This window comes from Paenibacillus sp. GCM10027629, from assembly GCF_042676425.1.
GTDB classification, from domain to species: Bacteria; Bacillota; Bacilli; order Paenibacillales; family Paenibacillaceae; genus Paenibacillus_K; species Paenibacillus_K terrigena.
In genome coordinates this window covers 1,532,633-1,590,303 of the sequence record NZ_JBHTGZ010000009.1, presented here as the reverse complement: position 1 = coordinate 1,590,303, position 57,671 = coordinate 1,532,633, and the positions used below count along the sequence as shown (strand labels likewise).

Here is a 57,671-nt window from a genome sequence, read left to right as displayed (position 1 = left end):
CTAGAACGTTGATGGATTTCGAATTCGTTTTCCGAATTGGAGGATAGTCTAAGATCTCGTACGAAGCTCTTCAATTGTCTGTTTCATCCACTCAATATCGCAGCGAAACAGTGCAATTCGGTGTCTAATCGTTAGATTAACGCCATGTAGATGCTCTACATGGGGGGGAACAGCTTCATAGGATGCGAGTAATTCCTCCGTTTTCGCTAACCGCTCGTTCAAGTTGCCGATGACTTCGTCCTTCGGTAATTGATCCATGAAGCAGATGCCAATATCGCCATGGGGCAAGTAATCATTCACTTGGACCAGGGACATGCGCAGCAATTTATAGAACTTCTCCTCACCCGCTGGCGTAATGGAGTAGACTTGTTTGGCAGGTCGATTCCCGTCTTGCTCCGTTGTCGCTTCAATTAGACCCGATTCATTTAGCTTCTTCAATAACGAATAGGCAGTTGCCTTCTTCATATCCGATACGCGCCCCAGATTGCGCTCAATAAAATCATTAATTTGGTATCCATGCTGACTTTGGGATTTCAACAGCCCTAGTATGAGTAGTGTACGCTCGTCCATTTGTGCCCCTCCTAGAAGTAATTATTCTATAGGTGATTAGTCACACTTGACTATATACGTGTAAGTGGTAAACTTACGATATAACGTGTTTAGTCATATGTGACTATATACTGACATTATACATGGGAAGCGGTTGACGCTCAACAAGTACGTTGAATGGAGTGAGAGGGATGAAACGGAATTTAACATGGAGCTTGATTATTTTTGCTATTGGCGTATTTATGGGCGCATTGGATAACGGCATAATTACAGCGGCGCTCACAACGTTGAATCGATCTTTTGGAGTATCTCCAACATGGGGAGCTTGGACGATTACAGTATATACCTTGGGTCTTGCGATTAGTGTACCGATTATCGGCAAACTTTCTGATCGATACGGGCGCAAGAAACTGTTCATTTTCGAGGTCACATTATTTGGTCTAGGATCATTGCTCGTCGCATTAAGTCCGAATTTCACCTGGTTCCTTGTGTGTCGATTCATCCAAGCCATAGGTGGCGGCGGAATATTTATTATTGCAAGTTCCTTTGTCTTAAATACATTTCCACGTGAGAAACAGGGGCGGATGCTCGGGATTCTCGGTGGGATGAACGGAATTGCATCGGTCCTTGGCCCGAATATCGGATCTTTCATATTAAATATGACAGGTAGTTGGCATTGGTTATTCCTGATTAATGTTCCGATTGCGATAACACTCGCGATTCTGGGAATGAAATTCATTCATGAAGAGCAGAAATTGACCGAAGCACGGCTTGATTATGCTGGCGTTGCGATTCTAAGCTTGGCTGTACTCTCTATGATGTACGGATTGACGAAGCTTGATGGTGTTAACCTCGTCGACAGTCTGACTTCTGGACCGTTTCTTGGATTTATTGCGATAGGACTCGTCCTGCTCGTGATCCTCGTGATCACGGAACGCCGAGTTGAGAAATCATCAAAGGATCCGATCTTGCCGATTTTTCTATTTAAGAATGGGGTGTTTTGTTGGACCTTGTTCTATGCGATGCTCTCGGGGACGATTATTGCTTCCATTATCTTCGTTCCAGGCTTCATTGAACAATATTTGGGTGTAAGTTCGGCGGTCTCGGGTTATTGGTTCACGCCGCTCGCTCTAGCAGCTGGGGCTGGCGCCGCGTTAGGAGGCAGACTGGTGGACCGTAAAGGTTCTGTCTTCACGATGCTGACAGCAAGTGCGATTGCTGCGTTAGGCTTCTTGTTATTCGCGGTATGGGTGGAGCAAATCTGGCAGATGGTTATCGCCAGCTGTCTTGTAGGGATTGGGTTTGGTTCGATGCTGGGTGCGCCAGTGAATATTCTCGCTACAGAGAATGCAGGCGATAACAAGGGGGTTGCACTAGCGACAACGTCTTTATCTCGTCAGATTGGATTGACGCTCGCACCAACATTGTTCGCGGGATTCCTTGCACGTTCGTTCATGCATATGGGGGATGCGATTAAGTCTCATTTGGGTGAAGCGCATATTCAAGGTGGTGCAGGTGCATTGCCGAACATGCCGACACAAACGGATTTCAGCACGATGCAAGCGGGAATTGCTCAAATTCCGGATCCAACGACGAAGAAAGCTTTGATGGATGCGCTGCACGAGGTCGTAGGGATAGGCTATCATGGCTTGTTTTACGCCGCTATGACGATCTGTATCGTATTGTTCGCAACAACGCTCGTCATTGGTGTTGTTCGCAAGAACAAGCAAGGGAGACATCCACTGCACCAGAACTTATGAGATATTAGAAGAGGTTATTCAAAAAATCATCATTTGATCACGAAGTTATTCAAGAAGCATAATCGACATCGAATCTTGCGTTCACCTTCGAAGTCCGGTACTCATTTAGGTTTCGCCTAAACTCCGTTCCTCCTTCTTCAGGTTCTCGCAACCTTCTCGGTGCTGAAATGCCGACTTTTTGAACACGCACTATAAGCATTGATTGAAAGCACCCTTCGGGGTGCTTTTTATGTTTGATAAATTATCCTAGGCATATGGTAGGATATTTGAGTGAATAAAGAAAATATATCATGTAACCACAAGAAATATCATTACAATGATCTCTTTGAATCTTTAAACTGTTATTAAGCAAAGTAGATCGCCTCACTTTTGCTCTATTGAAGGTGATCTTTTTTTATCATATTATTGTTAGCAAGTAATCGATAATAATTGGCATAAGTATGGAGGGTTTCCATGTTCAGACAAAAAGATAGAGAGATTACGATGCATTTTATTAGAACTTTTGTATTGATTATCATTATTCCATTCATCATATTTATTAATATATTCTATAAATACTATTCAACCTCATTAATTCACAAGTCCATTGATCAAATGGTTCAGCAGTTGGATGCAGCGTCTAACAATATGAACTCTGAGCTGAAACGAGCCTCCCTTACCATCTCTACAATTGCGAATGTAAATGACCACACGATTCTGGATGCAGTCTCAGCGTGGAGCAGAAGCTCAAGTTCAGTAGAGAAAATTCAACTTACGCGTGAGATCGATGCCTACTTAAATATTATCTCGAATTATAGCAATGATATTGTAAGCGTTATCTTTACGTTGAAGGATGGAGGTTACTATTATTTTAAGAATTCTCCTACGATTTCCGATTCTTCCATTCGCAATCTGCCATGGTATCAAGAGACGCTGAGGAACAGCAATGGAACAGCAGTCATTGTTGATAGCCTGAACGGCATTACTTCAGATAAACAGGACATGTTTACCTTATTGCTTCATCCGGATCAATCGCTCGAAACAGAGGTTGAGATGGTTTATTTGATTACCCACGCCTCTCTGCCAGACTACATTCATAAGAATCCAGATATTGAACAATTCATGATTGATCGGAACGGTAATCGAATTGTGAATCAGAACAATCATGATAAGGTAGATCCAGAAATCTTAATGGAACTATCCAAGATGCTGAAGAAGCCAACTCATGATCGTGATGAGGATTACACCTTTATTAATATCAATGGAGCGAATAAGCTTATAAAGCTGTATTCATTTGAGAAGTCAGGTTGGAGTATCGTCAATATTTTAGATGAGAACATAGTTACGAGGGATGCAAATCAATTTTTAAAAATTTCCATCATTTTCATATTTGGTAGTTTTGCTTTATTTCTATTGTTTTTATTAAGTTTTTTTAAAGATATACTTAGGCCATTGCAGAATCTCATTCGAGCGATGAGAAAGGTGGAGACAGGCGATTTTTTTACGGAAGTAAAGGCAGACGGAAGAGGTGAGATTAAGCGGCTAGGCTATTCCTTCAATCGCATGGTTTCTCAGATCAGAGATCTTATGCAAGAACGGGATTTGAAGGAACGAGCGCGCAGCCAGGCTGAAATCGAAGCTTTGCAGTCACAGATTAATCCACACTTCTTATCGAATACATTGAATTCCGTTCGGCTTATGGCGATGATCGCAAAAACAGACAATATTCGTAAAATTATTGAGAGCCTATCTGCCCTTCTGACGCATGTATTTCGTGAACCAAACTCGCTAGCCCCGATTGGTCAAGAGATCAAAGTACTAGAGTCCTACGTGCATATTATGCAGGTTCGTTATGGAGGCAAGCTGAATATCCAATTTGATATTGATGATACGCTTTTGAATTACAGTATGCCCAAAATGCTGCTTCAGCCGATTCTTGAAAATGCCATTTTTCATGGACTTGATCAACAACAGATGAACGAGTTGATTGAAGTGAAAGCGGTTCGGCATGAGCTTGGCGTATGCTTTACGATCACGGATTATGGTAAAGGAATGACAGACGAACAAATTAGGGGATTGCTGCAGCAGGGTGAGAAATACCAGCGTGGCAATTTTAGCGGGCTAGGTGTACATAATGTGTTACAACGAATTGAGCTTAATTATGGTCATCCGTACGGTGTGGAGATTGATAGCCAGTTAGGTAGAGGGACCATCATTACGATTCTGCTCCCACTGATATTAACATAACACTTCATAGAGAGGATGAGCCATATGATGAACGTGATGATCGTTGAAGATGAGACGATTATGAGATTAGCTTTAACGACGTTGATTGATTGGGAATCGAACGGATTTCGGATTGTGTATGAAGCGAGTAATGGTTATCAAGCACTGGAGTATATAAAGGAAATTGGCGAGATAGATATTGTGATTACGGATTTGAAGATGCCTGTGATGGATGGCTTAGAACTCATTGATGAGCTAAATCAGTTGAATGGAACTTCTCCGCATGTCGTCATTTTAAGTGCATATGATGATTTTGAATTTGTAAGGAAGGCATTCAAGCGGGGGGTTAATGACTACATTCTAAAATCGGAGATGGATCCGAATGTTGTACTGGATCTCTTGAATCGAATCAAGCATGATAGTGAAGTTGAACAGAACATGTCAAGACAGTCGAAAGAAATCCGTCATGGGGAACGGATCCGGTTGAAACAGCAAACCATTCGGGAATGGCTAGAAATTGGCGTAAATGCACAGTTCGATCCTTGTATTCTGGAGGATCTGAATATGAGGCTGGAAGGGTCACATATTACCGTTTCAATGATTCGAGTAGAGGGCTTCACTGAAGTACAGGAGCGGTATGGTTCGGCTATTGGGGATTTTGTAAGTTCAGTATTAAAGTCTATAGATCAGGTACTAACGGAGGCGGGGACTGGAGAAGTCATTAGCTGGAACACGTATGAATACGTGGTGCTCTTATCGTTTGAAACAAACAGTTTAATGTATGTCAGGCAGAGTATTTCGCAGATCATGGATCAAATCATATTTGTACTGAAGGAATACATCAATATTCAAGTCACGATCGGAGTGAGTGAGCTGTGTGAAGAATTAAAGCAAATCCCGGCGTTTTATCTGCAAGCTCGCAAAAATGCGGATTTGCGCTTTGTGATTAATAAGCATCGAGTCATTTACCCAGAGGATGCTAACCATTTCTTGAAGCAGTCGGGAGAGAGCCTGATCGGGAAAGAGCAAGCCTTGCTGGATGCATTGAAGGAGCGTGAAGAGCAAGCGGTTCTGCAAGAACTAGACCATATGTTTGCATTGATCAAGCGTTCTGCTTCGATGGGAAATGAGGTGCTGCGCGCCCGGTATATGGAACTGTTAATGATGTTGGTAAAGTTCATGTATGATAACGAGTTCGTAGATAGCCTGGAAATGAACAAAATCGAAGATGTGTATCGCATGGCTTGGCAGGTTGACTCAGCTGATCGCTTGCAAGACTCGATTTCAAATTTTGTACTTCAGCTTCTGCAAGAGAGCGATAAGAAGGCGGGACAGATGAATCGGGTTGTGGCCATTGCGCAAGCTTATATCATGGAACACTATCGGGAAGAAATCACGCTAGGGAAAGTTAGTGAAATGGTACATTTAAGTGAAAGTCATTTCAGTACATTGTTCTCGAAGGCAGTAGGAGAGACGTTTAAGGAATTTGTTACCAAAGTACGCATGGAAAAGGCCATGGAAAGCATGAAGAAGGAGCCTTATCTCAAGATATATGAGATTGCTGAGCGTACAGGATATGCGAGTACTGAGCACTTTAGCCGGGTTTTTAAAAAGGCAACTGGCATAAGTCCCAATCAGTTCATAAGATCGGCTGCCAAATAGCCTAAAAATTTATCATGATTTCGAATGTTTTATCATTCTGACCGCTTATCGGAAGCGCTATGATAGAAACAGCAAATGAGCAGTAGCTTATATCCAATAAGTATAGGAGGAATGTTATATGCAACAAATTCGACCACGTATAACACGCATTTTATGTACGCTAATGATCACAGCCTTAATGGTACCCATGTTCTCCGCATGTGGATCTAAAGGGAGTTCAGACGAGGGGAAAACGGCTCAGCCGGAGACACAGCAACAGGAGCAGAAAGTAGAGAAGGATCCTGTTACATTAAAATTCCCAATCTGGTCAACGATTACGGAGGATTTATTTACGAAGCTGGATCTTGTAAACGAATACAAAAAGGAACATCCGAATGTCAACATTGAATTGGAGCTGTTAAAGGACACAGAGTATGAAAATACGATGAAGATCCGGAATTCAGCGAACGAATTGCCGGATATTCTGCCTCTGAAATCGTCTTGGTTGATTAATTTCAAGGATAATATCTTACCTCTTGATGACTTGGATGCAGCCAAGAACAATATGTTCGCAGCTGATTTCAAGGTGGGTGATCATATTTATGGTGTACCCGAAAGCCAATTCAACGAGTTCGTCTGGTATCGGAAGAGTATCTTCCAGGAATATGGACTTGAGATTCCTAAGACCTGGGGAGAGTTCATAAGTGCTGCTAAAAAGATTAAAGACGGCGGCAAATATATGCCGTTTGCCATGGGCGGTAAAGACGCTTGGCCGAATTATCCTTTCAACGAATTTATGCCTTCACTTGTAGCAGGAGATGGGGATTACTGGTCAACGATGGCGACGATGGATGAACCTTTTACGAAAGGTCAAGCCTTCTATGATGCTTATGCGAAAATTCAGGAACTGTATGATGGTAAATTGATGGGTCCTGATCCCCTCGGTGTTGGCTTTGATCAATCCAAGCTGATGTTTGGTTCCAAGCAGGCGGCGATGATTGCACTTGGTCAATGGTTCGGCAGCGATTTGAAATCGATGAAAGATGTGGATCTGAATGATGTAGGTGCTTTCTTGTTACCTGTTCGTAATTCCGAAAGTGATCCGTTTAATACGATTTCGATGGTAGATACGTTCTTCACGATTCCAAAAACGTCGAAGTACCCAGACGAAGCGAAAGAATTCATTAACTGGTTCTTCAGTGATAAATGGTATTCGAAATATTTGACTGAGGCTCAGCTTCAATCGACAGTGAAGGATGTTAAGATTGATCTAGGTTCAATGTTCAAGGGTGCTTTTGATGTGTCCAATCTGAATTATGTGCTGTATAAAGGCGGCAGTGAGGATTATAAGAAGATTGAATCGGCCATTAAGTTCGATGTGAAGAAAATGGGTCAGGATATGATGGCAGGCAAAGATTTCAATAAGATGATGCAGGATATGAATAACAGCTGGAAAAATGCCCGTTCCAAATTAAAATAAATCTCAATTTGAAAGTTGAGTAATGAGGAAGGTGGCTACCATATGGATTAGCCACTTTCCTTATCTATAAAGAAATGGAGGGGTAGAAATGAGAACGGTTTCTATGCAGAGAAACATACTGTTATTCAGCTTTTTGTTTTTTCCTGTATTGCTGCTATTGATGTTCGTGCTGTACCCGCTGTTCGAACTTATTCGATTAAGTTTTACCGATTGGAATGGAATGGATGCGAAGCAAGTGTACATTGGTTTCGACAATTACATCAAGATGTTTACCGATTCATCCGATGTATGGTTGTCCCTTCGCAATAACGGATACTACTTCCTCTTTCATTTGATTATGATTCCGCTTGAATTAGCGATTGCGGTTGTATTGGACAGTAAGATTCGTGCCAGCAAGTTTTTTAAGACCATCGTATTCATGCCTTACATTATTAATGGGGTTGCGATTTCATATATGTTTGCCTTCTTTTATAGTCCCATTAATGGGGGGTTAAATGGCATTCTTGAAGTGCTAGGGCTAGGGTCGCTCATACAGAACTGGCTCACGAATGAATCCATCGTGAACCTTAGCTTGGTGTTTGTATCGATCTGGCGATTCTCAGGCTTCCATGTCATCTTATTCCTAGCAGGCTTGCAAGCCATTCCTCAGGATCAATTCGAGGCTGCCAAAATCGATGGCGCGAGCAGCACCCAGAATTTCTGGTATATTATCGTTCCCGGTGTGAAAAAGGTACTAGAGGTTCTTTTGTTCTTAAATGTCGTTGGAGCACTACAAGTGTTCGATATTCCATATATTATGACACAGGGCGGCCCGGGTCATGCGAGTAGTACATTCACATTATACACCTTGGAGACAGCCTTCAAATTTAACAACTTCGGTATGGCTTCAGCGATGGGGATTACGATGTTAGTGCTCATTATTGTCCTGAATAGTGTACAGAAGAGGCTGTTCAACCTGAAGGGAGTTGATGAGGAATGACGCCTCGGTTAGGAAGTGCAGTCAAGAAGCTCGCTGTGTATCTCATTCTAATTACGATTTGTCTGATCATCTTTATCCCTTTACTCATAACGTTATTCGCTTCATTTAAAACTTCGATGGAGATTGGCTCTGAATTTTCGCTAAAGCCGCCTGCAAATTTTGATTTCGAGAACTACGGCGTTGTATTGGATAAAGGGAAGTTTCTACAGGGGTTTGGTAATTCGATGTTCCTGGTTGCAGTCAGTGTTGTGATTAATGCTTTATTAGGGACAATGACAGCCTATGCGATTAATCGATTTGATTTTCGCTTGAAGAAGATCATTCTCGGTCTCTTTGTAGCCGGTATGATCATGCCCGGTATGATTACTGAAATTTCACGTTTTACAGTCATTAAAAATCTTGGACTTTATAATACGATTTGGGCTCCAATTGTGATTTATGCAGCAGCGAATTTGGTTCAGCTCTACATTTATACACAGTTCATCAATGGTATTCCAAAAGAGTTGGATGAGAGTGCAATGCTCGATGGATGCTCATACTTTTCGGTCTTCAATAAAATGATTTTCCCACTTCTGCTGCCGGCAACGGCAACACTCGGTATTATTAAAGCGGTTGATGTGATGAACGATATGTATGTTCCATATCTGTACATGCCTTCAAGCAGCCTTAGAACGTTGACGACGACCTTGATGTATTTCAGTAGTTCAAAGTTTGGAAGTTGGGACTATCTCAGTGCTGCGATTATCTTGGTCATGCTGCCGACACTTTTGATTTATCTTCTATTTTCAAAGTATATCTTCAAAGGGATCGTTGCGGGTGCAGTGAAAGGATAAGAGGGATAACAGTTGGGCAGCTAAGAAAAACGGATACCATCTCAAAGGATGGTATCCGTTTCTACTTAATATAGGGCATAAGTGCATGGCTATTCACCCATTTATTCGCACCCTAATGTGGAGGTGAAGTAATATAAGAACCTAATTAGATGGCCAGAGGCTGCAACGGCATCCTAATTCCTAAAGCTTATATTATATGTTAAAGAGGTGTAGTGATGAAGAGAATAATGATATGCCTACTAGCTTTCTCATTGATATTCGGAATGGAATACCCAAACACAGTTGCACACGCGCAGAATGGAAGTCCTTCTCAGACAACCGAGAATACAAATGGCAGAAAAGTCCTGAATTTTAATAGTGATTGGGGCTTTTACAGAGGCGAGTTAGCAGGGGCAGAGGCCGTTGACTATGATGATCAGGCATTTGCTAATATTACGATTCCACACACCATGAGACTGGAGAAGAAGCATGCGAATGGTGGGCGAGCCGTATATCAAGGAATAGGCTGGTACAGACGTTATTTTACGATTGACGAGATGTACAGAGGAAATACAATCAATATCGACTTTGAAGGTGTCATGATTGACAGTGATATCTATTTGAATGGAGAAAAAATTTATACCCGTAATGGTGGTTATGTCGGATTTTCGGTAGATATTACAAGCAAGGTGAAGTTTGGTGAAACCAATGTTTTAGCCGTAAAGGTATCTAGCAAAGATAGTCCAGATACACCGCCAGGAAAGCCGCTAGCCAATCTCGATTTCCATTACTACGGTGGTATTTACAGAGATGTAACCATGAGAATTACGAATAATTTACATATTTCAGATGCATTACAGACTGACAAAACAGCTAGTGGCGGAGTTTTTGTGACTTATCCAGAAGTGAGCAAAACTCAAGCAAAGGTTAATGTAAAAACGCATGTTGTAAACAAGAATAATACGTCAGCAGATACGAAGGTTGTAACTAAGCTTGTAGACAAGAATGGAAATGCAGTTGCGCAGGGTGAAGCTGATGCTGCAAGTATACCAGCAGGTGGGGATAAGCAGTTTACTCAGGATTTAACGGTAACCAATCCGAATTTGTGGCATCCAGATACACCGTATCTGTATTCTTTAGTTAGTGAAGTGTACAATGGGTCAACTTTAGTGGATTCGGTTACGACTAAGATAGGGATCCGAACCATAGAGTACAAGGCAGATGGCTTCTATATCAATGGAGAAAGATTATATTTGCGCGGAGCCAACCGTCATCAGGCCTATCAGAATATTGGAGACGCAGCCCCTAACGCGATGCAATATCGTGATGCCATGCAAATCAAGGACAATGGATTTAATGCGGTTCGTGCGACGCATTATCCCAACGATCCGGCCTTTTTAGATGCAGCTGATGAATTAGGGTTATTAGTGATTGAATGCCAGCCTGGCTGGCAGAACTTCACCAAAAGTCAAAAGTTCTATGATCTCACATTAAGAGATACCCGTGAAATGATCAGACGTGACAGAAACAGACCATCCGTCATCCTATGGGAAACTTCACTGAATGAGACGGGCTATTCAGCAAAATGGGCACAAGAGGCTACTGCAATTGCTCATGCAGAATATCCTGGCAATCAGATGTATACAGCGGCAGACCATGGACTTCAGGGATCTTTTTATGATGTGAACTACAAAGTCGTCGATACGAATTGGGAAGCTGACCCAAGCAAATGGACTGATTTTGATCCTAACAAGCCTTTCTTTACTCGTGAATGGGGCGATTTTGAGGAATCCAGCAAGGCACTGAGAAAAGAAGGCGAAACAGCGATGAATACGCAGATTTTGACGCGTCAGAGATATTTAAATGGAGATGGTTACTCGGACTGGGGTGGCCTCGATGCCAATGACAGAATAGGTGGGTACTTCTTATGGAGCTGGAATGACTACGCACGCGGATCAACGACGAAGACATTAGGAAGCGGAACTGTAGATATCGATAGATACGAGAAATATGACTACTACTGGTTCCAGTCCATGCAATCGGCTAGAAATTCTATTTATGGTCCAATGGTGTTTATAGCAAGCACATATTCGCAGGCCTCAAGCCTAAATATCAACGTATTCAGTAACGGTGACCGTGTGAAGCTATATCAGAACAATGAATTGGTGAAAGAAATAACGAGGGAAGAGGCTCTGAAATCTGTTCAGAGTATCGCTAAAAAAGGCGGCAGCCCTATATTTACATTTAAATTAGCAAAGTTTGCAGCAGGTGAGCTTAGAGCCGAAGCGATTTTAGATGGAAAAGTCGTTAAAACGCATACGGTTAAAACACCGGGTCAAGCCGCTGGAATCGAAATTGAAGTACGCGACAAAGGAATTAAACCGGTAGCAGATGGTTCGGACTTAATCCCTGTATACTTCAAAGTCGTTGATGCAAATGGAACTATAGTACCCAACTACGAGGGTAAGCTTAAAATTTCTGTAACCGGTGATGGGGAACTCGTTGGAAAAAATATTGAACGAATCGGCGTTGAAGAACAGAGTGTTGAGGGCGGTATAGGTTTTGCATTTGTAAGAACTGCGCATGTCAGTGGAAATATCAATATTCATGCTGTTGCAGAAGGTCTCAAAGCAGGAGCCAAGACTGTAAGTACACTACCATACGAAGGTCAGTTTGTCCCTGACGGACAGCATCGGCCATGGGTTGGCGGCGTTGACAAACTTGAAACGACAGAACAGACCTATAAAAATATTGCCATTGGTAAACCTGTGACAAGTTCTTCCGAACAATCAGGTAACTTTGCCAAGAATGCAGTAGATAATGACGAGGGTACAAGATGGTGCGCCAATGGATCATCATTACCGCAGTGGATCCAGGTTGATTTACAACAGAGCAGCGCTATAGCTGGTTTTCAGATCATGTGGGAGAGAAGTACAAATGTGTATAAGTATTATATTGAAGTATCAGAAGATGGGGCGAGTTGGCAAAAGGTTGTTGATAGAACATCAAATACCACGCCTAATGGGTATGAAGATACAAATCTGTTAGAAACCAAAGGTAGGTATGTAAGATTAACCGTTGTTGATCGGATAACAAATGGAGATTGGGCATCTTTATTTGAGTTTAAGATCATACCTTCTGAAAATGAAGAACCAGGTAACATAATTACAGATGCGAAAATAGAATCCATTACATCATCTTCAGCAAGTGAAGTTGACAGAGGTACGGATAAGCTTAGAGATGGCGTAACTACGATCGGAACAGGTTGGTTATCCAAGGAATTAACTCTTCCTCAGTCCGTGACAGTGAAATTCAACAAACCCCAATCTGTTGCTGGAAGCCGTATTTTCTGGGAGAAGGACAGTAACTGGTACACGTATGATCTAGAAGTATCTACGGATGGTGAAGTGTGGCAAAAGGCGCTCGATCATCGCTATGTCGGCGGACAGCATTTCACACCCGAAAAATTTGCTAAGCCGTTTGACAACATCAACTATGTTCGTGTAACGATTAAGGATATTACTGCTGGCGGCGGGTTCAGAATAGGTATGGCGGAACTGATATTGTATGGGCAGGATTATAAAGAACCAGAGCCTAAGAATTTTGACTATATAAGTGATCTGGAATGGGTATCAGCACACAGTGATTATAATGCGGTACTTAAGGATGAACCACAGTATGGCGGTTCCACCCTTGACTTGAACACGGCAGCAGGAGTTCAGACCTTTACGAAAGGATTATCATCAGATACAAATTCAGAAGTTATATACAATGTAGATGGTCGTAAGTATACAAGATTCCAAGCCTATGCAGGAATTGATAAGAAAGCCCCTAAAATGGGTGGGGAGTCGATATTTAAAGTATTTAAAGATGATAAGCTCATCTATACAAGCGCCGTAAAGATGAGAAATGACAACTGTGAATTTATTGATCTTGACATCATAGGAGCCAAGCAGATTAAGCTTGTTGCTGAATGGAATAACAATCCTGCAAATCCTGAAGCAAGGTACAATACGCATGTTGACTGGGCAGACGCCAAATTCATCTATGGCGTAACCGCTGCGCCGTCTGGCACCATCTCGGCACCAGCTACAGTAACTGCTGGCACTGAGTTCAACGTGCAAGTCGGTCTCAGCAGCGTAACGCAAGAGGTATATGCACAGGATCTATCGGTCGATTTCGATCCAGATACACTCGAGTTCTTGGCTGCGAGTTCCCTCATTCCAGGGGTTAGCATCGTCGATAAGAAGACGACGCCGGATGGCAAGCTGCGGTTCATTGTCGCAAGTGAGGGTCCAGGCCATGCTGTAACAGGCACGAAGAATGTCCTTGAACTGACGTTCATAGCGAAGGAAGTAGCTGATGCAGCGGTAAATAGCGTCATCTCGATGACGAAAGCCATGATTTCGGATGCCGCAGGAGTAGAGACAACACTCGGAAATGCGAGCTCTACCGTACAAGTGGTGAAGAAGCAACCGCCGGTTGCGAATGGCGACTTGAACGGCGACGGCAAAGTCACGATCGGTGACCTTGCGATTGCTGCTGCGAACTATGGCGCAACCAAGGATAGCCCGAACTGGAGTAAGCTGCGCATGGCTGATTTTGACAACAATGGTGTCATTGATATCAGCGACTTGGCGGCGATCGCGCAGAAGATTATTCAATAGCAAGAGGAGAGCAGCTCGAGGCGATCTTGGGCTGCTCTATTTTCGATACAGCTATCTTTCCGTAAATTTGATCATGAAATCCAAATTATCATCATTAACCTATCCATGGCGGGAGAGTAAGATGTAGACAGAAATCGTTCGATATATTCATCTACCTTTATGAAAGCGGTTAAAAGATTGTGTTAGATCATGACTTGAGATCCTATACCGCATTGCCTCATTTTTAAATGCCGCCTAATCCGAATGCTCCTTCCTATACATATTCCCATGAATTCAAATATTTTAAACTCATACTTCAACGATATATTCAGTTTCTAGAGGAAATAAGCAGTTCTCTTATTCCGGGATTATAGTTTTTTATAATCATATATCTAGTTTGAAGGAGGTAATTTATATTGTTTAGTTCCAGACAAAAAGCAAGAAAAGCACTCATTCTGGCAGCATTAATTGCACTACTTGTCAATTTTCCAAGCTATGCCAGGGCTGCAGACAATGGAAACGGTACGTACACAAATCCGATCATGTGGGGAGATTATCCAGATAACGACGTGATCAGGGTGGGAGACACCTATTATATGTCATCCACGAGTATGCATCTTTTTCCCGGAAGTCCCATCATGAGTTCCAAAGATTTAGTGAACTGGAAATACGAGAGTTATGCTGTCGACAGAATGGCAGGCGACATGTACGATCTCAAGAATGGACAGAATGCCTACGATGAAGGCCCATGGGCGACAAGCTTAAGGTATCATAACGGCAAATATTACTTGATGTATAACATTAATCGAGATGCAGCATTTGTAAGCGTTGCCAATAGCGCAATGGGTCCTTGGACGATATACAAACTGGAGGATGAACTCTACGATCCTGGTCTATTTTTTGACGACAATGGTAAGGTGTACGTTGTACATGGTCAAGGTCAACTCTACCTAAGCGAATTGAAAATCGTGAATGAAGAAACGGGTCAACTTTCTATTACTTCCAAAAGAGCCCCCGGCGCATCAAGAAATGGAAAGATGATCTACGATTATAAGGGCGGTTATTACAACGAAGGATCACATGTTTATAAAATTGGAGAGTATTATTACATCCTCAGCACGCCTACCTGGAATAAAGGCTCGAAGAAGGAAATTGCCATCCGCACGAAAGACTTGGCTAACGGTCCCTATGAAGTAAAGGATATTATGACCAGCTTTATGAATTTTACGGGCAATGGCATTCATCAGGGTGGGATTGTAGATGTCCCTCAAGGTGAAGGCAAGGCATCAGAGTGGTGGTCGGTCATATTCCAGGATCGAGGGAAGCTGGGACGTGTTCCAACCTTGCAGCCCGTGAACTGGAAAGATGGATGGCCATATATGGGAGAGCTGGATGGAGAAAAAGCTGTTGTTACTTTGAAGAAACCTAATATACCAGGTTTGGGTACAACGGAGCCAAAGGCGCCTGCAACATCAGATGAATTCAGCGGCAGCGCGTTAGGTCTGCAATGGCAGTGGAACCACAATCCTGACAATGACAAGTGGAGTCTTGCGGAAAGACCAGGCTTTATAAGACTTAAGACATCCAGCGTAACCAATGTTTTAGCCTATGCAAGAAATACACTAACGCAGCGAATCATTGGTCCGGATAGCACGGCAACTGTAAAGATGGATATCAGTCATATGGCGGATGGAGATCAAGCTGGATTGTCTGTCATCCAACGAGATTCCAATTTCATTGGCATTAAGAATGAAGATGGAAAGAAGAGTATTGTTGTTCAAGACTTATGGACAGAACAGGCATCCATTGATCTTCCCGAAGGAACAACGAATATCTGGTTTAGAGCTGAAACTCCAAGATTTGAGTATCGAACGGAATTCTCATACAGCTTAGACGGCGTGAACTTCACTAGATTAGGCGGAAGATATGACATGCGTTACGGAACCTATGTTGGGATGAGGTTTGGTATTTTCAACTACGCAACAAAGGCTCTAGGCGGATATATTGATGTGGATTCATTTGAACTGACAACGACTGAAAATCAAGGGAATTTATTTAGCTTAAATAAGAAGATTGATGCTGAACGTTATGATGATCAGAACTATGTTACAGATAAGAATCTAACGATCAACGCAAAAACAGAGTGGACAAATGATGATGTAAACGACGGATATGACCAAAGTATGGCGAATATCAAGAATGGCGATTGGCTGCGTTACGACCAGGTAGATTTCGGGAACGGTGAAGCAAAATGGTTTAACGCTAGAATAGCGAGCAACAAAACGGGCGGCAAGATCGAGGTTAAACTGGCTGATGCACAAGGAAATCCGGCTGAAACGATCGCAACATTGCAAATTCCAAATACAAGTGATTTGAATACTTATGTAAATGCTAAGGCGGAGCTGTCAAGAAAAGTCACCGGTAAGCAAAAGATTTTCTTCGTATTTAACGGTGCGGATAAGGAAATATGCAAGCTCAACTGGTTTATGTTCGGGTCAGGTGATTATCCAGCGATTGCAGCAGTTCCAGCTCATGTTCAAGTGGGTTCAACAATGAGCTCAACGATCGATATCGCATGGGATGCCGTACCTGGGGCATTGCAGTATGATATTAAAATTGATAATAAGATCATAAGCAATGCGACAAGCCCATTCTCAGAAACTGGCTTACTTCCTGGAGCAACGTATACCGTACAGGTTCGATCAAAGAACTTTTCGGGGTTCAGTGAATGGAGTGAGGGTGTAAAGATAACAACCAAAGCTGACCCGGAAATGATTCCTTCCAGTGGCATGACAGTAACTGCTTCAAGTGAGGAAACGCAAGCCGAAGATAATAAGGCAGCAAATGTCTTAGATGGAAACCTAGATACGATCTGGCATACCAAGTGGAATGGTGGAAATACGCCTCCTCATACATTGGATTTCAACTTAGGGCAGACGTATGACGTATATAAGCTTAAATATATTCCAAGACAGTCCGGTGGAGATAACGGTATTGTAACCAAGTACAACATATACACAAGCATGGATGGTGTGAACTACACCTTGGTCAAGGAAAATGGAACATTTGTAAATGATTCCATGCCGAAGACAGTAACATTTAGACCCACTCAGGCTCATTACCTGAGATTTGAAGTATTGGCTGGTCATAATGGTTTCGGTTCCGGCGCTGAAATAAACCTTTATCAAAATGCAGACTCCATACCGGTCGTGTCTGGCAACAAGCCAGCTACAGCAAGCAGTGTACAAGTAGGTTATGAAGCTTCAAAGGCTAACGATGGCGATCTAGCTACCGCATGGAAAGCTGCAGTTCAAGATACTATGAAGACGTGGACGGTAGACTTGGAAGAAAAGTATGACTTGACGGGGATCGAGCTTGAATGGGCTGCTGCAAACGCAAGCAAGTACAAGGTTGAAGTGTCGGGTGATAACAAGGTTTGGACGCGTGCCGTTGACAGAACGGCGGATACCGAAACCAGCAAGGTTAAAAAAGATAACGTTTCAAACAATGCAGTAAGGTATGTCAAGGTAACCTTTACGGAAGGGATCGCAACTATTGATGAAATTAGAATTCACGGTACCAAGAGCGTAATCGTTCCGGAATCACGGAATGTTGTACTCAACAAACCTGCTATTTCAGATAGCCAGCAGAACAGCAATCCCGCATCCGCAGGCAACGACGGCGATGAGTCAACACGTTGGTGTGTGGCGGATGATAAGCATCCGCATTACTGGCAGGTGAATCTCGGTGGAAAATATGATTTAACGGGTTCAAAGGTCATATTTGAGAAAGCCGGTAAGGCGATGATGTATAAGATTGAGGTTTCAAGTGACGCTGCAACTTGGACGACAGTGGTTGACCATATGAATAACACGACCAACACGGAACAAGTCAGAACAGATAACTGGACGGCGAAGGGGGTTGAACATGTCAAGGTGACTGTCATGGGATACCCAGACTTGTGGGGAGGTTTCCATGAGTTTGAAGCTTACGGCGTTAAATCAACGTTGGTGGATACAACAGTGCTGAAGGCAGCGATTGCAGCTGCTCAAGTCAAAGTGGAACATGCCGTAGTTGGTAATCAGCCTGGCCAATATCCGCAAGCAGCCGTCGATGCCTTCAAAGCAGCAATTGCAACAGCACAAAATGTTGTCGATACAGCAGCAACGCAGGCAGACGTGACAGCCGGAATCGAAGCGCTTCAATCCGCGGTTAAAGCTTTCGATGATGCCGCAGTAACGGCTGCGCCGTCCAGCTCCATCACGACGCCAGCTACAGTAACTGCCGGTAAAGAGTTCAACGTGCAAGTTGGTCTCAGCAGCGTAACGCAAGAGGTATATGCGCAGGATCTATCTGTCGAGTTCGATCCGGCTACGCTCGAATTCTTGTCTGCGAGATCCCTCATTCAAGGAGTTAGCATCATCGATAAGAAGACGACGCCGGATGGCAAGCTGCGGTTCATCGTCGCAAGCGTTGGTCCAGGCCATACCGTAACAGGCACGAAAAATGTCGTTGAACTGACGTTCAAAGCGAAGGAAGTAGCTGAAGCGGCGGTAAATAGTGTCATCTCGCTGACGAAGGTTATGATTTCGGATGCCGAAGGGGCAGAGATGACGATCGGAAATGCGAGCTCTACCGTACAAGTAGTGAAGGAGCAACCGCCAGTTGCGACAGGCGACTTGAACGGCGACGGCAAAGTAACGATCGGTGACCTTGCGATTGCTGCTGCGAACTATGGAGCAACGAAGGATAGCCCGAACTGGAGTAAGCTGCAAATGGCTGACTTTGACAAGAATGGCGTCATTGATATCAGCGACTTGGCGGCGATTGCGCAGAAGATTATTCAATGATGCAATAACGTCACTGTACATTTGTAATGGATGACGAGATTAGAGCAGCTCGAGGCGATCTTGGGCTGCTCTATTTTTCATGTATACTGGAACCGTAAAATATATCAAGAAATCCAAATTATCGTCATTAACCTCCCATTGGCGGGAGAGTAAGATGTAAACAATACATAAATCGACGGATTTATCGATCTTCGCGCCAAACAGATGTCGCATTTTGTGGAATGTTCCTTCCTATGAAGAAATGATACTGGCGGCAAATTTGTAAGCGATTTCAAAATATTAAACTCAAAGGAGGTGATGCCGGCTTCATGGCATTGCACTAAAGCTTAATAGCAAGTACTAGATGAAATCTGAGGAGGTAGCAAATGTCACTGTCAAAGGTAATAAGAAACTTAGCAATTGTGGTAGCCTCTGCACAAATGATTAGCATTACGATTCCTGCATTTTCAGGGATTGCGGATGCTGCTGCAAGTAATGATGGAATCATAACATCCAATGAAATGTCCGTTCAATTAGATCAGAATTTCCCAAGAGTAATCAAGTATGAAATAAATAACAAAGTGCTGCATGGTTCAGAAGATGTATTAAACAAAATCAGAATCAACGGAACAGATTATGTACCGAAAGTGACGTACACAGAAGAGGCAGATCAAGCCCACTATGTGCTAACTGTTGATGAGCTGAATGTAGTCATCAATCTAACCATGACCGTAGAAAAGAATACACTTGATTTCGTAGTAACCAAGGTAGAAGAGAATGGTACAGCAAGAATACACACCATTGAAATTCCAGATCATAGTTTGGTATCGGTAAGAAGTACAGAAGCGGGTGCCCAATTTGCCGGTTCCCGAATGGAAACCGCTGTTTATAAAAAAGGCGACGTGTATCAAGATGTATCAGGAACTCCTGCGGCAGATACTTCGCCAAGAAACTATATGTACGCGTTCATCAACAATGATCAACTAGCAGCAGGGGTTTGGTCGAATGCATTCGGTGATACAAAAGCCGATGGAGATAATGACAATCACCGTATTGTGAAGCAGACGACCAAGAAAACGGATTACTCTCGTACGGCTTTGTGGAGTGCTTCATGGGTATATCGTGGAAATAATATGCCAGATAACATAACAGAATCATTACCACATAGTAAGGTCGTTATTACAGCGGATGCAAATGCGGACGCTAAAATAGATTGGCAGGATGCAGCTGTTGCATTCCGAGATATCATGAACAATCCTGTAGGCAGCGATCGCATGTCCGAACTTGTTGTTCATCGTATACCGATGAACTTTGGCAGCCAGGCAACCAACCCATTCTTGAAATCACTCGATGAAACAAAGCGAATTTATCTCTCAACGGATGGGCTCGGACAGTGGGTGGAATTAAAGGGTTACCAAGCTGAAGGGCATGACTCTGCACATCCGGATTATGGCGGACATATCGGTGTTCGTCAGGGTGGACAGAAGGATATGGATACGCTTGTAAGAGAAGCACAGAAATACAATGCTTTCATGGGTGTACATATTAGTGGTACAGGTGCTCACCCAGAAGCCAAGGCTTTTGATGATCAATTAGTTAATGTCAACAAACCCGGTTGGGACTGGCTTGATGCATCCTATGACTTTGATGATCCCACATATCGTAGAGAAGTTACTACTGGGAACAGATTGAACCGTCTACAGATGTTGAAGGACGATGCGCCAACACTTGATTTTATTTATGCCGATGCATGGTATGAGCAGGGCTTTAACGGAAGAAGATTTGCAAGAGATGTGAATTCTTTTGGCTGGGCGCTTATGACGGAGTTCCCAAATGTATTAGAAGATGAAGCCGTATGGAATCACTGGTCGGTTGACTATGATTACGGCGGTAAGCATACCAAGGGTTATAGCAGTGATATCGCAAGATTTGTGCGAAATCACCAGAAAGATACATGGATTGTTCGCCATCCCATCCTAGGCGGTACGGAGGCAAATGATGCTGAAGGATGGCAGGGTAAAGTAGATTACGATGAAATGATCAATGAAGTATTCAAAACAAATCTACCAACGAAGTATCTGCAAAGCTTCCCTATGACAAAATACGATGTTAACAACAATGTGGGAAGAGTCGAATTTAAAGGAAATGTTGTTGCTGAAAGGAAAGAAGACGGAAAAAGGACCTTCACGAAAGATGGTAAAAAGCTTCTTGAAGAAGATGTAACCATTCAACAAGGAACAAGTGACGGTAATGTGTATGATGATGTCAAATTCAATAACCTCAAATATTTGTTACCATGGTCGCCAAATGCCGATAAGACAGGAAGCGAATTGGCAGGTGTTGAAGAAAAACTCTATCACTATAATGAGGTTGGCGGAACAACGACTTGGGAGCTTCCAAATAGCTGGAACAATGTATCGACAGTTAAGTTGTACACATTAACGGATACAGGTAAGAAAGATGAAAAAGTCATCGACGTAGTTGATGGCAAAGTCACGATTGATGCAGCAGCAAAACAACCGTACGTTGTTTATAAAGGAGACGTTACGCCAAAGGTTGAAGAGATGAATTGGGGATTTGCAATGCCTGCAAAGGATCCAAGCTTCAACAGCGGAACATTGGATCATTGGGATGTAAAGAGCGGTGCAGCAACAGTAGAACGTAACAATCGTGGACAGTATGAATTAGTAGTCCAAGACAATACAGAAGAAACGGTATTAGAGACTGGGTTATCAGGATTGAAGCCAGGGACATACTCAGCTTCCATGTATGTTCAGGTAGGGAATACACCAAATAGTACAAATGCTAGTGATCCTAACACGGCAGGAAATGCAAAACGTAAAACGACGATTGGTGTGAAAGATTTCGGCGGAGCAGACATCACGAACTATACGGAAAGCTCACCACTTAAGAACTATATCTCAGCTGACTCTAAGCACAGCACCAATATGCAGAGAATGAGAGTCGTATTTGATGTAGCAGCAGGACAGGAGACTGCAACATTGTACTTTAAGGTAGCTCCAGGAACTGCGATTGTAACCTTTGACGATGTTCGCTGCGTACCTATCCAGAGAGTTGTACCACAATCTCCAGATGTAATCGTAGCTGAAGATTTTGAACATGTTGACCAAGGTTTGACTCCATTTGTTATAGCTGATGCTGACGGCGTAAGTGATCCGCGTACTCACTTATCCGAATTACACGCTCCATACACGCAAAAAGGTTGGAATGGAAAAGCAGTTGATGACGTATTAAATGGCGATTGGTCCATTAAGTCTCATAAAACAGGTGGTGGTCTCATCATGAGAACATTACCGCAAACTTTAAGATTTGATAAAGGAACAACGTATGAAGTTTCATTCAAATATGAAAGTCAGTTTGATAAGAAGATTAATTTCGTGGTTGGTAATGGTAATAAGGAAATTATGAACGTACCTATGCCACAGGCAACCGTTCCTACACTGTATACGGTTAAATTTACAGCAAGCACAGAAGATTTCTGGATCGGTACAAGAAATACAGCTGGTGATTCAGCAGGAGACTTTATCCTTGATGATCTCGTGGTAAAAGAAGCAAAGGATGCTACCATTGAGCCACTACCAATTACACCTGTTGACTTATCTGTTATACCTGTAGATGGTATCCAAGCAAGTGCAACAGGTTATCAAGAAGGTGATAACCCTGAAAATGTTCTTGATGGAAACACAGGTTCATTGTGGCACACGGCTTGGGATGGAAGTGATAAACTACCACAATCCATTACGCTTGATTTAGGTAAAGCTTACAATGTTAACAGAGTAGACGTTACACCAAGACAGCAGACGGATAGTAAAGGTGTAGCTAATGGTAATGGCTTTATTACAAAATATGACTTATATGTTAAGTATGCAGATGCTGAAGATTTTGTAAAAGTTGTTGATAATGGTGTGTGGGAAAGAACCATTGCTACCAAACAAGTTGCGATTGACAGTTCAAAGCCAATCACTCATGTGAAGTTAACAGCGTTAGAAGGTATTAATGGTTGGGCGAGTGTAGCTGAAATGAGAGTGGCTCAAGAAGCTCCATCCATAACTGGACCCAATAAAGTTGAAGTTAGCACGACAGTTGGCATGTATCCGGAAATGCCTGCAACCGTAAAGGCAACATTGAGCAACAATACAGAAATGGAATTGCCAGTTCAATGGCCCGCCATTACCCCTTCTAAATATGCTGAAGTAGGAACATTTGAAGTCGTAGGGTACATTAATGGAGTTCAGGATGCAGCTATTACAGCTACTGTAACCGTAAAAGCGAGCGGAAAAGTAGATATCGTAGATGCCAAAGTGATGACGGTTTACACGACCGTAGGAACTGCACCTTTGATGCCAGCAACGGCTAAGATGGTAACTTCGAATGGTACAGTTATCAATGTACCTGTCACTTGGGATGAAATAGCCGAGGATCGCTACAAGAGTGCTGGATCATTTAATGTAACGGGTACCGTAGAAGGTACGAATATTAAAGCTCAGGCGATTGTTATCGTTACAAATGCTGGGACTGCAATCATTGATATTCCTGAAGTAAAAGTAAGTACAGTCATTGGTAAAGCACCAGTACTTCCAAGCATGCTTGAAGTAACATTCAGTGATCATACCAAGAGATTTGTATCTGTTACATGGGATCGTATTTCGGATGAACAGCTAAGTAAAGAAGGTCAGTTCACTGTAAATGGTACGATCGAAGGTACGGATAAGAAAGCTGTTGCACAAATTACAGTCAAAGAAAATCCAAACATTGCACTCCGGAAACCTGCAACTGCAAGCAGTCAGCAGTCAGGTAATACGGCAGCGATGGGTAATGACGGTCTAACATCAACTCGTTGGTGCGTAAGTAATCCAAGTACTGAACAGTGGTGGAAGGTTGACTTGAGTACACAGTATGATGTAACAGGTTCGAAGATTACTTGGGAAACAGCTTCAAGTACGATGAAGTATAAAATCGAAGTATCTACGGATGGCGAGAACTGGACTACAGCTGTCGATAAGTGGAGCACTCCAGTTACTCAAAGTATTACAGAAGATACTTGGACCGCCAAGAATGTTCAATTTATTAAAGTAACAGCTCTGGGTGTTGACCCAGCATGGGCAGGTTTCCGTGAGTTTGAAGCCTACGGTGCGAAATCAACTGTAGATCCTGGAACCGTTATTAAATCAATTTATCCGGTTACTGTTTCCACAACGGTTGGAATAGCTCCTCAATTACCGGCTAATGTAACTGTGGTTTATGAAGATAACACAACTGGTGAAGCAGCAGTAACCTGGGATGCTATAGATGAGAGCAAGTATGCACAGCCAGGTACATTTACAGTAAATGGTACAGTCGCTGGATCAGATGAGAAAGCTGTTGCAAATGTAACTGTAGAGAATAGCGTAGTTGTGGAGATTACTTCGATCAAACCAGTAACCGTTAGCACGCAACGGGGAACTGCACCTGTACTGCCAACTACAGTAATCGCTCTATATAGCGATAATACTGAAAAGAGTGTATCCGTATCTTGGGATCATATCGATGAAACAAAGTATTCCAAGCCTGGTCAATTTACAGTTCAAGGTACAGTGAATGGAACAAATATCAAAGCTACCGTAGAAGTAACAGTAACAAAGAAAAATGGAGGAGACAAAGACCCAGGAACGCCTCCTACGAAAGCACACGAAATCGTCATTGATAACGATGGAACCGTAAGAATCATCCCTGAGGCAACTGTAGATGGAAATACAGGCAAAGTGGTATTGGATAATTCAACAATGAATAAGGCATTTGCAAAAGCAGTTAAAGATCATATGGGAATTACCAATATTGTGATCGATCTGACCAAGAATGCTGATGCAATAACATGGGTTGTACAATTGCCATCACAGCAGGTGACTTCCAATAAAATGAATAAAACCATTCAATTCACAACTAATACCGGTGTCGTTACCATCCAGAATAATATGTATAAACCCAACGAGCTAAAAGGTTATGAAACCGTTGAGTTTATGATTGAGAATGGAATAATCACAAGCATCAATTAAGGCAGCACCCCCTTCAAACGAATACTCGAATCAGCTTTTTGAAATCAGGAGGTTCGAGTGCGACGAAGGGGGTTTTTCACGGTACACGAACGAATAAGATCTTATTTGGCGATTTCCGTAAATTTTATCAAGAAATCCAAAGTATCGTCATTAACTTCTCAGTGGCCGGAGAGTAAGATGAACACATATAAAGTCGATTGACTCTTCTCTTTTCACAATATCGATCAAGGTATTTGAAATTCTACACCCAATGACTATCCTCATTTAAGAAAGACACCAAACAGATATTTAGCATTTTGTAATTAGAATGCTCCCTCCCATGAATACTTCTATGAATTCAACTATATATTCAGATTCTCAAAAAATAAGTGATCTCTTCAACAGTCAGCAAGACAAGCAATGGTACCAGTGATATTGTAAGCGTTTTCACACATTTCGACTCAAAGGAGGTGATGCTTGATCGATGGCAATTGTATGAAAGATTAATTAAGAGTAATTGGCAAGTCATAGATTGAACTCGAAGGAGGATGGAAATGTCACTGTCTAAAGTCATTAGAAACTTAGCACTCGTGGTAGCCTCTGTACAGATGATTAGCATTACGATACCTGCATTTTCAGGAACTGCGGATGCTGCAGCTTATGATGGAATCATAGAATCCAATCAAATGAAAGTTCAAGTAGATCAGAAATTCCCACGAGTCATCAAGTATGAGCTGGGCAATAAAGTGTTGAACGGCTCAGAAGATGTATTGGACAAAATAAGAATTAACGGTAAAGACTATGTACCTAAAGTCGATTACACAGAAAGCGAAAACGAAGCGGATTATACGTTAACGATTAGCGAACTGGATATCGTCATAAAGGTGTCCATTACGGTGAAAAACAATACGCTTGACTTCCTAGTTACCGATGTGAAAGAAAACGGTTCAGCAAGGATACATACCATTGAAATTCCAAACCACAGCTTGGTATCGGTGAGAAGTACGGAAGCGGGCGCCAAATTTGCTGGTTCCAGAATGGAAACCGCAGTTTATAAAAAAGGCGACGTGTATCAAGATGTGTCAGGAACTCCTGCGGTAGATACTACCCCAAGAAACTATATGTACTCGTTCATTAACAATGATCAACTGGCAGCAGGGGTTTGGTCCAATGCATATGGTGATACAAATGCGGATGGAGACAATGACAACCACCGTATTGTGAAGCAGACGACAGCGAAAACGGGTTACTCCCGTACGGCTTTATGGAGTGCTTCGTGGGTATACCGCGGGAATAACATGCCAAATGATATTACGGAGCCGTTACCTCATACGAAAGTCGTGATCACAGCGGACGCCAACGGCGATGCAAAGTTGGATTGGCAGGATGCAGCCGTTGCATATCGCGAGATCATGAACAATCCCGTAGGAAGCGATCGGATGTCTGAACTTGTTGTTCACCGTATACCGATGAACTTTGGCAGTCAGGCAACCAATCCTTTCTTAAAGACATTAGATGAAACAAAGCGAATCTATCAATCGACAGACGGGCTTGGACAGTGGGTGGAGTTAAAGGGTTACCAAGCAGAAGGGCACGACTCCGCACATCCGGATTACGGCGGGCATATCGGTGTGCGTCAGGGCGGACAGAAGGATATGGATACGCTCGTAAGAGAAGCGCAGAAATATAATGCGTTTATGGGGGTACATATTAGCGGCACAGGGGCACACCCAGAAGCCAAGGCATTCGATGATCAATTAGTCAATTTGAACAAAGGCGGTTGGGATTGGCTAGATCAATCCTATGACTTTGATGACCCGACATACCGTAGAGAAGTTACTACTGGCAACAGACTGAACCGGTTACAAATGTTAAAGGACGATGCGCCGACGCTTGATTTTATCTATGCTGACGCATGGTATGAACAGGGGTTTAATGGAAAAAGATTTGCAAGAGAAGTGAATTCCTTGGGATGGACTCTGACGACGGAGTTTCCGAATGTATTAGAAAATGATGCCGTGTGGAATCACTGGTCGGTTGACTATGATTACGGAGGTAAGGGCACCAAGGGTTATAGTAGTGATATCGCAAGATTTGTGAGAAATCACCAGAAGGATACGTGGATTGCACGTCACCCTATTCTTGGCGGTACGGAGGCAAATGATGCTGAAGGATGGCAGGGTAGAGTAGATTATGATGACATGATCAATATTGTATTCAAAACAAATCTGCCAACGAAATACCTGCAAAGCTTCCCCATGACGAAATACGATGTCAAAAACAATGTTGGAAAAGTTGAATTTGCAGGAAATGTTGTTGCCGAAAGAGCATCAGACGGAAAGAGAACATTTACGAAAGATGGTAAAAAGCTTCTTGAAGAAAATGTAACAATTACACAAGCTTCTGAGGGTGGTAACCTTTACGATAAGGTCACTTATTCCAACCTTAAATATTTGTTGCCTTGGTCGCCAAATGCCGATAAGACAGCTAGCGAATTGGCTGGTGCTGAAGAAAAACTTTATCACTACAATGAAGTTGGTGGAACAACGACATGGGATCTGCCAAATAGCTGGAACAATGTATCGACTGTGAAGTTATATATATTAACAGATACGGGTAAGAAAGAAGAGAAAGTCATTAACGTCGTTAATGGAAAAATCACGATTGAAAATGTAGCAGCAAAACAGGCTTATGTTGTTTACAAAGGCGATGTTACGCCAAAGGTTGAAGCGATGAATTGGGGATTGGCAATGCCAGCCAAGGATCCAAGCTTCAACAGCGGGAAATTAGATCACTGGGATGTAAAGAGCGGTGCAGCAACTGTTGAGCGTAACGATCGTGGACAATATGAATTAGTTGTCAAAGGAAACACGGAAGAAACGGTATTAGAGACTGGGTTATCAGGATTGAAACCTGGAACCTACTCAGCATCCATATATGTTCAGGTCGGCAATACACCTAACGGTACAAACGGTAGTGATCCGAACACGGCAGGAAATGCAAAACGTAAAACGACAATTGGTGTGAAAGATTTCGGTGGGGCAGACATTACGAACTATACGGAAAGCTCACCACTTAAGAACTATATCTCAGCAGACTCCAAGCACAGCACCAATATGCAGAGAATGAGAGTCGTATTTGATGTAGCAGCAGGACAGGATACAGCGAAATTGTACTTGAAAGTAGCTCCAGGAACAGCGGCTGTAACATTTGACGATGTTCGCTGCGTTCCGACCAAGCGAGTTATACCACAATCTCCAGATGTACTCGTAGCTGAAGATTTTGAGAATGTGGACCAAGGTTTGACGCCATTTGTTATCGCAGATGCGGACGGCGTAAGTGATCCACGTACGCACTTATCTGAATTACACGCGCCATACACGCAAAAAGGATGGAATGGCAACCAAACGGATGACGTATTAAACGGCAACTGGTCCATTAAGACCCATAAATCTGGCGGCGGTCTTATCATGAGAACATTACCGCAGACTTTAAGATTCGATAAAGGAACAACTTACGAAGTAACTTTCAAGTATGAGAGCCAGTTCGATAAGAAGATTAACTTCGTGGTTGGTAATGGTAATAAGGAAATTATGAACGTACCTATGCCGCAGGCAACTGTTCCTACGCCGTTTACGGTTAAATTTACAGCAAGCTCTGAAGATTTCTGGATCGGAACAAGAAATACGGTTGGCAGTTCGGCAGGGGACTTCATCCTGGATGATCTAGTTGTGAAAGAAGCGAAGGACGCTACCATCGAACCGCCGCAAATTTCGCCTGTTGACTTAACGATTATACCTGTTAATGGGATCACAGCAAGTGCAACGGGGTATGAACCAAGTGATGCACCTAGAAATGTTCTTGATGGGAATACAAGTACATTATGGCACACAGCTTGGAATGGAAGTAATAAGTTACCACAATCCATTACGCTTAATTTAGGTAAAGCATACAATGCCAACAGAGTGGACGTAACTCCAAGACAGGAGACGAATGGCAGCGGTGTAGCTAATGGTAATGGCTTTATTACAAAATATGAATTATATGTGAAGGTTGCAGATGCTCAAGATTTTGTGAAAGTTGCAGATGGAACATGGGAGAAGACGATTGCAACGAAGCAAATTGCTATCGATAGTTCAAAGCCAATCACTCATGTGAAGTTAACAGCATTAGAAGGTATTAATGGTTGGGCGAGTGTCGCTGAGATGAGAGTTGCTCAACAAGCTCCTTCCATCACTGGACCAAAGACAGCAGAAGTCAGCACTACAGCTGGCATGCATCCGGAAATGCCTTCAACAGTAAAGGCAACAATGAGCAATGGCACCGTCATGGAATTGCCAGTTCAATGGCCAGCCATTGCCCCTTCCAAATATGCTGAGGTAGGAACCTTTGACGTTACAGGCCACATTAATGGTGTTCAGGATGCAACGATTACAGCGACCGTTACCGTTACAGCTGGTGGAGCAGTAGAGATCGTAGATGCCAAAGTGATGAATGTTTACACTTCGGTAGGAATTGCACCTGTTATGCCAGAAAAGGCTAAGATGGTCGCTTCAAACGGTACAGTTATCCAAGTGCCAGTCACTTGGGATGCAATTGCTGACAATAGCTATAAAAATGTTGGATCATTCAGCGTAGCGGGTACTGTAACAGGAACGAATATTAAGGCTCAGGCCATTGTTATCGTTACGAACTCAAGAGCTGAAATTGTTGCAATTCCTACAACAAAAATGAGCACGGTTATTGGCGTAAAACCGGTGTTACCAAGTACGATCGAAGTAACGATGAGCGATCAATCGAAGCGATTTGTATCGGTTGCGTGGGATCTCATTACAGATGAGCAGATCAGCAAAGTAGGTCAGTTTACTGTAAATGGTACGATTGAGGGTACTGAGAAGAAAGCTATTGCTGAAATTACAGTCAAAGAAGATCCGAACATTGCACTCCGAAAACCTGCAACGGCAAGCAGTCAGCAGTCAGGCAATACGGCAGCGATGGGTAATGACGGCCAAACATCAACGCGTTGGTGCGTAAGCAATCCAAGTACGGAACACTGGTGGAAGGTTGACCTCGGAGCACAGTACGATGTTACGGGTTCCAAGATTACTTGGGAATCGGCTTCAAGTACGGTGAAGTACAGAATAGAAGTTTCTTCGGACGGAGAAACCTGGAACAAGACGGTGGATAAGTGGAGTACCCCAGTAACTGAAAGTGTTACACAAGATACTTGGTCTGCTAAGAATGTTAAATTTATTAAAGTGACTGCTTTGGGTATTGATCCAACATGGGCAGGGTTCCGTGAGTTTGAAGCTTACGGCGCTAAATCAACGTTGGTGGATACAACAGCGCTGAAGGCAGCGATTGCAGCTGCTCAAGTCAAAGTGGATCATGCCATAGTTGGTAATCAGCCTGGCCAATATCCGCAAGCAGCCGTCGATGCATTCAAAGCAGCAATTGCAACAGCACAAAATGTTGTCAATACAGCAGCAACGCAGGCAGACGTGACAGCCGGAATCGAAGCGCTACAATCCGCGGTTAAAGCTTTCGATGATGCCGCAGCAACGGCTGTGCCGTCCGGCTCCATCACGGCGCCAGCTACAGTAACTGCTGGTAAAGAGTTCAACGTGCAAGTCGGTCTCAGCAGCGTAACGCAAGGGGTATATGCGCAGGATCTATCAGTCGAGTTTGATCCGGCTAAGCTCGAGTTCTTGTCTGCGAAATCCCTCATTATAGGGGTTAGCATCATCGATAAGAAGACGACGCCGGATGGCAAGCTGCGGTTTATTGTCGCAAGCGAAGGTCCAGGCAATGCCGTAACAGGCACGAAGAATGTCCTAGAACTGACGTTCAAAGCGAAGGAAGTAGCTGAGGCGGTAAATAGTGTCATCTCGCTGACGAAGGTCATGATTTCGGATGCCGAAGGAGCAGAGATGACCATCGGAAATGCGAGCTCTACCGTACAAGTGGTGAAGGAGCAACCGCCAGTTGCAACGGGCGACATGAACGGCGATGGCAAAGTAACGATCGGTGACCTTGCGATTGCTGCTGCAAACTATGGCGCAACCAAGGATAGCCCGAACTGGAGTAAACTGCGCATGGCTGACTTTGACAACAATGGCGTCATTGATATTAGTGACTTGGCGGCGATCGCGCAGAAGATTATTCAATAATGAAATCATGCCCCGATTGGGGGAGAGAGTCCGTTGTCTAGAACAGCGGGCTCTTTTTTCATCTCCGATTATCCGCTTTTGGTCAATTAACCCTTTCCTAGGCGAGTGCATACATTGTTAATACCAAAGTAGGTGTCAGGGAGGGGTTTATTTGAAACGGAAATCATGGATTGCAATGCTGCTGCTCGTGATGCTCAGCGGTATGGTGCTATCGGCATGCTCAGGCTCGAAAAGCGAATCGGTGAAGGTCAAAGTCGGGGAAGTGACGCGCTCCATGTTCTACGCGCCAGAATATGTTGCGCTAGCCAAAGGCTTTTTCAAGGATGAAGGGCTGGATGTGGACCTGCAGACGACAGCAGGCGGAGATAAGACGATGACAGCACTGCTATCGGGCGTCATTGACGTTGCACTCGTCGGTTCGGAGACATCGGTATATGTTGCGCAGCAAGGGGCGGATGATCCTGTTATCAATTTTGCGCAGCTTACGCAGACGGACGGCACGTTCCTGGTCTCCAGAAAACCGGTCGATTCGTTTAACTGGGATCAGTTGAAGAATTCTACTTTTCTCGGACAAAGAAAAGGCGGTATGCCGCAAATGGCGGGAGAATTTACGCTTAAGAAGCACGGAATCAACCCACAAGCGGATCTTAATTTGATTCAAAACATTGATTTCGCGAATATTGCTACGGCTTTCGCTTCCGGTACTGGAGATTATGTGCAGCTGTTCGAGCCGCAGGCATCGATTTTTGAGAAGGAAGGCAAGGGGCATGTCATCGCTTCATTCGGTGTAGAGAGCGGTAAATTGCCATATACCGTATTCATGACGAAGAAGAGCTTCATCGATAAGAACAGCGATACCGTTCAGAAATTCACGAATGCGGTGCACAAAGCGCAAATGTGGGTGCAGGAGAACAGTCCGGAAACGATTGCGGATACGATTCTTCCGTATTTCAAGGATACGGATCGGGACATTGCCGTCTCGGTTGTGAAGCGTTATAAGGAACAGGGCTCTTATGCAACGGATCCGATACTGGATGAGTCCGAATGGAATAACTTGATGGATGTCATGTCAACCGCAGGGGAATTGAAATCTAAGGTCGAGTACAAGAGCATTGTAAATACGTCATTTGCAGAAAAGTCCATGAAGTGATGAGGAGGGGGAGATACCATGTCAGATGTTCCCGTGGTCGGTCTTGAAGACGTTACACAAGTATATGTTACAGATCGGGAGGCAACGCTTGCGATTGACAGGTTCTCCCTCACGGTACAAACCGGTGAATTCGTCAGTCTCGTAGGGCCGAGTGGGTGTGGCAAGACGACAATTCTCTCAATGATTGCAGGTCTCCTGCTGCCTTCTTCGGGTCAGGTTCATGTGCTCGGAAGAGCCGTACAAGGTCCGACGCCCGTCGTCGGATATATGCTCCAGCAAGATTATCTGTTCCCATGGCGTACGATTCTGGAGAATGCGATGATCGGACTAGAACTCACGGGACAGAAGGATGATGCTTCTCGCGCCTATACCTTACATCTATTAGAAGAGATGGGTCTGCAGCATACGGCCAATTTGTATCCGCATCAATTATCTGGCGGCATGCGTCAGCGGGTGGCCTTGGTTCGAACGCTTGCGACCAAGCCGGATATTCTGCTGCTCGATGAGCCTTTCTCAGCACTTGATTATCAGACGAAGCTGCAGCTTGAGGATCTCGTGGCCTTCACGATGAAGCAGCATAAGAAAACGGCGATTCTTGTCACGCATGACCTCTCGGAAGCCGTCGCGATCAGTGATCGTGTGATCGTACTCGAGTCTCATCCAGGCCGATTCCGGAAGGAATTTCAGATTCCGGATGCCATTCGGAATGCCGAACCTTTCTATGCACGCGAGCAGGAAGGCTTCAATGCCTTATTCCATGAAGTCTGGAAAGAGCTTGAATCGACGGAAAGGAGGACGACGTAATGGAATCGACTTCAGCGGGTAACGGCCAGATTCAAGAGCTTCATCAAGCGCATTTGCTTCGCAAGCGGAAAATTCAGCGGAAGGTATTTGGTACGCAATTGCTGATTCTAATCGTATTTTTTGCTATATGGGAAGTCGCTGGCCGCAATAAATGGATTGATGTGCTTCTATTTAGTTATCCGAGCAAAGTATTTAACCAAATTTATCATGACATGTTAGATGGGTCGATTTGGGTGCACTTAGGCGCAACGGTAGGCGAGACCATCGTCGGATTTGTGCTCGGGACACTGCTTGGAACGGCGCTTGCTGCGGTGATCTGGTGGTGGGATTTTGCTGCGAAAGTACTCGACCCCTATATGGTCGTCTTTAACAGTATGCCGAAGGTTGCGCTCGGACCGTTATTTATTGTAGGTTTCGGACCGGGGTTTATGGCAATCGTCGCTACAACCTTGTCCATTACTGTCATGATTACAACTCTGACGGTCTATCAGAGCTTTCGCGAGGTCGATCCGAATTACGTCAAAGTGATTCGTGTCTTCGGAGGGAGCAAACGGGATGTCTTCTATAAAGTGATCTTGCGGGCATCATTCCCAGCTATCGTATCAACACTGAAGGTCAATGTCGGCTTGGCTTGGGTGGGTGTGATCGTAGGTGAATTCCTTGTCTCGAAGGTAGGGCTTGGCTATCTTATTATTTATGGGTTCCAGGTATTCAACTTCACCTTGGTCCTCTCAACGTTAGTCCTTATTGCCGTCGTCGCAACAGTGATGTATCAATTCGTCGCTTATCTGGAACGGAAGCTAACCTGAGAGATGTCCCCAAGTTGTTCCTTTGCGCGAAATAGAGTACCATAGAGTTCAATGATCTTTTGTAAAGTGGGTTGACTTGAATGGGATTTCGTGTAATGAAAACAGCCATTGCCACGTTAATTGCGATTCATATCGCGCAGTGGATTGGATTACCAGCTCCGCTGTCAGCGGGGCTGCTTGCAATTCTAGGTGTCGATGTGACACGGAAACGGAGCATCCGGGTCGTCACGGAGCGTTTCTGCGCTTCCATCCTTGCTCTACTGTTGGGCAGTCTCATATTTTACATACTCGGTTTCAAAATATTTGCTCTAGCGGTCTATATTTTAATCGCATTTCCACTATTATCTCGCTTCGGGATGAAGGATGGAATTATTCCGAGTACGGTGGCCGTATTCCATATTTTTGGCGCGGAATCGATTACGCTTCATACACTAGGATATGAATTGTTATCCGTAGGCATTGGACTTGGATCTGCGACGCTTGTGAACTTGCTCTATATGCCGAATATGGAAAAGCAGTTGATCGTATTACGAACGCAAGTGGACCAGTTGTTCTCCGATATTTTTGTGCAAATCGAACGGAATCTGCGCGATGTGAACTATGCCTGGGATGGGCAAGAGCTTCTCGCGGTGGAGCGGGTTGTAGCGAAAGGAATTGCGCTCTCGAAGCGCGGGCTTGACAATCAGATGCTTCGCACCGATGAAGGCTGGTATATCTATTTCTATATGCGGCAGCAGCAGCTGAACTCGGTTGAACGGATGCTCGATCTGCTCTCCCATGTATATCAGAATCTCCCGCAAGGCGATCAGGCGGCAGATCTCTTTCATTTGCTCAGTGATGACGTCAAAATCAGTTATTATACTGGATTGTCGGAGACGAAATTAAATCAATTCATTGATGAAGCGAAACAAATGCCGCTTCCTGTAACGCGTTCCGAATTCGAGGTGCGCTCTGCCATTCTTCAATTATGCCGCGAGTTACAACAGTTTCTGGCGATTGCGCGGAAGGATAAACAACGTCAATCATGATCCTATTTAATTAGATGAGAATCATATAAAATTATGTTTGACCATTTTATCAACATTCGCCTATATCCTGCATACACTTTAAATGAATGATTGTATGGAGGAGGTTAAAAGGATGGCATTAGCAGATAAACATCATTGTAGAGAGATTATTACGAAAGCAATCTGCGGCAAGGGTCGTAAGTTCTCTACCGTAACACATACCGTGACTCCGCCTCATAATCCAACCAGCATCCTGGGGGCATGGGTTATAAACCATCAGTACGAAGCAGTTCGTGCAGGCGACGGCATTGAAGTTATTGGTACTTACGATATCAACATTTGGTATTCATACGACAAAAACTCGCAAACAGATGTAGCCAAAGAAACGGTATCATATGTAGAACACGTTCCACTGTCGTATCTGGATCCGAAACATAGAGCGTCGACGCAAGAGGTTGCTGCGGAGGCAACGCAAGAACCGAACTGCGTCGAGGCGAGCGTGTCTTCTAACAAGTCGAGTGTATCGATCCGTGTGGAACGCGAGTTTGCCGTTGAGATGATTGCTGAGACCAAAGTCTGTGTCAAGGTCTGCCCGAATGGTTGCGCGGATCATGATGACAAAGATTACGATTTCAGCTACGAAGACGGCGATTATGATGATCTGGACCCGGATTTGCTCGATGATGAAGTGTAAGGGACTCGTTAGTCTAATATATGCATCTAGAGGGGCGGTGTAGAGGGCAGGAGCCCTCCTTTTTTTTGAAATATAAAAATCAGTTACACGAATCAATGAAATTCACGGGTTGAATGCGAATGGCGTTGTATGTGGGTTTCGGGGCAGCTGCTTGCCAGAAGCTTCGGTGTGCGTGAGACGGGGTGGTGGCTAGATGAATACTTGGATATGGACAGACGGAGAAGGAATGGCTCTCGAATTTGCCAGTAAGCATCCGCCAAATGAACTGATACACGCGCTTCGACAGGTTAGCGGCATGGAGGGAAAAGTAACAAGACAACCAGATGATCAGGTGCCCCGCATGAGGTCGTCTCAAGCAACAAAAACCTTGATGTGGGTTCGTTGGGAAGGAACGGATGCGTCAACCTCCGATTGGCTTGCACACTTCCATGAACCGCAATCCTTCATTTACCGAACGAACTGTGATGCATCACATGTACAACGCCGGCAGGACGTGGATCTAAGCACAATATTAGCTCGGCATGGAGTACCTATCTCGCAAGAGAAGGGCATACGGCGTTACAAAGTACATGTCTATCATTTGCGTGTGCTCGCTGTTTTTCGTTGTGTCCTTTTAGGGCCAAGTGGCCTATCTTCGGATCAGCCTATCGATTTAGACCGCTCAGATGCTGTCATTCGTCGTATTTGCCGATTGGCAATTCGCGCACTCTATTGCGTTGGTTGGGATATTGGGGAAGTTCATATTGAGCAGCAGCAGAGCGGTGGGATGGTAGTGGTAGAGTCATTGCTATCCCCGCCAGAGCTCAGTTCCAAGGAACTAGCAAGGCATTATGCCCAAGCGATGCTTCATGATCGCGATCGATTTCGTGATGAAGCAGAACGATCAACACCTGCCATGCTTGGGATGGATCCTGAGTTTATTCTATATGATGCGGACCAAGGCAAGGCCGTATCTGCATCGAAATTTCTGCCAAAAGAAGGGCCTGTCGGCTGTGATGCCGTCTGGGTTCGAAGCAGCGGAAATCGCTTGGATGATGAAGGGATAGAGCAGACGGTGACCGTGAATTCACCGATCTATCCATTGGTTGAGCTCAGGCCTGAACCACGTGAAGAGCCGCGGGATTTGATCATTCAATTAATGCGCACCATGCAATTGGCGGCAAGAACGATTCCCGATTCCAATCTGCGCTGGCTGGCTGGCGGCATGCCGCTGCCTGGTCTTGCGATTGGTGGTCATATTCATTTTAGCGGGTTGTGGTTAAATGCACAGCTGCTTCGTGTATTAGACAATTATATTGCGCTCCCTGTTGCGATCATTGAGGCCAAAACGTCAGCGAGACGAAGACCAAGGTATGGTATACTTGGGGATTTTCGCGTTCAACCGCATAGTGGCTTCGAATACCGAACCTTACCGAGCTGGTTGGTCTCCCCTGTTGTGACCAAAGGAGTTATTGCCCTCGCGCAGCTCGTCGCATTGGAATATCGCCTTCTAACGCGTCGATATACGAAAGACGAACGTGTCGTAGAGGCTTTTTATGAAGGCAATTCACAGTTCCTTGCCGATTATTTCGAACCGTTATATGATGATTTATCTCACCTCCCGTCCTACGGGAAATATGCCCGTTATATTGAACCGCTCATGGATCGGATTAGACAACGTGTTCCATGGGATGAGCAGCAGGATATTCGCAAGCTGTGGAAAATCCCTCCCTTTCAATGATCTGTCTCGTCATTTCTGTTATAATGAGACGGTAATGAAAGAGGTGGAGGTTCGGACATGGCCAAATATACGCCAATGATTGAGCAATATTTATCGATTAAAGCTGACGCTAAGGATGCGTTTTTATTTTTCCGTTTGGGCGACTTTTATGAAATGTTCTTCGATGACGCGATTCTTGCTTCGAAAGAATTAGAGATCACATTGACGGGCCGTGAAGGCGGCGCAACAGAGCGAATTCCGATGTGCGGGATTCCTTATCATTCCGCTGAAAACTACATTCATCGATTAATTGAAAAAGGATATAAAGTGGCGATTTGCGAGCAGGTGGAAGATCCTTCGGTCGCGAAAGGCGTCGTGCGCAGGGAGATTGTGCGTGTGGTGACGCCGGGGACGGTCATGGACAGCCGAACTTCGAATGAATCTGCCAATAACTATATGGTCTGTCTATCTGTGCTGGATGGACAACTCGGCTTATCCGCATGTGACTTATCAACGGGTGAGTTGTATGTGACTTCGTTCCCTTATTCCAATGAGCGATTGCTCGATGAAATGAACATATATACCCCTTCCGAAATTTTGTGTGATGAGGAATTGTTATCGCATGTCAGACAAGAATTTACGTTAGCGGGGAAGCCGGTGCTCACAACGTCGTGGCTGAAGAGCGACGATGCTCTTGTCGTGCGCCAATTTGGCGATTCGGCATGGTCCAGACTGGAGACGGTGCGTCGGCGTGTCGTGTCGCGGATGGTTGCTTATTTGAATGAGACGCAGAAGCGGTCTCTCGGGCAGCTGACGCAGATTCGCAGTTATGAGCCGGAGCATTTCTTGATTCTGGATCCGTTCACAAGGCGGAATCTCGAATTGGTGGAGACCGTACGCGAACGAGCGAAGAAGGGATCTCTGCTCTGGCTATTGGATCAGACGGAGACGTCTATGGGAGCGAGATTATTGCGCAGATGGATTGATAAGCCATTAATGCAGCGGGCGGCGATTGAATCCCGTCTCGAGGCGGTAGATAAGCTGTTCCATCAATTTATCGTGCGAGAAGATATACGAAAACAATTGAAAGAAATCTATGATCTTGAACGTCTTGTAGGTCGCGTTGCCTTCGGGAATGCCAATGGTAGAGATATGGTTGCGCTGCGGACCTCGCTGCAGCAGATTCCGGCTTTGCTAGAATTGTGCTTGAATTCGCCTTCGACAACTTTGCGGGAGCTGGCGGCCGATGTAGATAGTTGTTCCGATGTGCTCTCCTGGATCGAGGCCGCTGTGATGGATGAGCCCCCGATTTCTGTACGAGATGGTGGATTGATTCGGGCGGGCTATGATGAGCATTTGGATCAACTGCGAGAAGCGAATGTGAACGGCAAACGGTGGATTGCGGATTTGGAGCGCCGTGAGCGGGAAGCGACAGGTATCAAATCGCTGAAAATCGGGTTTAACAAAGTGTTCGGTTATTATATAGAAGTAACGAAATCGCAGATTGGTTCCTTGCCGGAAGGCCGCTATGAGCGGAAGCAGACACTAGCTAATGCAGAACGGTATGTGACACCAGAGCTGAAGTCGAAGGAATCACTAATTCTGGAAGCAGAAGAGAAAATGGTGGATCTGGAATATAGTCTATTCGTACAGCTTCGGGACCGGATTGCGAGCGAAATTACACGATTGCAGAAGCTTGCTGAGAAAGTTGCTGAGGTCGATGTTTATCAATCGCTTGCAACCGTGAGCGCGCAGCACCGTATGGTGAAGCCGATATTGACCGATGGCGGAGATCTTATTGTAAAGGCAGGTAGACACCCTGTCGTTGAAGCCGTCATGAACGGTGGAACATTTATCGCCAATGATACGAAGCTGATTCGTGACCAAGAGCAGATTCTATTGATTACAGGGCCGAATATGGCGGGTAAAAGTACTTACATGCGTCAAGTCGCACTCATCTGCATTATGGCTCAGATGGGATGTTTCGTCCCTGCAGAGCAAGCGGAGATCCCGATGATCGATCGGATATTCACACGAATTGGCGCGGCTGATGATCTGATTGGCGGTCAGAGTACGTTCATGGTGGAAATGATGGACATTCAAGTGATGACGGAAAAAGCTACGCCGCGCAGTCTCGTCATCATTGATGAAATAGGACGCGGCACGTCAACGAGCGAAGGGATGTCCATTGCGCAAGCCGTCATCGAATATGTGCATGATCGGATTGGCTGTAAAGCACTCGTGTCGACACATTTCCATGAGCTGGCGCATCTGGAGAGCAGTCTAGGTGGACTCAGTAATTATTGTATGGCGGTTCAAGAGAATGGCAATGATGTAACTTTCTTGCGAAAATTGATTCCCGGTGCAGCAAGTACAAGTTACGGGATTTATTGTGCGCGGCTTGCTGGGTTGCCTGAATTGATTATTGATCGGGCGTATACCCTGCTGCAAGGGTTCGAATATGCAGAAGCAACGCAAGAGATGAGAGAAGTAGCCGTACGTGAGACGGCGGCAGCTGCTGAAGTACCGGCACAGACGGACCCAACTGTTACTGTGGTTGATCCGGTGAAGGAGGAGCAACACCAGGAAGTTGAGCGGAGTGAGGGCGTTGTGCAATTGTCCATTTTCGGTGATGAAGATTTCGCTTCATCGAAGCCTGTGAAGAAGACGGATGCACGTGCGGAACGTGTCATTGCAAGTCTGCAAGCTGCGGATATCATGAATATGACGCCGCTGCAAGCGATGCAATTGTTGAACGAATTGAAGCAGCAAGCGAAAGGTTTAGCGTAACGGACGAGGGAAGAGGGGATGAAGGATGTCGAGAATTCATGTATTGGACGAGCATATAGCCAACCAAATTGCTGCCGGTGAAGTCGTCGAACGACCTGCATCAGTCATCAAGGAGCTTGTCGAGAATGCGATCGATGCGGGCAGTACGCGAGTCGATGTCACCGTAGAAGAGGGCGGTCTTCAGATGATTCGGGTCACGGATAACGGCTTGGGCATTAATGCGGAGGACTGTGAGAGAGCATTCTATCGTCATGCGACCAGTAAAATTGCAAATGGTCGCGATCTATTCCAAATTCGAAGCCTAGGGTTTCGCGGAGAGGCCTTGCCGAGTATTGCGGCGGTATCGAAGGTGGAATGTACATCTTCCTCCGAAGATAGTGGACTTGGGCGTCGTATTGTCATCGAAGGCGGTACGCTGAAGATGAACGGTGACGCCAATGCTTCACGCGGAACAGATTTTACCGTGAAGGAATTGTTCTATAATACGCCAGCTCGATTGAAATATATGAAGACGATCCAGACGGAACTCGGGCATATATCAGATACGATGCATCGTATGGCGCTTGCGCATCCGCAGATTGCTTTTACCCTACGACATAATGGGAATATGCTGCTGCAATCGTTAGGTAATGGGGATTTACTCCAAGTCATCGCAGCAATCTATGGGACTTCCGTCGCGAAATCGATGATCCCCGTGGAAGGGGAGCAGCTGGATTATCGGTTGACAGGGTATATATGCAAACCAGAGCAGACACGTTCGAATCGGAACGCGATATCAACGGTCGTGAATGGCCGGTTTATTCGGAATTATGCGCTGAATCAAGCGATTCAACAGGCCTACCATACCTTATTGCCGATCAATCGTTATCCGCTTGTTGTCCTGCATCTTGAAATGCACCCTACATTGGTCGATGTGAATGTGCATCCGGCGAAGCTCGAGGTGCGATTCAGCAAAGAAGCCGAACTATGCCAGTTCGTGCAGCATACCCTTGGACAAGCCTTGCAAGATCAAGTTCTAATCCCGGCTGCGGCGAAACCGAAGAGCGGGGAGAAGAGTGCTTATATTCAGGAGCAGCTGCAATTTGTGCGCAGAGATACGGGGATGCAGGCAGAAGCATCATCCCAATCGACGCTTCCTCCATCGCCATTTCCGGTACATTCCGAAGATTTAGGATCAAGAAGCGCGGCCCAGGTACGTGTAAGCACGGGAATGCCTGAAGTAGAATCGGATCGTACGCCGTTCTATGCAGATCGCAGAAGCCAGCAGGAGCCGATCCCGACGTTAAGAGAGCGCGGTCCCTATACAAGCGGTGGCAATTCAAACCCAAGATTGTACGCGGGTGCGAATCCAGGAGCATCGAATAAATTATCATCTCCGATGATGGAGCAATTATATCAGGTGCCAGAGGCGAGCACGTCATTGCCAGCATTCCCGGAACTCTCGATGATTGGTCAGATGCATGGCACGTATTTGATCGCTCAGAATGATACCGGATTGTATCTGATCGATCAGCATGCGGCACATGAACGCATCAACTATGAGTTTTACTATGAGAAATTTGGCAATCCCGCAGCAGCTTCGCAAGAATTGCTGCTCCCGATTACGCTTGAATTTACACCCACCGAATCGGAGATCATTAAAGCACGGATTCCACTATTTGAGCAGGCGGGTGTATTGCTCGAGCATTTCGGAGGTCAGACCTTCCTCGTGCGGGCCTATCCGCACTGGTTCCCAGAAGGAGAAGCTGAATCGCTTATTCAAGAAATGTCAGATTGGGTCTTGCAGGAGAAGTCGGTAGATATTGCAAAGCTGCGTGAAAAGTCAGCCATTATGTGCTCCTGTAAAGCATCCATCAAAGCTAATCAGAAGCTTACGACGTTAGAAGCAGAGGTCCTTATCGAGCGGCTTGCAGCATGCAAACAGCCGTATACATGTCCGCATGGACGACCGATTGTCGTTAGTTTTTCTACCTATGAATTGGAAAAAATGTTCAAACGGGTGATGTAAATTTGAGAAATACCCGTTGTTAGACTTATAATAAGGGTGAGGTTATGATCATTACGACGGCAGATTCGTCTTCCGAGCAATCCGTGGCACGAGCTCAAATGCTTGCGCAAGAGCTCCATTGTCGCTATGTTACGAGGCAGAGGCATTCAGTCTCGAAGCTCTATTCCATTTACAAGGACCCTGATATGATCATCATTACGGATCAAGAAATTCGGTATGTTCATCCAGAGAAGCCCGCGATGCATTTCCATCCGAGCATGTCGTTCGTCAGAGTCAAACGTCTACTACGCGGTGAGAATGATCCCATGCTTGACATTGCGGACATTCAACCAGGAGATACGGTACTCGATTGTACGGCAGGCCTCGGGTCAGATTCCATCGTGTTCTCTTATGGTGTTGGCATACGTGGGCGGGTCATATCGCTTGAAAGCCAGCTTCCTCTATTCGCACTCGTGAGAGAAGGGCTTCAGACGTATCAGACAGATGTTGAGGCGATGAACGAGGCGATGCGCCGGATTCAGATGAAGCATGTGAGCCATGATGCATATCTGAGAGAACTTCCGGATCGTAGTGTGGATGTTATCTATTTCGACCCGATGTTCAGGGAACCATTAATGGATTCAAGTGCTCTCAATTCGCTGCGAGATCTTGCGAATCATGCAGCGTTGACAGAGGAGAGCATTGAGCATGCGAAGCGCATTGCACGGAAGTCAGTCGTATTAAAGGAACAGCGGGACAGTTCAGAGTTTGAACGGTTAGGGTTCTCTTGTGTTCACCGCAACCCGTCCAAAATTGCTTACGGAGTGATACACATTGACAACAACGAATCATAAACCGCGCTTACTCGTATTGATCGGGCCGACTGCGGTGGGCAAGACGGCGTTAAGTCTTGACCTCGCTAGAATGTTCAACTGCGAGATTATTTCAGGCGATTCCATGCAAGTCTATCGACAGATGGATATCGGCACGGCAAAGCTCTCGCCTGCGGAGCAGGAAGGTATCGAACATCATATGATCGATATTCATGAGCCGGACGAGCCGTTCTCCGTCGCGGAATTTCAGGAACGCTGCACGACTCTCATTGCAGAGATTGAGGGGCGCGGCAAGCTTCCATTCATCGTTGGGGGTACAGGGCTCTACGTGGAGTCGGTATGCTACGGCTTCGAATTTACAGAGAGCGGGGCTGACGAAGCATTCCGGCTAGAGCAAGTTCAATATGCCGAGAAGCACGGCGCCGAAGCGCTCCATGACAAGTTAAGAGCAGTTGATGCGGTCTCTGCCGATCGATTGCATCCGAATGATCAACGCCGTATTATCCGTGCGCTTGAGGTGTACCACCTTACAGGTAATCCATTGTCCGAGCAGCTTGCGGGACAGACCAAGACTTCACCTTTTGAATTGTGTATTATTGGACTCACAATGGATCGCGCGCTTCTGTATCAACGGATCGAAGCACGTGTTGATCAAATGATTGAGCAAGGGCTCGTTCAGGAAGTGGAGCGCCTATTGAATCAAGGGTATTCGAGGCAGCTCGTTTCAATGCAAGGGCTTGGATACAAGGAGATTGCTGCCTATATCGAAGGGGAATGTTCGTTCGAAGAAGCGGTCACATTACTTAAACGAGACACCCGAAGATTTGCTAAGAGACAGCTCTCCTGGTTCCGTCATATGCAAGAGATTAACTGGGTCGATGTAACGAATCCAGAAAATTTTTCTGAGAAGAAGGAACTAATTCGTGATATAATAGCAGGAAAGTTTCACATCGATCTTGAATATATTTCAAAACAATCTAAATGATATGTGGGGGTACGGCTAATGAACAAATCCATTAATATTCAGGATACATTCTTGAACCAATTGCGTAAGGATAATATTCCCGTTACGGTATATTTAACAAATGGCTTTCAAATTCGCGGCGTGATCAAAGCATTTGATAATTTTACGATTGTGATTGATAGTGAAGGGCGTCAGCAAATGGTGTACAAACATGCGATTTCCACGTTTACACCGCAGCGAAATGTATCGTTAGTACAGGATAATAGCTCGAACGAATAATCTTTTTTGAAACTTTTTCATAATGAGTTTCGTTAAATGAAATAGTCATGGATTGGATGAGCAACCCTGAGACGGGTTGTTCTTTTCATTCATGCGGCAAAATCAATAACATCATACTACTTAGAGAGAAATAGGCTGAAAGGGAGTCGGTAGAGATGCCTAATGAACCAAGCAATAGCCGTTCATCGCGCACGGCGGCTAAAAAGCCAAAGAGTAAGAGTAAAGGGAGAAAACCTTTCACTTGGAAAAAGGGATTGCTGCTCTTATTCTTTACGATTGCGATTGCTGTATTTTGCGCAATTGCGGGGTATTTATGGATTATTCTTAATGGGGAACGAATTCTGAAAGAGAATGGCGATAAATACGAGGTCATGGATGAAGCTTCAATTATCTATGACGTGAATAAGAAAGAAGTTACGAAGCTCTATGTGGAAAACCGTGAGCCTGTGACATTTGATGAAATTCCAGAAATGGTACGCAACGCATTTATTGCGACGGAAGATCGTCGTTTTAATGAACACCAAGGTGTGGACTTATGGTCCATCGGACGTGCGGCTGTGAAGGATGTTATTGCTCGCAGTAAGGTCGAGGGTGGTAGTACGATTACTCAGCAGTTAGCGAAGAACTTGTTCTTGTCGCACGATAAGACGTTCTTCCGGAAAGCGACGGAAGTGTCGATTGCCCTTGCGCTAGAGAATCATAAGACCAAAGATGAGATTCTCGAAATGTATTTGAATCGGATTTTCTTCGGTAAAGGTGCATATGGGATTAAGGCGGCAAGTAAACGGTATTTCGGGAAAAGCGACTTGAAGGATCTAGAGATCTGGGAGATTGCAACACTCGCGGCGATGCCGAAGGCGCCATCTTCATACAACCCATTATCCAATCCGGAAAAGTCTAAGGAACGTCGGGGCGTGGTCTTGAAGCTGATGGCGGATCAAGGCTACATCACGCAGGCACAAATGAATGAAGCGGCGAAAGTGGATTATAATCCAGATGCACAGACCGAAACGAAGCGTGTGTCATCTGCCTTTATTGATTATGCAATTGATGAAGCCGGCGATAAGACGGGATTAACAGAGGATGAACTTTATCGTGGCGGATACAAAATCTATACGACACTCGTTCCTGAAGCTCAGAATGCCGTAGAGGAAGAGTTCGCGAATGATGATAACTTCGAGAAAAGTAAGGACGATCAGCAGATGCAAGGCTCGATGGTCATCATGGACCAACACACCGGTGGTCTCGTAGCGATGGCCGGAGGTCGCGATTACATCCGTAAGGGGTTAAACCGTGCGAAAGTACCTCGTCAGCCAGGTTCAACGTTTAAACCGATTGCAAGTTATGGTCCAGCTCTAGATACTGGGAATTACTTCCCGTGGTCGACGCTGCGGGATGACAAACAGAGCTTTGGTGACTACAGTCCATCTGACTTAGGAAGCAATAAGTATATTGGTCCTGTGAGTTTCACGTACGCTTTGCAGAAATCTATTAACTTGCCTTCGGTGTGGTTATTGAATGAGATTGGTGTGAAGACAGGATTTGATTTTGCTAAGAAATTAGGTATTCCATTAGTACCTGAAGATCGCAACTTGACGATTGCATTAGGTGGATTAACATACGGTGCTTCACCGATTCAAATGGCGACAGCCTACAGTGCATTTGCAAATGGCGGATATTATGATCCTGCACACTCGGTCCTTGAGGTTGTCGATCGGGATAATAAATCGGTATATTCCTTCGATGAAGGTAAAGGCGAGCGCGTCATGAAAGAGCAGACCGCATATTACATGACCAATGTCTTGCAAGAGGTCGTTAATAACGGGACAGGGAAATCCGCTAAAATCAGTGGACGACCTACAGCAGGGAAAACAGGAACACAACAGCATGGGATTAAAGGACTCAAGAGCAGTGGCAACCGGGATGTCTGGTTTGTTGGATATACACCTGAATGGACAGGTGCCGTATGGATGGGATATGATAAAACAGATCGTGACCATCTTGTGAAGAAGGGCTCAAGTCAAGCGGCTTCACTTTTTAAGAAAGTCATGACCAAGGCGCTCGCGAATAAGAAAAAAGGTGAATTCTCGAAGCCGACCGGTGTCGTTGAAGAGAAGGTGAAGCAGGATAAAGTAAATGGCCTGGTTGCTTCTTATGCTGCGGCTACACAGTCCGTGACCTTGAACTGGTCTGCGCTTAGTGGAGATAGTCAGCCAACTTATCGGATTTACCGCAAGGAGTCTACGGAGTCGAAGTTCTCCATGGTTGGTGAGGTTACATCCAATAGTTATGAAGATATTCAGGTTGTGCCGAATGCGCAATATGAGTACTATGTCACAGCGTTTTTGGCAAATGTAAATCTAGAGACAGATCCGTCTGCTAAGGTCAGTATCAGAATCGATAATGATTTACCTGACATCGAGCAGCCGCCCGTAGATCCGAATAATCCAGTAACGGATCCGAATAATCCAGTACAGGATCCGAATGAAAATGGGGGAGTGGTAGATGGATCGGATCCATCTACAGAGAACCCAGACGGTAATGGTAATGTGACACCGGACCCAGGAGCAACGGATAATCCGAATGGCGGATGGGTAGATCAGGGTACAGGGACAACTGACCAAGGGACGATCATTCCAGATAATAACGGGAATGCCAACGGTGATAATCAGGGCCATGGCAAAGGTAAAGATAAAGACAAAGGCAAAGGCAAAGGATAAGCAATGAAATACGGCTACAATGGATACCGTACAAATCCAATAATATGATCGAATTTGGAGCGTGTTAACAAATGCAGAAACCGTTGAACCGTTGGATGCTTACACTGGTATTGGTACTAACCACGGTGCTCATGTTGAGTGCTTGTGGGAGTAAAAATGCGGTAGAGGAGAAGCCGCAGACAACTCCTGAGACACAACAGTCGAAGTCGTGGAAAGAAGCTCCAGCAATGGCGATTGATACGAATAAGAAATATATGGCGAAAGTGTCGACATCGAAAGGCGATTTCACCATCGAACTGTTCGCGAAGGATGCGCCAATCACCGTGAATAACTTCGTATTCTTGGCGAAGGAAGGCTTCTACAATGGAATTACGTTCCATCGGATTATTGAGTCCTTCATGGTTCAGACAGGTGACCCGCAAGGGACTGGCGCTGGCGGCCCGGGATATACAATTCAAGATGAACTAGGTGGTCCGCATAAGTATGAGGAAGGTACCGTGGCGATGGCGAAGACTATGGCACCGAATTCTGCTGGCAGTCAGTTCTTCATTGGAACAGGTGCAGATATCGATTCATTGAATGGCACACCTAATTATCCCATCTTCGGTAAAGTGTCCGAGGGAATGGATACGGTGAAGAAAATTGCAGCTACCCCGACGGAACTCGATGATTCTGGTCGGGAAAAGAGCAAGCCGATGGAGTCAGTGACCATTAAATCGATAGAAATAACGGAACAATAATTCCTAAAAAAACGTGCCTCAGGCACGTTTTTTTATTTGCTCTGACGCATTACTTTTGAACATGACTCCGATTGACATGAATGTTTTTTGCATGTGGCTGTAGGGGGTGACTGGTGTAGGCTTACTAATTGTGGTAAGATTTTTAGTAGAACGTATGGAGAGGGTCATTCCCATGAAACGTAAATTTTCGGATCGCGCCAATTGGCGAAGAATTATTAGTAAGCACTTTACATCGAAATTTGTGGATAAACCGGAGTTTACTGGCTTTGTGACTTTATATACGATCGAGCGGCTTCGGGACCCACTCTGGAAAGAATACGACGGCAAGAAGCTGTGTCTTGCTGATGCAGGTTATTCGTGGCTGCAATACTTTCCGCAGAATGAGAACTTTATTGTGACGGCGATGTTTGATGACAAACAGCGTATTGTTCAATGGTACATTGACATCTGCAAGTCGCAAGGTGTTACGGAACAAGGGGTTCCGTGGTTTGATGATTTGTTCTTAGATATTGTAGTGCTGCCTACCGGGGCTGTTTTTCTGATGGATGAAGATGAACTGGACGATGCGCTTATCGATGGCGATATTACGCAAGAGGATTACGAGCTGGCGACAGATACGGCAAGACAATTGCTGCGGATTATTACGGCACATTTATTCCCTTACTTCGTCATGTCAGAGCGTGATCTAAGGTCCGAGTTCGGTATTGGTCATGATCATCCTGGAGACACTTCGGCGCCGGGTCCTATATGTTGAGAACGGGATCAAAGATGAAGGGGAGCATGATTTTCAGAGTTATGCTCCTTTTCGTCGTTTGCGGACTTATTTGGTTTGTATATACGCAATGGGTTATCCATAACAAATCATCTGGGCGCGAATTGTCTCATGCCGATGTTGGTATCGTTCTAGGGGCAGTATTATGGGATAATAAGCCGAGTCCGGCACTCGTAGAACGGTTGGATCATGCATTATCACTGTATCAAGCAGGTCATTTCGATACCTTTATTGTCACGGGCGGGTTGGATCATCCTTCTCTTCGGTTGACGGAGGCACAGGGCATGGCGGCGTATTTGATAGAGCGAGGCGTGCCTTCTGAGCACATTCTGCTTGAAAATCAAGCGACGAGCACCTATGAGAATTTGCTCTTTAGTCGTGAGATCATGGAAGATCATAGCTACAAATCGGCTGTTATCATCACGCATCGCTATCATGGGGCAAGATCACTAGAAATAGCGAATTTCCTAGGGTACCAGAGCCCAGTTGTATCGACCACGGAATCGAAAGTGCTGAATATGGCATGGCACCAGATGCGGGAGTCGCTAGCGTACACGAAATGGAAGCTGGATCAACTGTGGATAACGATAGGAATGAAAGGTTGACCAAAACTGCTAATATCGTGGACGAAGATAGAATACATTGATTAAAGGGTCAGCACCTAGACTAAAATGAGGTGATGAAGCATGAATGGGCGAGTAGTGGCTTCAACAAATGGACGGAGCGAGACAAGACCATCAAGGCAGATCAGTGTTATTCTACGAAATCAAGAACCAAGTGCTGCAGTTCAGTCAACGATAGAAGCAGAGAGTACGGGGCAACAAGCGGCCAAAGCAGCTGTGCATAACAGTCACTTTGCAGAAATGCAGAAGGAATTGGACCAATTGATTGGTCTGGATAATATTAAAGAGTTAGTCTATGAAATATATGCGCTGCTGCAAATCTCACAAATGAGATCGGATGCTGGGCTTCTAAGCAGTACGCATGTCTATCATATGGTGTTCAAAGGCAACCCAGGTACCGGCAAGACAACAGTAGCACGGATTGTGGCCAAACTATTTCAACAGATGGGTGTGCTCAGTAAAGGGCATCTGATTGAGGTTGAACGAGCTGATTTGGTGGGCGAATACATCGGGCATACAGCGCAGAAGACGAGGGACCTCGTCAAAAAGGCGATTGGCGGAGTTCTGTTCATTGATGAAGCGTATAGTCTTGCGCGCGGCGGGGAGAAGGATTTTGGAAAAGAAGCTATCGATACATTAGTTAAAGCGATGGAAGACATGAAGAATCAATTCGTGCTAATCTTGGCTGGTTATTCCAATGAGATGGAATTTTTCCTTCAGACGAATCCAGGATTGCCTTCAAGGTTCCCGATTCAAATCGAGTTTCCTGACTATTCCATTGATCAATTAATTCAAATCGCTGAGCTGATGGTCAAAGAGCGTGATTACACCTTGATGCCGCAGACGATCATGAAGTTAAGACAACATTTAATACAAGAGAAGAACGATTCGTTCCATGCATTTAGTAATGCACGATACGTTCGTAATGTGATCGAGAAGTCGATCCGCAATCAAGCCGTAAGGCTGCTCAATCAATATCAGCATCAATCACCGAGCCGATCGGAGCTCATGACGCTGAAGACCGATGACCTGAAGGTTGAGAAAGAAAAATCAGGGCGAGCATAAGATTAGAAATCAGCAAGTGATTAAGATAGCAACAGGGAGAGACGAAAGAATCATGACAATCTTTTCAGAACGATTAACGACAATGCAGGCGCAAGTGGAAGAACTTATAGCTGGTCGAATTCATGCGATTGACCGCATTGTGGATGCGAATCAGTGGAAAGTGATCCGTGCATTTCAGCGATATCAAGTAAGTGACTTTCATTTCGCGGGATCGACGGGCTATGGCTATAATGATCGCGGGCGCGAGGTGTTGGATGAAGTATATGCCAAGGTGTTTGGAGCAGAGGCGGCACTCGTGCGGCCTCATTTTGTATCCGGGACGCATACGATTGGAACAGCGTTATTTGGGGTACTGCGTCCTGGCGATAAGCTTCTCTACATTACAGGGAAACCTTACGATACATTACACAAAGTGATTGGCAAACCGCAAGACGGTGCGGGGTCACTGCAGGATTTTGGGATAGAATATGATGAAGTCGATCTGCTATCGGATGGAGGGGTAGATTGGGAACTTGTGCGTGAACGAATGACACCGAATACGAAGGTGATCGGCATACAACGTTCACGTGGGTATTCCTGGCGGTCTTCGTTCACGGTTGCAGAGATCGGTGAGATGGTTCGCCGTGTGAAGGAGATTAATCCAGCTGTCATTGTATTCGTGGATAACTGCTATGGTGAATTCACGGAAATGCAGGAGCCGACCGAACTTGGCGTTGATATGATGGCGGGATCGCTGATTAAAAATCCTGGCGGAGGCATTGCGGAGACGGGTGGATACATCGTTGGTCGACGTGATCTTGTGGAGAAAGCAGCTTATCGACTAACCGCGCCAGGGATTGGCGGTGAAGTAGGGGCCATGCTCGGAACGACGCGAGCCATCTACCAAGGCTTGTTCCTTGCGCCGACGCTCGTTGGACAGGCTGTCAAAGGAAGTGTGTTCGCAGCAGCGATGTTCGAGCAGCTCGGATTTATTACCAAACCAAGCTGGAACGATCCGCGCACGGATTTGATTCAGGCGATACAATTTACAAGTGCAGATCATTTGATTCGATTTGTTCAGGGCATTCAGCTAGCAGCTGCTGTGGATTCTCATGTCGTACCAGAACCATGGGACATGCCTGGATATGAGCATCCCGTTATTATGGCAGCTGGTACATTTATTCAGGGCGGAAGCTTGGAATTGTCCGCCGATGCGCCGATCCGAGAACCTTATATTGCTTACATGCAGGGTGGTCTGACGTATTCTCATGTCAAGTTTGGTGTGTTAACGGCACTAGATCAGATGATTAACAGTCATCTTTTGTAAAGTTATCTAACATCTTATTGACACGACGTGAGGATGGAGCTATGATATTAACATATCCATGAGAGAAAGGGATGCGTAGAATGGGCGATGATATTCGCAGAAACATGGCTCTATTCCCGATAGGCATCGTAATGAAGCTGACGGACTTAACAGCCAGGCAAATTCGTTACTATGAACAACATGAGTTGATTGTTCCTGCTCGGACCTCTGGTAACCAGCGTTTATTTTCTTTCAACGATGTTGAGCGATTGCTCGAGATTAAGTCGTTGATCGAGAAGGGCGTGAACATTGCTGGAATTAAGCAGGTGATGGTTCCGATGTCGAAGGAGTCGGAAGAAGCGACTGTCCTTACACCGGATACAGAAGTGAAACGGAAAGAACTATCGGACTCTCAATTGCACCGATTACTCAAGCAACAGCTGCTTAACGGTAAGAGACCGGGCCAAGTATCCTTGATTCAAGGTGAATTGTCTCGATTTTATAATAAATAATAATCAATTATGATTAACAAAGGAGAGGAATACCGTGAGTTTTACAAAAAATGATATTATGCGCATTGCCAAGGAACAAAATGTTAGATTTATTCGTCTACAGTTCACTGATTTGCTAGGAACGATCAAGAACGTAGAAATTCCAGTGAGTCAGTTGGAGAAGGCGCTTGATAACAAAATGATGTTTGACGGTTCCTCGATTGAAGGATATGTACGTATTGAAGAATCGGATATGTACTTATTCCCGGACTTGGATACTTGGTTGATCTACCCATGGGTGACTGAAGATCGCATCGCTCGTCTGATCTGTGATGTGTATATGCCAGACGGTACGCCATTCCAAGGGGATCCACGCGGTATTCTGAAGCGTGCGCTGAAAGAAGCGGAAGAAATGGGCTACACGACGATGAATGTTGGTCCAGAACCGGAATTCTTCCTCTTCAAGACGGATGAGAAAGGCAACCCTACACTTGAACTGAATGACCAAGGCGGTTACTTCGACCTTGCGCCTACGGATCTTGGTGAGAACTGCCGTCGTGAGATCGTATTGACGTTGGAAGATATGGGATTTGAAATCGAAGCTTCCCACCATGAGGTTGCTCCGGGACAACATGAGATTGATTTTAAATATGCAAATGCGATTAAAGCTGCAGACCAAATTCAGACCTTTAAGCTTGTTGTTAAGACGATTGCTAGACAGCATGGGCTACATGCAACATTTATGGCGAAACCGTTATATGGTGTGAATGGTTCAGGTATGCACTGTCATCAGTCGCTATTCAATGGCAAAACAAATATGTTCTATGATGAGAGTGACAAGCTGGGTCTAAGCGAAACAGCTCGTCAATACATGGCAGGCATTTTGAAGCATGCTCGTGGATTCGCAGCGATTACGAATCCAACGGTGAACTCCTACAAACGGTTGGTTCCAGGTTATGAAGCGCCTTGCTATGTGGCGTGGTCCGCAAGTAACCGTAGCCCGATGATTCGTATTCCTGCATCTCGTGGTCTGGGAACACGCGTTGAAGTACGTAACCCGGATCCAGCTGCGAATCCGTATCTATCGCTTGCAGTGATGCTCAAAGCAGGTCTAGATGGCATTAAGAACAAAATGGAGCTTCCAGCACCTACGGACCGTAACATCTATGTCATGTCCGAAGAAGAGCGTATCGCTGAAGGTATTCCTAGCTTGCCGTCCGATCTTCGTGAAGCCTTGACAGAGCTTGTGAATGACGAAGTCATCTGCAGTGCACTAGGTGAGCACGCATTGACTCACTTCTATGAGTTGAAAGAAATCGAGTGGGATATGTATCGCACGCAAGTTCACCAATGGGAACGCGATCAATACATCACTCTTTACTAAAATGATGGAACCCCTAGCGCTGTAAGTGTTAGGGGTTTTTGTTTGAAATATTTGTAACCTAACAGCCCTCGTTGTAGCGGCTGTTTTTGTTTGTTCCAGCGATTTGAGGTCATATGGGGTGGGCAGCAAAGCCGAATTCTCTTATCGTTGGATCGAATGGTTAGCTATGTAAATGCAGTGTTGCAATCATGATGATATGAACCAGGTTGGTAAACTATCTGTGGACGACACTGTTGCTGCGGATACGAATGGTTACCTCTAACATTGAAGTTTGAAAGGTGAACCAAGATGAAAATAATCCGACCAGCTGCTGCGCATGCCGATCTTGTGAAGGTAGGCAGATTATCCAAATCCGTGCCAGGCAACTTGAACTAAGTGAAAAACAAGCTGATAACTGTGTGACACAGATGTCGGCTTGTTTTTTTTACGGATGAAACATGTATAGAATGCAAGTTCACCAAGGAAATTTTCGCACTCATGTGAAAGAAAAAATGTTGACGCAAACGCTCAGGGAACTCAATGAAATAGGGGCGGTTTTCATCTATATAAAGGCATAAAAGAGTCCCTCGATCGCTCGGGGGACTCTTCATAATAAATTAGCATCTCGCTGGGACAACCAGCGATGCTAATATGTATAGCAATTAGTGCATATTGCGGAACAAGCCAATAACCTTACCGAGAATGGTAACGTGATTCAAACGAATCGGTTCCATCGTTGAATTCTCAGGTTGTAATCGAATATGGTCTTTTTCTTTATAGAAAGTCTTGACTGTAGCTTCGTCATCTTCTGTCATCGCTACGACGATATCGCCATTATTCGCTGTCTGCTGCTGGCGGACGATAACAAAATCACCATTATGAATACCTGCCTCGATCATACTTTCCCCCATAACGGAGAGCATGAACACGTTCTGGTCATGTACGAATTGCTCTGGAAGCGGGAAATAATCTTCAATGTTCTCCGTCGCAGTAATTGGCGCACCTGCGGTAACTTTCCCCACGATCGGTACCTTCGCAATCATCTGCGTATAGAGATGCGTATGTTCGGATTCTTCCTGACTCAGAAGTTCGATGGCCCGCGGTTTGGTAGGGTCGCGGCGTATTAAACCCTTCTTCTCTAATCGATCCAAGTGGCCGTGCACAGTGGAGCTGGAAGCTAGACCGACAGCTTCTCCAATCTCACGAACAGAAGGAGGGTAACCTTTAGATCGTACTTCATTCCTTATAAATTCTAAAATAGCTTGTTGTCTATTGGATATTTTAGACATGAGGTTCAACTCCATTACTAGACTTTTACAAAATTATAGCATAGAACTACCGTTCGTACAAACATTAGTTCTAAAATGTAAGAACGAGGGGAACGAACGTTCTAAAATAGTGTTGACACAAACGAATGTTCGTGTTAAATTATGGACATAGAAAACAGAACAAACGTTTGGGGTGCTGATTATGCTAAAGTATAGCTCATATCAAAGTGTGTATAATAACCGTTCCGAGGTCGTGAATAGAGACTCTTTTCTTAAGAAGAAGGTTGTTCAGGTTGTATTGTTCTTAGTCCTTGTATGCAGTTTGACGAGTATGGGATTATTGAATGCATTTGCTGCAGATACGCGTGAAGGGGAACATAATGCGAACATTCCGTTGCAGGTTGTTGTGTCTTCAGGTGATACATTGTGGGCGATTGCGAAGGAACATAAGCCAGCTGGGATGGATGTTCGTAATTATATTGAAATGATCAAAGACCTGAATGGTAAACGGAACAGTTCCATTCAATCAGGTGAAGTGATTAAATTACCAATTCTTTAAAAGGCTAATTCGTATACTCGATAGGGCATAGGCCCTGCTGAGAGTGGATGGGTTACCCTTGACAACCTCTATTGTAAATGTCAAAGTAATAAAGACAGAATAGGGGGGATAGTGATGAATTTCGACAAGATTGTAGAGCGAATTAATGAATTGGCTCGTAAACATAAAACGGTAGGTTTGACGCCGGAAGAGACGGTTGAACGGGACGCGCTTCGTCAACAATATATTGATGGGTTCAAACGTTCCTTGAAGCAACAACTTGATAATATCGAGTTTGTTGATGAGGATGATAATAATCCAACAATTAAACATTAGATGAAGCAAGTTTTCCTTCGGGAAAACTTCCAAGGAGGAAGAATTTCGATGGCCCGTTCATGGGAAAGAATGGTACGCAAGAACACGAAGAATGTAAATAAGGCTCGTAAGAAACAGGGGCAACAAGTGATCGGTGCGAGTAGAGATGCGAAATCGGATGTGGATCGTTATGTTGGGCGAAACTTGATCCTACCTATTACATTAGTAGCATTCGGATTATTGTATGCCCTACTATATTCCGCTGGTGGTCAGAATATCTCGGCAGCACTGTTCTGGGCAACGGTGGGGTTATACATATTCCTTGGCGTTGTAATCTTCCTGCGCAGACCTTATATTAGTGTTGGTAAATCTTTTGTAGGGACACGCCGTTTCAATCGAGACGTTCGTCTAGACGCTAGCCAAATCAAGGATATCACCGTGCAAAAAGGTTACGTCGTCATTGGTACGAAGGCTAAAGGTTCCAACTGGGTGTTCTCAAGATTGATGAATCGTTACGACACGGTAGTGATCGGTGAGCGGTTGAAAGAGTTTGCACGCGTTAATAATGTTCCTTTTGAAGAGCGTTAATTAAATAGAGCACTGTAAAGGTATGGGGGAGAAGAGAGATGACGATTAAAGCCGTATTATTCGATCTGGACGATACTTTATTGTGGGATGATCGCAGTGTGAAGGAAGCGTTTGAAGCTACTTGTGTTGCAGCAGCTCAAGCATATCCTCAAATTCAGCCTGTTGCGTTGGAAGAAGCGGTAAGACGAGAAGCTAGAGCACTCTATGAATCTTTTCCGACATTCCCGTTCACACAGATGATTGGAATTAACCCTTTTGAAGGGCTGTGGGCGAATTTTACGCATGGGGAACAACAAGAGTTTCGACAATTACAAGCCTTAGCGCCTAGTTACAGAACAGAAGCGTGGACACGTGGTCTGAAGTCGTTAGGGGTTGAAGATGCGGAGCTTGGCGAACGATTGGGTCTATTATTCGCGACAGAGCGTCGGGCTCGTCCTTACGTATATGAAGAGACGTTCCAGATTCTAGATGAATTGAAAGGGAACGTGAAGCTCCTATTATTAACGAATGGGTCACCTGACTTGCAACAGGAGAAGCTTAACGGAGTACCTAATATCATGTCTTATTTTGATCATATCGTGATCTCTGGCGCATTCGGAGAAGGTAAGCCAGCGTCATCTATATTTAGACATGCGATGGCTGCACTTGAGATTGAGCCTCATGAGGGGCTTATGGTGGGGGACAAGCTTACAACCGATATTAAAGGCGCACTTGGTGTTGGAATGCATGCCGTATGGGTTAATCGACATGGTGCACAGCGCTCGACTGAAATTGTTCCTGATTATGAAATCACGCATCTCTCTGAACTTCACAATATTATACAGCAACATGTATAAATAGCGGGAATCCCTTGTTCTGAATATGGAACAAGGGATTTTTGCATTCTGCTATGACATTTGATACAAAATCGTCACAAAGAATTGACAAAGATAGCCCGAATGAGTCATTCTTCTCGTGTACAATCATTTTATAATGAAAAAGGAATTTGTTGGCTACATAGAGGAGAGGTTATGATGAAGAAGTTAATGGTAATAATGCTTGGGGTAGTATTGTTATTAACAGCGTGTGGTGGAGCGAAGCAGACAAGCTCCATGAAAGTCGGAGATTTTGCGTATACAGATCAGGCTGGGCAAGCGTTCGGACTTGCTGATGTGAAAGGTAAAGTGTGGCTTGCCGATTTTGTATTTACGAATTGTAACTCAGTCTGTCAGCCAATGACTTTCAATTTGACAGATCTTCAGAAGAGAATAAAAGCGGAAAATCTGGATGTCACGTTCGTATCCTTCAGTGTAGATCCAGACCGTGATAAACCTGAAGTTATGAAAGCGTTCGCTGACAAATTCGGTGTGGACTTTGCGAGCTGGCACTTTTTGACAAATTATAAACTTGAAGATATTCAAGCTTTCGCGAAGTCATCGTTTAAGACGATTGTAGAGAAGGAACCGAGTTCAGATCAGATGATTCATGGTACATCGTTCTACCTGGTTAGCAAAGAAGGATATATTATGAAGAAGTATAACGGTGTTGAAGATGTTCCTTATGATCAGATCATTAAGGATATTAAAGATTTATCCTAACCGATGATGGAAGCAGATAAGAAAGGAATGCAAATGATGAGATTGAAAAAATGGAGTACTCTGGCTGTTGCTTGTATTCTCCTGATTGCCTTAGTATCGGGTTGTTCAGGATCTAAATCAGCTATGAATCACGATGGAATGGACATGGATATGGACATGAACGAGGATGCAATGAATCCGATCAAAGTAGAGATTATTCTGCCTGAG

Annotated in this window: 37 protein-coding genes (1 of these 37 cut by a window edge); 35 read left to right on the top strand and 2 right to left on the bottom strand. The window is 44.7% G+C overall.

Features of this window, described 5'->3' with window-relative positions; translation table 11 throughout:
• Positions 1 to 48 precede the first annotated feature (48 nt).
• Positions 49 to 570 carry a PadR family transcriptional regulator gene (locus tag ACFQZR_RS16710; RefSeq protein WP_379347789.1) on the bottom strand — a complete coding sequence of 174 codons (522 nt, stop codon included), beginning with the start codon at positions 568 to 570 and terminating at the stop codon, positions 49 to 51.
• A gap of 170 nt (positions 571 to 740) precedes the next feature.
• On the opposite strand from ACFQZR_RS16710, the gene ACFQZR_RS16705 reads away from it, so the two are divergent.
• The 29 genes from ACFQZR_RS16705 to glnA all read left to right on the top strand — a co-directional run bounded on the left by ACFQZR_RS16705 (position 741) and on the right by glnA (position 53,199).
• Positions 741 to 2,309, top strand: coding sequence for an MFS transporter (locus ACFQZR_RS16705; RefSeq protein ID WP_379347787.1), 1,569 nt, complete (start codon positions 741 to 743; stop codon positions 2,307 to 2,309).
• Positions 2,310 to 2,762: 453 nt separating this feature from the next.
• Positions 2,763 to 4,535, top strand: a complete 1,773-nt coding sequence (locus tag ACFQZR_RS16700; RefSeq protein ID WP_379347785.1) for a cache domain-containing sensor histidine kinase — start codon at positions 2,763 to 2,765, stop codon at positions 4,533 to 4,535.
• 24 nt (positions 4,536 to 4,559) lie between these two features.
• On the top strand, positions 4,560 to 6,176 hold the full coding sequence (locus ACFQZR_RS16695; RefSeq protein WP_379347783.1) for a response regulator: 1,617 nt from the start codon (positions 4,560 to 4,562) through the stop codon (positions 6,174 to 6,176).
• Between the two features lie 118 nt (positions 6,177 to 6,294).
• Positions 6,295 to 7,635 (top strand): ABC transporter substrate-binding protein, encoded by a 1,341-nt coding sequence (locus tag ACFQZR_RS16690; RefSeq protein WP_379347781.1) that lies wholly within the window; start codon positions 6,295 to 6,297, stop codon positions 7,633 to 7,635.
• An 88-nt stretch (positions 7,636 to 7,723) separates the two neighbouring features.
• Positions 7,724 to 8,614, top strand: coding sequence for a carbohydrate ABC transporter permease (locus tag ACFQZR_RS16685; protein WP_379347779.1), 891 nt, complete (start codon positions 7,724 to 7,726; stop codon positions 8,612 to 8,614).
• Positions 8,611 to 9,447, top strand: a complete 837-nt coding sequence (locus ACFQZR_RS16680; protein ID WP_379347777.1) for a carbohydrate ABC transporter permease — start codon at positions 8,611 to 8,613, stop codon at positions 9,445 to 9,447. Before ACFQZR_RS16685 ends, ACFQZR_RS16680 begins: the two co-directional genes overlap by 4 nt.
• A 215-nt stretch (positions 9,448 to 9,662) precedes the next feature.
• Positions 9,663 to 14,093, top strand: a complete 4,431-nt coding sequence (locus ACFQZR_RS16675; protein ID WP_379347775.1) for a discoidin domain-containing protein — start codon at positions 9,663 to 9,665, stop codon at positions 14,091 to 14,093.
• A 395-nt stretch (positions 14,094 to 14,488) separates the two neighbouring features.
• Positions 14,489 to 18,922: a discoidin domain-containing protein gene (locus tag ACFQZR_RS16670; protein ID WP_379347773.1), complete on the top strand. Its 4,434-nt coding sequence runs from the start codon at positions 14,489 to 14,491 to the stop codon at positions 18,920 to 18,922.
• Between the two features lie 365 nt (positions 18,923 to 19,287).
• Positions 19,288 to 24,954 (top strand): endo-alpha-N-acetylgalactosaminidase family protein, encoded by a 5,667-nt coding sequence (locus ACFQZR_RS16665; protein ID WP_379347771.1) that lies wholly within the window; start codon positions 19,288 to 19,290, stop codon positions 24,952 to 24,954.
• 533 nt (positions 24,955 to 25,487) lie between these two features.
• Positions 25,488 to 31,103, top strand: coding sequence for an endo-alpha-N-acetylgalactosaminidase family protein (locus tag ACFQZR_RS16660; protein ID WP_379347769.1), 5,616 nt, complete (start codon positions 25,488 to 25,490; stop codon positions 31,101 to 31,103).
• 151 nt (positions 31,104 to 31,254) lie between these two features.
• Positions 31,255 to 32,253 (top strand): ABC transporter substrate-binding protein, encoded by a 999-nt coding sequence (locus ACFQZR_RS16655; protein ID WP_379347767.1) that lies wholly within the window; start codon positions 31,255 to 31,257, stop codon positions 32,251 to 32,253.
• Between the two features lie 18 nt (positions 32,254 to 32,271).
• On the top strand, positions 32,272 to 33,057 hold the full coding sequence (locus ACFQZR_RS16650) for an ABC transporter ATP-binding protein (protein WP_018755588.1): 786 nt from the start codon (positions 32,272 to 32,274) through the stop codon (positions 33,055 to 33,057).
• Positions 33,057 to 33,866, top strand: coding sequence for an ABC transporter permease (locus ACFQZR_RS16645; RefSeq protein WP_379347764.1), 810 nt, complete (start codon positions 33,057 to 33,059; stop codon positions 33,864 to 33,866). The genes ACFQZR_RS16650 and ACFQZR_RS16645 overlap by 1 nt, the downstream gene beginning before the upstream one ends.
• An 80-nt stretch (positions 33,867 to 33,946) precedes the next feature.
• Positions 33,947 to 34,894 carry an aromatic acid exporter family protein gene (locus ACFQZR_RS16640; RefSeq protein ID WP_379347762.1) on the top strand — a complete coding sequence of 316 codons (948 nt, stop codon included), beginning with the start codon at positions 33,947 to 33,949 and terminating at the stop codon, positions 34,892 to 34,894.
• 112 nt (positions 34,895 to 35,006) lie between these two features.
• Entirely contained in the window at positions 35,007 to 35,567 is a 561-nt protein-coding gene (locus ACFQZR_RS16635) for an outer spore coat protein CotE (protein WP_379347760.1), read from the top strand.
• Positions 35,568 to 35,760: 193 nt separating this feature from the next.
• Positions 35,761 to 37,287: a putative amidoligase domain-containing protein gene (locus tag ACFQZR_RS16630; RefSeq protein ID WP_379347758.1), complete on the top strand. Its 1,527-nt coding sequence runs from the start codon at positions 35,761 to 35,763 to the stop codon at positions 37,285 to 37,287.
• Between the two features lie 57 nt (positions 37,288 to 37,344).
• Positions 37,345 to 40,056 carry a DNA mismatch repair protein MutS gene (mutS, locus tag ACFQZR_RS16625; RefSeq protein WP_379347756.1) on the top strand — a complete coding sequence of 904 codons (2,712 nt, stop codon included), beginning with the start codon at positions 37,345 to 37,347 and terminating at the stop codon, positions 40,054 to 40,056.
• A 25-nt stretch (positions 40,057 to 40,081) separates the two neighbouring features.
• Positions 40,082 to 42,064, top strand: coding sequence for a DNA mismatch repair endonuclease MutL (gene mutL, locus ACFQZR_RS16620; protein WP_379347754.1), 1,983 nt, complete (start codon positions 40,082 to 40,084; stop codon positions 42,062 to 42,064).
• A 44-nt stretch (positions 42,065 to 42,108) separates the two neighbouring features.
• Positions 42,109 to 42,897, top strand: a complete 789-nt coding sequence (locus ACFQZR_RS16615) for a class I SAM-dependent methyltransferase (protein ID WP_379347752.1) — start codon at positions 42,109 to 42,111, stop codon at positions 42,895 to 42,897.
• Positions 42,878 to 43,861, top strand: coding sequence for a tRNA (adenosine(37)-N6)-dimethylallyltransferase MiaA (miaA, locus tag ACFQZR_RS16610; RefSeq protein WP_379347750.1), 984 nt, complete (start codon positions 42,878 to 42,880; stop codon positions 43,859 to 43,861). The genes ACFQZR_RS16615 and miaA overlap by 20 nt, the downstream gene beginning before the upstream one ends.
• A gap of 18 nt (positions 43,862 to 43,879) precedes the next feature.
• Positions 43,880 to 44,119, top strand: coding sequence for an RNA chaperone Hfq (gene hfq, locus ACFQZR_RS16605; protein ID WP_018755597.1), 240 nt, complete (start codon positions 43,880 to 43,882; stop codon positions 44,117 to 44,119).
• Between the two features lie 155 nt (positions 44,120 to 44,274).
• On the top strand, positions 44,275 to 46,839 hold the full coding sequence (locus ACFQZR_RS16600; protein WP_379347747.1) for a PBP1A family penicillin-binding protein: 2,565 nt from the start codon (positions 44,275 to 44,277) through the stop codon (positions 46,837 to 46,839).
• Positions 46,840 to 46,910: 71 nt separating this feature from the next.
• The gene (locus ACFQZR_RS16595; protein WP_379347745.1) at positions 46,911 to 47,579 is read left to right on the top strand and encodes a peptidylprolyl isomerase; all 669 of its coding nucleotides are present in this window, start codon (positions 46,911 to 46,913) and stop codon (positions 47,577 to 47,579) included.
• A gap of 172 nt (positions 47,580 to 47,751) precedes the next feature.
• Entirely contained in the window at positions 47,752 to 48,333 is a 582-nt protein-coding gene (locus tag ACFQZR_RS16590; RefSeq protein WP_379347743.1) for a ribonuclease FAU-1 family protein, read from the top strand.
• 26 nt (positions 48,334 to 48,359) lie between these two features.
• The gene (locus ACFQZR_RS16585; protein WP_379347740.1) at positions 48,360 to 48,956 is read left to right on the top strand and encodes a YdcF family protein; all 597 of its coding nucleotides are present in this window, start codon (positions 48,360 to 48,362) and stop codon (positions 48,954 to 48,956) included.
• Positions 48,957 to 49,037: 81 nt separating this feature from the next.
• On the top strand, positions 49,038 to 50,039 hold the full coding sequence (gene spoVK, locus ACFQZR_RS16580) for a stage V sporulation protein K (protein WP_379347738.1): 1,002 nt from the start codon (positions 49,038 to 49,040) through the stop codon (positions 50,037 to 50,039).
• A 52-nt stretch (positions 50,040 to 50,091) separates the two neighbouring features.
• Positions 50,092 to 51,345 (top strand): methionine gamma-lyase family protein, encoded by a 1,254-nt coding sequence (locus ACFQZR_RS16575; protein ID WP_379347736.1) that lies wholly within the window; start codon positions 50,092 to 50,094, stop codon positions 51,343 to 51,345.
• 80 nt (positions 51,346 to 51,425) lie between these two features.
• Positions 51,426 to 51,836 carry a MerR family transcriptional regulator gene (locus ACFQZR_RS16570; RefSeq protein WP_018755604.1) on the top strand — a complete coding sequence of 137 codons (411 nt, stop codon included), beginning with the start codon at positions 51,426 to 51,428 and terminating at the stop codon, positions 51,834 to 51,836.
• 34 nt (positions 51,837 to 51,870) lie between these two features.
• Positions 51,871 to 53,199: a type I glutamate--ammonia ligase gene (gene glnA / locus ACFQZR_RS16565; protein WP_379347734.1), complete on the top strand. Its 1,329-nt coding sequence runs from the start codon at positions 51,871 to 51,873 to the stop codon at positions 53,197 to 53,199.
• Positions 53,200 to 53,840: 641 nt separating this feature from the next.
• On the opposite strand, the gene lexA is transcribed toward glnA, so the two are convergent.
• Positions 53,841 to 54,467 carry a transcriptional repressor LexA gene (lexA, locus tag ACFQZR_RS16560; RefSeq protein ID WP_018755606.1) on the bottom strand — a complete coding sequence of 209 codons (627 nt, stop codon included), beginning with the start codon at positions 54,465 to 54,467 and terminating at the stop codon, positions 53,841 to 53,843.
• Between the two features lie 208 nt (positions 54,468 to 54,675).
• Between lexA and ACFQZR_RS16555 the strand changes: the two genes are divergently transcribed.
• The 6 genes from ACFQZR_RS16555 to ACFQZR_RS16530 all read left to right on the top strand — a co-directional run.
• Positions 54,676 to 55,005: a LysM peptidoglycan-binding domain-containing protein gene (locus ACFQZR_RS16555; RefSeq protein ID WP_379347731.1), complete on the top strand. Its 330-nt coding sequence runs from the start codon at positions 54,676 to 54,678 to the stop codon at positions 55,003 to 55,005.
• A gap of 114 nt (positions 55,006 to 55,119) precedes the next feature.
• Entirely contained in the window at positions 55,120 to 55,320 is a 201-nt protein-coding gene (locus tag ACFQZR_RS16550; RefSeq protein WP_379347729.1) for a DUF896 domain-containing protein, read from the top strand.
• A 48-nt stretch (positions 55,321 to 55,368) separates the two neighbouring features.
• Complete coding sequence (locus ACFQZR_RS16545) at positions 55,369 to 55,887, top strand: hypothetical protein (RefSeq protein WP_379347727.1); 519 nt, start codon at positions 55,369 to 55,371, stop codon at positions 55,885 to 55,887.
• A 38-nt stretch (positions 55,888 to 55,925) separates the two neighbouring features.
• Positions 55,926 to 56,723, top strand: a complete 798-nt coding sequence (locus ACFQZR_RS16540; RefSeq protein ID WP_379347725.1) for an HAD family hydrolase — start codon at positions 55,926 to 55,928, stop codon at positions 56,721 to 56,723.
• 177 nt (positions 56,724 to 56,900) lie between these two features.
• Positions 56,901 to 57,464 (top strand): SCO family protein, encoded by a 564-nt coding sequence (locus tag ACFQZR_RS16535; RefSeq protein ID WP_379348886.1) that lies wholly within the window; start codon positions 56,901 to 56,903, stop codon positions 57,462 to 57,464.
• 33 nt (positions 57,465 to 57,497) lie between these two features.
• Positions 57,498 to 57,671 carry the start of a FixH family protein gene (locus tag ACFQZR_RS16530; RefSeq protein ID WP_379347723.1) on the top strand. It continues 264 nt past the right edge of the window, so the window shows 174 of its 438 coding nt (coding positions 1-174); the start codon lies at positions 57,498 to 57,500; the stop codon falls past the right edge of the window.

Bases quoted from the DNA above. Each gene is read 5' to 3' on its own strand.
- ACFQZR_RS16705 (WP_379347787.1), top strand. From the start codon at position 741: ATGAAACGGAATTTAACATGGAGCTTGATTATTTTTGCTATTGGCGTA.
- ACFQZR_RS16545 (WP_379347727.1), top strand. From the start codon at position 55,369: ATGGCCCGTTCATGGGAAAGAATGGTACGCAAGAACACGAAGAATGTA.
- ACFQZR_RS16695 (WP_379347783.1), top strand. From the start codon at position 4,560: ATGATGAACGTGATGATCGTTGAAGATGAGACGATTATGAGATTAGCT.
- ACFQZR_RS16710 (WP_379347789.1), bottom strand. From the start codon at position 570: ATGGACGAGCGTACACTACTCATACTAGGGCTGTTGAAATCCCAAAGT.
- spoVK (WP_379347738.1), top strand. From the start codon at position 49,038: ATGAATGGGCGAGTAGTGGCTTCAACAAATGGACGGAGCGAGACAAGA.
- ACFQZR_RS16590 (WP_379347743.1), top strand. From the start codon at position 47,752: ATGAAACGTAAATTTTCGGATCGCGCCAATTGGCGAAGAATTATTAGT.
- ACFQZR_RS16630 (WP_379347758.1), top strand. From the start codon at position 35,761: ATGAATACTTGGATATGGACAGACGGAGAAGGAATGGCTCTCGAATTT.
- ACFQZR_RS16595 (WP_379347745.1), top strand. From the start codon at position 46,911: ATGCAGAAACCGTTGAACCGTTGGATGCTTACACTGGTATTGGTACTA.
- ACFQZR_RS16615 (WP_379347752.1), top strand. From the start codon at position 42,109: ATGATCATTACGACGGCAGATTCGTCTTCCGAGCAATCCGTGGCACGA.
- hfq (WP_018755597.1), top strand. From the start codon at position 43,880: ATGAACAAATCCATTAATATTCAGGATACATTCTTGAACCAATTGCGT.
- mutS (WP_379347756.1), top strand. From the start codon at position 37,345: ATGGCCAAATATACGCCAATGATTGAGCAATATTTATCGATTAAAGCT.
- ACFQZR_RS16665 (WP_379347771.1), top strand. From the start codon at position 19,288: ATGTCACTGTCAAAGGTAATAAGAAACTTAGCAATTGTGGTAGCCTCT.
- ACFQZR_RS16570 (WP_018755604.1), top strand. From the start codon at position 51,426: ATGGGCGATGATATTCGCAGAAACATGGCTCTATTCCCGATAGGCATC.
- ACFQZR_RS16650 (WP_018755588.1), top strand. From the start codon at position 32,272: ATGTCAGATGTTCCCGTGGTCGGTCTTGAAGACGTTACACAAGTATAT.
- ACFQZR_RS16700 (WP_379347785.1), top strand. From the start codon at position 2,763: ATGTTCAGACAAAAAGATAGAGAGATTACGATGCATTTTATTAGAACT.
- ACFQZR_RS16685 (WP_379347779.1), top strand. From the start codon at position 7,724: ATGAGAACGGTTTCTATGCAGAGAAACATACTGTTATTCAGCTTTTTG.
- ACFQZR_RS16535 (WP_379348886.1), top strand. From the start codon at position 56,901: ATGAAGAAGTTAATGGTAATAATGCTTGGGGTAGTATTGTTATTAACA.
- ACFQZR_RS16675 (WP_379347775.1), top strand. From the start codon at position 9,663: ATGAAGAGAATAATGATATGCCTACTAGCTTTCTCATTGATATTCGGA.
- lexA (WP_018755606.1), bottom strand. From the start codon at position 54,467: ATGTCTAAAATATCCAATAGACAACAAGCTATTTTAGAATTTATAAGG.
- mutL (WP_379347754.1), top strand. From the start codon at position 40,082: ATGTCGAGAATTCATGTATTGGACGAGCATATAGCCAACCAAATTGCT.
- ACFQZR_RS16550 (WP_379347729.1), top strand. From the start codon at position 55,120: ATGAATTTCGACAAGATTGTAGAGCGAATTAATGAATTGGCTCGTAAA.
- ACFQZR_RS16575 (WP_379347736.1), top strand. From the start codon at position 50,092: ATGACAATCTTTTCAGAACGATTAACGACAATGCAGGCGCAAGTGGAA.
- ACFQZR_RS16660 (WP_379347769.1), top strand. From the start codon at position 25,488: ATGTCACTGTCTAAAGTCATTAGAAACTTAGCACTCGTGGTAGCCTCT.
- ACFQZR_RS16635 (WP_379347760.1), top strand. From the start codon at position 35,007: ATGGCATTAGCAGATAAACATCATTGTAGAGAGATTATTACGAAAGCA.
- ACFQZR_RS16585 (WP_379347740.1), top strand. From the start codon at position 48,360: ATGATTTTCAGAGTTATGCTCCTTTTCGTCGTTTGCGGACTTATTTGG.
- ACFQZR_RS16645 (WP_379347764.1), top strand. From the start codon at position 33,057: ATGGAATCGACTTCAGCGGGTAACGGCCAGATTCAAGAGCTTCATCAA.
- ACFQZR_RS16690 (WP_379347781.1), top strand. From the start codon at position 6,295: ATGCAACAAATTCGACCACGTATAACACGCATTTTATGTACGCTAATG.
- ACFQZR_RS16680 (WP_379347777.1), top strand. From the start codon at position 8,611: ATGACGCCTCGGTTAGGAAGTGCAGTCAAGAAGCTCGCTGTGTATCTC.
- ACFQZR_RS16540 (WP_379347725.1), top strand. From the start codon at position 55,926: ATGACGATTAAAGCCGTATTATTCGATCTGGACGATACTTTATTGTGG.
- ACFQZR_RS16640 (WP_379347762.1), top strand. From the start codon at position 33,947: ATGGGATTTCGTGTAATGAAAACAGCCATTGCCACGTTAATTGCGATT.
- ACFQZR_RS16600 (WP_379347747.1), top strand. From the start codon at position 44,275: ATGCCTAATGAACCAAGCAATAGCCGTTCATCGCGCACGGCGGCTAAA.